Origin of the sequence: Leptolyngbya sp. CCNP1308 (genome assembly GCF_034932455.1) — a bacterium.
Lineage (GTDB): Bacteria > Cyanobacteriota > Cyanobacteriia > Phormidesmidales > Phormidesmidaceae > Nodosilinea.
Genome location: NZ_JAYGIH010000007.1, coordinates 54,587 through 103,776, shown reverse-complemented (window position 1 = coordinate 103,776; position 49,190 = coordinate 54,587). Strand labels below are relative to the sequence as shown.

General features: G+C 55.8%; 59 protein-coding genes (1 of these 59 cut by a window edge). 27 read left to right on the top strand and 32 right to left on the bottom strand.

Features of this window, described 5'->3' with window-relative positions:
- Positions 1–214: 214 nt before the first annotated feature.
- Complete coding sequence (locus VB780_RS05520; RefSeq protein ID WP_323350142.1) at positions 215–1,867, top strand: P-loop ATPase, Sll1717 family; 1,653 nt, start codon at positions 215–217, stop codon at positions 1,865–1,867.
- A gap of 249 nt (positions 1,868–2,116) precedes the next feature.
- Here VB780_RS05520 and VB780_RS05515 read toward each other — a convergent pair whose 3' ends face one another.
- The gene (locus tag VB780_RS05515) at positions 2,117–2,353 is read right to left on the bottom strand and encodes a helix-turn-helix transcriptional regulator (protein WP_323350141.1); all 237 of its coding nucleotides are present in this window, start codon (positions 2,351–2,353) and stop codon (positions 2,117–2,119) included.
- 102 nt (positions 2,354–2,455) lie between these two features.
- On the opposite strand from VB780_RS05515, the gene VB780_RS05510 reads away from it, so the two are divergent.
- The 4 genes from VB780_RS05510 to VB780_RS05495 all read left to right on the top strand — a co-directional run bounded on the left by VB780_RS05510 (position 2,456) and on the right by VB780_RS05495 (position 4,288).
- On the top strand, positions 2,456–2,818 hold the full coding sequence (locus tag VB780_RS05510; RefSeq protein WP_323350140.1) for a hypothetical protein: 363 nt from the start codon (positions 2,456–2,458) through the stop codon (positions 2,816–2,818).
- A 159-nt stretch (positions 2,819–2,977) separates the two neighbouring features.
- A complete protein-coding gene (locus tag VB780_RS05505) occupies positions 2,978–3,298 on the top strand; it encodes a nucleotidyltransferase domain-containing protein (protein ID WP_323350139.1) in 321 nt (106 codons plus the stop codon).
- Positions 3,288–3,479 (top strand): hypothetical protein, encoded by a 192-nt coding sequence (locus tag VB780_RS05500; RefSeq protein ID WP_323350138.1) that lies wholly within the window; start codon positions 3,288–3,290, stop codon positions 3,477–3,479. The genes VB780_RS05505 and VB780_RS05500 overlap by 11 nt, the downstream gene beginning before the upstream one ends.
- A gap of 443 nt (positions 3,480–3,922) precedes the next feature.
- Positions 3,923–4,288: a hypothetical protein gene (locus tag VB780_RS05495; RefSeq protein ID WP_323350137.1), complete on the top strand. Its 366-nt coding sequence runs from the start codon at positions 3,923–3,925 to the stop codon at positions 4,286–4,288.
- Between the two features lie 146 nt (positions 4,289–4,434).
- Here VB780_RS05495 and gghA read toward each other — a convergent pair whose 3' ends face one another.
- Positions 4,435–6,978: a glucosylglycerol hydrolase gene (gene gghA / locus VB780_RS05490; RefSeq protein ID WP_323350136.1), complete on the bottom strand. Its 2,544-nt coding sequence runs from the start codon at positions 6,976–6,978 to the stop codon at positions 4,435–4,437.
- Positions 6,979–7,653: 675 nt separating this feature from the next.
- Between gghA and VB780_RS05485 the strand changes: the two genes are divergently transcribed.
- Both VB780_RS05485 and VB780_RS05480 read left to right on the top strand, forming a co-directional pair.
- Positions 7,654–9,459, top strand: a complete 1,806-nt coding sequence (locus VB780_RS05485; RefSeq protein ID WP_323350135.1) for an alpha-amylase family glycosyl hydrolase — start codon at positions 7,654–7,656, stop codon at positions 9,457–9,459.
- Positions 9,460–9,509: 50 nt separating this feature from the next.
- Positions 9,510–10,058 (top strand): GAF domain-containing protein, encoded by a 549-nt coding sequence (locus VB780_RS05480; protein WP_323350134.1) that lies wholly within the window; start codon positions 9,510–9,512, stop codon positions 10,056–10,058.
- 77 nt (positions 10,059–10,135) lie between these two features.
- Here the strand turns inward: VB780_RS05480 and VB780_RS05475 are convergent, their stop codons facing one another.
- The gene (locus VB780_RS05475) at positions 10,136–10,840 is read right to left on the bottom strand and encodes a phosphatase PAP2 family protein (RefSeq protein WP_323350133.1); all 705 of its coding nucleotides are present in this window, start codon (positions 10,838–10,840) and stop codon (positions 10,136–10,138) included.
- 243 nt (positions 10,841–11,083) lie between these two features.
- On the opposite strand from VB780_RS05475, the gene VB780_RS05470 reads away from it, so the two are divergent.
- The 10 genes from VB780_RS05470 to VB780_RS05425 all read left to right on the top strand — a co-directional run bounded on the left by VB780_RS05470 (position 11,084) and on the right by VB780_RS05425 (position 19,372).
- Positions 11,084–11,545 carry a DUF411 domain-containing protein gene (locus VB780_RS05470; protein ID WP_323350132.1) on the top strand — a complete coding sequence of 154 codons (462 nt, stop codon included), beginning with the start codon at positions 11,084–11,086 and terminating at the stop codon, positions 11,543–11,545.
- A gap of 45 nt (positions 11,546–11,590) precedes the next feature.
- Positions 11,591–12,199, top strand: a complete 609-nt coding sequence (locus VB780_RS05465) for a 2OG-Fe(II) oxygenase (protein WP_323350131.1) — start codon at positions 11,591–11,593, stop codon at positions 12,197–12,199.
- 172 nt (positions 12,200–12,371) lie between these two features.
- Positions 12,372–12,620, top strand: a complete 249-nt coding sequence (locus tag VB780_RS05460) for a hypothetical protein (protein WP_323350130.1) — start codon at positions 12,372–12,374, stop codon at positions 12,618–12,620.
- Positions 12,621–12,688: 68 nt separating this feature from the next.
- On the top strand, positions 12,689–15,190 hold the full coding sequence (locus VB780_RS05455; protein ID WP_323350129.1) for a GH116 family glycosyl hydrolase: 2,502 nt from the start codon (positions 12,689–12,691) through the stop codon (positions 15,188–15,190).
- A 69-nt stretch (positions 15,191–15,259) separates the two neighbouring features.
- A complete protein-coding gene (locus VB780_RS05450) occupies positions 15,260–15,472 on the top strand; it encodes a type II toxin-antitoxin system VapB family antitoxin (protein WP_323350128.1) in 213 nt (70 codons plus the stop codon).
- The gene (locus VB780_RS05445; protein ID WP_323350127.1) at positions 15,459–15,857 is read left to right on the top strand and encodes a PIN domain nuclease; all 399 of its coding nucleotides are present in this window, start codon (positions 15,459–15,461) and stop codon (positions 15,855–15,857) included. Before VB780_RS05450 ends, VB780_RS05445 begins: the two co-directional genes overlap by 14 nt.
- Before the next feature lie 114 nt (positions 15,858–15,971).
- Positions 15,972–16,844, top strand: coding sequence for a DUF4230 domain-containing protein (locus VB780_RS05440; RefSeq protein WP_323350126.1), 873 nt, complete (start codon positions 15,972–15,974; stop codon positions 16,842–16,844).
- Between the two features lie 8 nt (positions 16,845–16,852).
- Complete coding sequence (locus tag VB780_RS05435) at positions 16,853–17,653, top strand: glutathione S-transferase family protein (protein ID WP_323350125.1); 801 nt, start codon at positions 16,853–16,855, stop codon at positions 17,651–17,653.
- 3 nt (positions 17,654–17,656) lie between these two features.
- Positions 17,657–18,925 (top strand): FAD-binding oxidoreductase, encoded by a 1,269-nt coding sequence (locus VB780_RS05430; protein WP_323350124.1) that lies wholly within the window; start codon positions 17,657–17,659, stop codon positions 18,923–18,925.
- Between the two features lie 48 nt (positions 18,926–18,973).
- Positions 18,974–19,372, top strand: coding sequence for a nuclear transport factor 2 family protein (locus VB780_RS05425; protein WP_323350123.1), 399 nt, complete (start codon positions 18,974–18,976; stop codon positions 19,370–19,372).
- Between the two features lie 28 nt (positions 19,373–19,400).
- On the opposite strand, the gene VB780_RS05420 is transcribed toward VB780_RS05425, so the two are convergent.
- The 21 genes from VB780_RS05420 to VB780_RS05320 form a co-directional block, all read right to left on the bottom strand.
- Positions 19,401–20,096 carry an SAM-dependent methyltransferase gene (locus VB780_RS05420; protein WP_323350122.1) on the bottom strand — a complete coding sequence of 232 codons (696 nt, stop codon included), beginning with the start codon at positions 20,094–20,096 and terminating at the stop codon, positions 19,401–19,403.
- A 96-nt stretch (positions 20,097–20,192) separates the two neighbouring features.
- Complete coding sequence (locus VB780_RS05415) at positions 20,193–20,993, bottom strand: hypothetical protein (RefSeq protein ID WP_323350121.1); 801 nt, start codon at positions 20,991–20,993, stop codon at positions 20,193–20,195.
- Positions 20,994–21,153: 160 nt separating this feature from the next.
- Positions 21,154–21,768, bottom strand: a complete 615-nt coding sequence (locus VB780_RS05410) for a chromophore lyase CpcT/CpeT (RefSeq protein ID WP_323350120.1) — start codon at positions 21,766–21,768, stop codon at positions 21,154–21,156.
- A gap of 64 nt (positions 21,769–21,832) precedes the next feature.
- The gene (locus VB780_RS05405; protein ID WP_323350119.1) at positions 21,833–22,957 is read right to left on the bottom strand and encodes a type I secretion C-terminal target domain-containing protein; all 1,125 of its coding nucleotides are present in this window, start codon (positions 22,955–22,957) and stop codon (positions 21,833–21,835) included.
- Between the two features lie 194 nt (positions 22,958–23,151).
- Positions 23,152–23,949: an HAD family hydrolase gene (locus tag VB780_RS05400; protein WP_323350118.1), complete on the bottom strand. Its 798-nt coding sequence runs from the start codon at positions 23,947–23,949 to the stop codon at positions 23,152–23,154.
- A 163-nt stretch (positions 23,950–24,112) separates the two neighbouring features.
- Entirely contained in the window at positions 24,113–25,252 is a 1,140-nt protein-coding gene (locus VB780_RS05395) for an aromatic ring-hydroxylating dioxygenase subunit alpha (protein WP_323350117.1), read from the bottom strand.
- Positions 25,253–25,301: 49 nt separating this feature from the next.
- The gene (locus tag VB780_RS05390; protein ID WP_323350116.1) at positions 25,302–27,257 is read right to left on the bottom strand and encodes an FAD-dependent oxidoreductase; all 1,956 of its coding nucleotides are present in this window, start codon (positions 27,255–27,257) and stop codon (positions 25,302–25,304) included.
- A gap of 454 nt (positions 27,258–27,711) precedes the next feature.
- Complete coding sequence (locus VB780_RS05385; RefSeq protein WP_323350115.1) at positions 27,712–28,224, bottom strand: hypothetical protein; 513 nt, start codon at positions 28,222–28,224, stop codon at positions 27,712–27,714.
- Positions 28,221–29,033 carry a hypothetical protein gene (locus VB780_RS05380; RefSeq protein ID WP_323350114.1) on the bottom strand — a complete coding sequence of 271 codons (813 nt, stop codon included), beginning with the start codon at positions 29,031–29,033 and terminating at the stop codon, positions 28,221–28,223. The genes VB780_RS05385 and VB780_RS05380 overlap by 4 nt, the downstream gene beginning before the upstream one ends.
- Positions 29,023–29,313, bottom strand: coding sequence for a hypothetical protein (locus VB780_RS05375; RefSeq protein ID WP_323350113.1), 291 nt, complete (start codon positions 29,311–29,313; stop codon positions 29,023–29,025). Before VB780_RS05375 ends, VB780_RS05380 begins: the two co-directional genes overlap by 11 nt.
- On the bottom strand, positions 29,313–30,479 hold the full coding sequence (locus VB780_RS05370) for a P22 phage major capsid protein family protein (protein ID WP_323350112.1): 1,167 nt from the start codon (positions 30,477–30,479) through the stop codon (positions 29,313–29,315). Before VB780_RS05370 ends, VB780_RS05375 begins: the two co-directional genes overlap by 1 nt.
- Before the next feature lie 45 nt (positions 30,480–30,524).
- Positions 30,525–31,088, bottom strand: coding sequence for a hypothetical protein (locus tag VB780_RS05365; RefSeq protein WP_323350111.1), 564 nt, complete (start codon positions 31,086–31,088; stop codon positions 30,525–30,527).
- Entirely contained in the window at positions 31,033–32,493 is a 1,461-nt protein-coding gene (locus VB780_RS05360) for a DUF4055 domain-containing protein (protein WP_323350110.1), read from the bottom strand. Before VB780_RS05360 ends, VB780_RS05365 begins: the two co-directional genes overlap by 56 nt.
- A gap of 111 nt (positions 32,494–32,604) precedes the next feature.
- The gene (locus VB780_RS05355; RefSeq protein ID WP_323350109.1) at positions 32,605–32,991 is read right to left on the bottom strand and encodes a hypothetical protein; all 387 of its coding nucleotides are present in this window, start codon (positions 32,989–32,991) and stop codon (positions 32,605–32,607) included.
- Positions 32,988–33,314 (bottom strand): hypothetical protein, encoded by a 327-nt coding sequence (locus tag VB780_RS05350; RefSeq protein WP_323350108.1) that lies wholly within the window; start codon positions 33,312–33,314, stop codon positions 32,988–32,990. The genes VB780_RS05355 and VB780_RS05350 overlap by 4 nt, the downstream gene beginning before the upstream one ends.
- A gap of 3 nt (positions 33,315–33,317) precedes the next feature.
- Complete coding sequence (locus tag VB780_RS05345; protein ID WP_323350107.1) at positions 33,318–34,811, bottom strand: hypothetical protein; 1,494 nt, start codon at positions 34,809–34,811, stop codon at positions 33,318–33,320.
- Complete coding sequence (locus tag VB780_RS05340; protein WP_323350106.1) at positions 34,811–35,503, bottom strand: hypothetical protein; 693 nt, start codon at positions 35,501–35,503, stop codon at positions 34,811–34,813. The genes VB780_RS05345 and VB780_RS05340 overlap by 1 nt, the downstream gene beginning before the upstream one ends.
- Before the next feature lie 35 nt (positions 35,504–35,538).
- A complete protein-coding gene (gene terL / locus VB780_RS05335) occupies positions 35,539–36,612 on the bottom strand; it encodes a phage terminase large subunit (RefSeq protein ID WP_323350105.1) in 1,074 nt (357 codons plus the stop codon).
- A gap of 252 nt (positions 36,613–36,864) precedes the next feature.
- On the bottom strand, positions 36,865–37,095 hold the full coding sequence (locus VB780_RS05330; protein WP_323350104.1) for a hypothetical protein: 231 nt from the start codon (positions 37,093–37,095) through the stop codon (positions 36,865–36,867).
- A 189-nt stretch (positions 37,096–37,284) separates the two neighbouring features.
- Complete coding sequence (locus tag VB780_RS05325) at positions 37,285–37,638, bottom strand: hypothetical protein (RefSeq protein WP_323350103.1); 354 nt, start codon at positions 37,636–37,638, stop codon at positions 37,285–37,287.
- Positions 37,638–37,961: a hypothetical protein gene (locus VB780_RS05320; protein ID WP_323350102.1), complete on the bottom strand. Its 324-nt coding sequence runs from the start codon at positions 37,959–37,961 to the stop codon at positions 37,638–37,640. The genes VB780_RS05325 and VB780_RS05320 overlap by 1 nt, the downstream gene beginning before the upstream one ends.
- A gap of 238 nt (positions 37,962–38,199) precedes the next feature.
- On the opposite strand from VB780_RS05320, the gene VB780_RS05315 reads away from it, so the two are divergent.
- Together VB780_RS05315 and VB780_RS05310 are read left to right on the top strand one after the other, a co-directional pair.
- Positions 38,200–38,514, top strand: coding sequence for a hypothetical protein (locus tag VB780_RS05315; RefSeq protein WP_323350101.1), 315 nt, complete (start codon positions 38,200–38,202; stop codon positions 38,512–38,514).
- Between the two features lie 67 nt (positions 38,515–38,581).
- On the top strand, positions 38,582–38,941 hold the full coding sequence (locus VB780_RS05310) for a hypothetical protein (protein ID WP_323350100.1): 360 nt from the start codon (positions 38,582–38,584) through the stop codon (positions 38,939–38,941).
- Positions 38,942–39,594: 653 nt separating this feature from the next.
- On the opposite strand, the gene VB780_RS05305 is transcribed toward VB780_RS05310, so the two are convergent.
- Positions 39,595–39,852, bottom strand: coding sequence for a hypothetical protein (locus VB780_RS05305; protein ID WP_323350099.1), 258 nt, complete (start codon positions 39,850–39,852; stop codon positions 39,595–39,597).
- A 441-nt stretch (positions 39,853–40,293) separates the two neighbouring features.
- Between VB780_RS05305 and VB780_RS05300 the strand changes: the two genes are divergently transcribed.
- The 5 genes from VB780_RS05300 (at position 40,294) to VB780_RS05280 (ending at position 41,977) form a co-directional block, all read left to right on the top strand.
- Complete coding sequence (locus VB780_RS05300; RefSeq protein WP_323350098.1) at positions 40,294–40,521, top strand: hypothetical protein; 228 nt, start codon at positions 40,294–40,296, stop codon at positions 40,519–40,521.
- A 63-nt stretch (positions 40,522–40,584) separates the two neighbouring features.
- Positions 40,585–40,794 carry a hypothetical protein gene (locus VB780_RS05295; protein WP_323350097.1) on the top strand — a complete coding sequence of 70 codons (210 nt, stop codon included), beginning with the start codon at positions 40,585–40,587 and terminating at the stop codon, positions 40,792–40,794.
- Positions 40,795–40,797: 3 nt separating this feature from the next.
- Positions 40,798–41,187, top strand: a complete 390-nt coding sequence (locus VB780_RS05290; RefSeq protein ID WP_323350096.1) for a single-stranded DNA-binding protein — start codon at positions 40,798–40,800, stop codon at positions 41,185–41,187.
- Positions 41,184–41,693 (top strand): GIY-YIG nuclease family protein, encoded by a 510-nt coding sequence (locus VB780_RS05285; RefSeq protein ID WP_323350095.1) that lies wholly within the window; start codon positions 41,184–41,186, stop codon positions 41,691–41,693. The genes VB780_RS05290 and VB780_RS05285 overlap by 4 nt, the downstream gene beginning before the upstream one ends.
- Positions 41,694–41,719: 26 nt before the next feature.
- Entirely contained in the window at positions 41,720–41,977 is a 258-nt protein-coding gene (locus VB780_RS05280; protein WP_323350094.1) for a hypothetical protein, read from the top strand.
- A 343-nt stretch (positions 41,978–42,320) separates the two neighbouring features.
- Here VB780_RS05280 and VB780_RS05275 read toward each other — a convergent pair whose 3' ends face one another.
- The 4 genes from VB780_RS05275 to VB780_RS05260 all read right to left on the bottom strand — a co-directional run bounded on the left by VB780_RS05275 (position 42,321) and on the right by VB780_RS05260 (position 46,084).
- A complete protein-coding gene (locus tag VB780_RS05275; RefSeq protein ID WP_323350093.1) occupies positions 42,321–42,884 on the bottom strand; it encodes a hypothetical protein in 564 nt (187 codons plus the stop codon).
- Positions 42,885–43,010: 126 nt separating this feature from the next.
- Positions 43,011–43,589: a hypothetical protein gene (locus VB780_RS05270; protein ID WP_323350092.1), complete on the bottom strand. Its 579-nt coding sequence runs from the start codon at positions 43,587–43,589 to the stop codon at positions 43,011–43,013.
- A gap of 184 nt (positions 43,590–43,773) precedes the next feature.
- Positions 43,774–44,931 carry a hypothetical protein gene (locus tag VB780_RS05265; protein WP_323350091.1) on the bottom strand — a complete coding sequence of 386 codons (1,158 nt, stop codon included), beginning with the start codon at positions 44,929–44,931 and terminating at the stop codon, positions 43,774–43,776.
- Between the two features lie 649 nt (positions 44,932–45,580).
- Positions 45,581–46,084, bottom strand: coding sequence for a hypothetical protein (locus tag VB780_RS05260; RefSeq protein WP_323350090.1), 504 nt, complete (start codon positions 46,082–46,084; stop codon positions 45,581–45,583).
- Between the two features lie 309 nt (positions 46,085–46,393).
- On the opposite strand from VB780_RS05260, the gene VB780_RS05255 reads away from it, so the two are divergent.
- The gene (locus VB780_RS05255; RefSeq protein ID WP_323350089.1) at positions 46,394–46,684 is read left to right on the top strand and encodes a hypothetical protein; all 291 of its coding nucleotides are present in this window, start codon (positions 46,394–46,396) and stop codon (positions 46,682–46,684) included.
- 150 nt (positions 46,685–46,834) lie between these two features.
- Here VB780_RS05255 and VB780_RS05250 read toward each other — a convergent pair whose 3' ends face one another.
- The 3 genes from VB780_RS05250 to VB780_RS05240 all read right to left on the bottom strand — a co-directional run bounded on the left by VB780_RS05250 (position 46,835) and on the right by VB780_RS05240 (position 48,103).
- Positions 46,835–47,257 carry a hypothetical protein gene (locus tag VB780_RS05250; RefSeq protein WP_323350088.1) on the bottom strand — a complete coding sequence of 141 codons (423 nt, stop codon included), beginning with the start codon at positions 47,255–47,257 and terminating at the stop codon, positions 46,835–46,837.
- Positions 47,258–47,279: 22 nt separating this feature from the next.
- The gene (locus VB780_RS05245) at positions 47,280–47,594 is read right to left on the bottom strand and encodes a hypothetical protein (RefSeq protein WP_323350087.1); all 315 of its coding nucleotides are present in this window, start codon (positions 47,592–47,594) and stop codon (positions 47,280–47,282) included.
- Positions 47,595–47,713: 119 nt separating this feature from the next.
- Positions 47,714–48,103, bottom strand: a complete 390-nt coding sequence (locus VB780_RS05240) for a hypothetical protein (protein WP_323350086.1) — start codon at positions 48,101–48,103, stop codon at positions 47,714–47,716.
- Between the two features lie 210 nt (positions 48,104–48,313).
- On the opposite strand from VB780_RS05240, the gene VB780_RS05235 reads away from it, so the two are divergent.
- Positions 48,314–48,679, top strand: coding sequence for a hypothetical protein (locus VB780_RS05235; protein WP_323350085.1), 366 nt, complete (start codon positions 48,314–48,316; stop codon positions 48,677–48,679).
- A gap of 278 nt (positions 48,680–48,957) precedes the next feature.
- Positions 48,958–49,190, top strand: partial view of a hypothetical protein gene (locus VB780_RS05230; RefSeq protein ID WP_323350084.1) — the 5' portion only. 49 nt of this gene lie beyond the right edge of the window; the window shows 233 of its 282 coding nt (coding positions 1–233); its start codon is at positions 48,958–48,960; its stop codon lies beyond the right edge, outside the window.

Genomic DNA, 49,190 nt, shown 5'->3' with positions numbered 1-49,190 from the left:
CCATCCCTATTTTTTCGTCAAAATAGGGGACTCTTTCCGTTGAGATGTCACGCAATTCCTCTAAATCCACCTTGACTGTCTCAAATGAGACACCACTGGCCAAAAAAATCAATTAATCGAGGTTCCCTAAAAACAACTCTGTTAAGCCTTGTCGAAACAAATGAAATTGAAAGCAACAAAGAATTGTTGTATCAAGTAAATACAGGAAAAATTTATGATAAGCAATCAGTTTGTTTTTAGAGGGAATCAAACAATTGGTGCTGCTGCTGCTGAACAGGATGGACAATATCTAAGCGATTGCTTTATTGATACTGGCATCTTGTCAATTCTTCTAGACTGTGAAGATCATCGATGTATTCTTGTGGGAAGAACCGGGGCAGGAAAATCAGCTCTAGTTTCACAACTAAATGTAGACAATGAGCATGTAATACCTATTCTTCCAGACTCATTATCGCTATCGTACATTTCCAATTCAAATGTTATCAATTTTTTTACAGAGGCTGGGGTCAATCTCAGCCTCTTTTATAAGCTTTTATGGAGGCATGTTTTTGTTGTCGAGATTCTAAGAGAAAGATTTAAAATTAATAGTGAGCAGCAAAAGCAAAATTTCTTCTTAAGTATTTGGAGTTCAGTTACTAGAAGTCGAAAGCATGAAATGGCTTTAAAGTATCTTCAGGAATGGGGAGACTCGTTCTGGCGTGAAACTGACTATAGAGTGCAAGAAGTGACAAGCAAACTTGAGAAGGATTTGCGAGGTGCTGCCAACTTATCTTTTTTGGAAAACTCAAAACTTGATTTCTCGGCAGCCAGAAAACTCACAAAAGAACAAAGAGAAGAGGTGATTCACAGAGGACAGGAAGTTGTTAGCAAAGTTCAAATACAGGAGTTGAATTTAATAGTCGATTTTTTGGACGAAATTTTACTCGCAGATCGCCAGAAGAAATACTATATTGTGATCGATAAATTAGATGAAGAGTGGGTTGAAAATAAGCTAAGGTTTAAGCTAATTCGAGGTTTGATTGAAACTAGCCTCGAATTTACCCGGCTCAAAAATGTAAAAGTCATTATAGCAATCAGAAATGACTTGTTGGACAGAGTTTACAGGTTTACGAGAGGCGAAGGATTTCAGGAAGAAAAATATAGAACAAGTAGTCTTGACTTAATTTGGTCTAAAAGTGATTTGGTTGAAGTACTAGACCGAAGAGTAAATAAACTTGTAAAGAGCCAATATACTAAGAAAAAAGTTACACATAACGATTTAATGAGACCTGTTCATTTAGAAGGAGGCAAGTCTGAACGAGCAATCGAATACATGTTGAAAAGAACTCTGCTTCGGCCAAGAGATTTGATTCAGTATTTTAATATGTGTATTGCATTGTCGGATGGAAAGCCAATGGTAGATGCCAGCACTCTTGTAAATGCCGAAGGTAATTATTCTAGGGATAGATTTAGAGCTTTGTTAGATGAGTGGATTGGTGTTTATCCTAATATGGGACTTTTAGCACAAATATTAAGAACTAGAGAGCCAATTTTTAGGATTCATAGCGTTTCTCGAATTGAAATTGAAGAAATTTGCTTGCAGGCAGCTTCTTCAATAGACGCCGTAGAGGGAGAAGATCTTGATGCAGCAAACAAAGTGGTAGATGCTCAAGTTAAGGCAGAGGACTATCGTAGAGAGCTTTTCTTGTTATTTTATAAAGTTAGCTTAGTTGGCATTAAGACAAACGACGCGATGCCAGTATCGTGGAGCTATCTTGGAGGTCCTAGTGTTTCGATTGCTGAGGTTGAGGATAGATCAAAGGTGTTTATTCACCCAATGTTTTGGAGACATTTTGGGATTTTAAGTGGCCAAAAATATAAAATGTAGCTGTAGCAATTCTTAGTAGGACATAAGTTAAGGTCAGGTGGACACTGCTCACTACCCAATGCTCACGCCTCTGTATCAAAACTCCTCCCCCCACAAACAACCGAAATCTCCACTCCGCACCAAACCCATCCTCAATTGGATTGTCTGGCATAGCAATGTGCAAGGCGAAACGGCTTTAGGTCTTGCGTTGTCCCCAAGGTTTGGTCTTTGATCATTTGTTGTTGGGGTTAATGGTGAGCAATGCCCACCCTACAGGTCTTTGATTTCTTCGCCTAGATAGCGCTCTACAAAAGCCTTGGCCGCCGAAGGATGAAGCGTTTTCAAAGCCCTGACGATATCTACAATCGTTTCGCCCGATGGGTCGCTCTTTTCATTCGCCCATCGGTAGACACTGTTGCGTTCAATATCGAGAGCCGCCGCAAGGCTATATTGGCTCACCTCAAACTCCTCAAGCACTTGCCTGAGCACCTGTCCTGCTTTTCCCATGCCTTCATGGTGTCAGACCAGCAAAGACACGTAAACAACTGATCTGTTGACGGCAACTAACTTGTTGACTATGATGCTAGTCATCGTTTCTGTTGACACACTATGCAAAACCACCCTTCGACAGGCTTAGAGCAAGATCCCTCTTCCGCCGCCCGCTACAGTGCCCGCATCATCACCCCCGACCCTGCCACAGGCGCAGAGCCAGCCGACCCCAACCAAATCCATCTCGAACTCACCCTCAAGCTCCATAGCTACCCCAACCCCGATCGCGAGCCCGTCAAAATTCTCGTCATTGGCAGCAAGCGCTCGGTTAGCTCTATCGTCGTCGCCCTTCACCAGCTCGGCTTTGCCGAAATCTTTGAGTGGACAGACTTTCTCAGCGCTCCCAATGCCGATCGACCGCTCCAGTTCCAGCCTGGCGAAGTTATGAAAGCACTGGTGAAATTCTTACCCCGAGAAGAGTAGGTTGCGTGCAACGAAGGGTCACCCAACACTAAGCTGGGGCTGGCTAGATTCTGCCAGCCCTACTCTCGACCCTCTTGATCTTCACTTTCCACACCAACGAAGTCGTTACAATTGGAGCAGCCTAATCTCTACAGTCCTTGTTCAACCAACAATTTAGCCGTGAGACAAGCAGCCGTTGAATTAGTCAAACGTAAGCAGGCTCAAATTGCAGAGCTGTGCCGCCTCAACCGAGTGGCTCGGCTCGACCTCTTTGGCTCCGCCACCCGACCTACCTTCGATGCCCAGACCAGCGATTTTGATTTTTTAGTTGAGTTTGCTACTAATACCCCCGAGGGTGCCGCCGATCGCTTCTTTGGCCTCAAGCAAGGGCTATCCACTACCCTGGGTCGCCCAGTAGATTTAATCGATCTGAACGCAGCCAAGAATCCCTACTTCTTGCGAGCGATCGCCCCCGATCGCCTGACTATCTATGAACATTGAGGTTCAGCGGTATCTTTACGATATTCAAGCGGCAGGCGAAGCAATTCAAACCTTTGTTGCTGGCCAAACCTTCGACAACTATCGCGCTGATGCCATGCTGCGATCGCCCTCTCCCCAGCCGCTAACGCTTATACTTCAAGCTTTAAGACATAAGCAAACTAGATTAACGCCTACTCCATAGCCGCTCATGACTTCTCAGTAGCAGCTAACCAGTTCTGCTTAATCGCAAAATAGTTATCTGTAGCCGCTCATGACTTCTCAGTAGCGGCTAACCAGTTCTGCTTAAGCGTAAAGTAGTTCTTCATAATAGCTAACTAGTTTTGCTTAAGCGCAAAGTAGTTTTCATTTGGGCTTAAGCAGCGCTTTATCCGCATTAATACTGAAACCTTAGAGAGTGCAGATAAAAAAGTTGAAAGTATTTTTTCTTTATCAAGACATTAAGCGTAAACCTACAGAACTTTTCTAAACCCATTTGAAGAGTTCTCGGCCCCTGCATAAAGCTTCAATATTCCTTTAACTCGCCAGGATGCTTTTGAAACGTGGGCGTCAACTCTGAACGCAAGTTGATCACCCGGTCAGCCCCTCCAGCTCTTTTATTCAAACTCCCAAGGAGGGAGTAAAACTATGGCTCGTGCAAAACGCACATCTATCGGTCTACAAAAAGCAGAGCGTCGCGCCGCCGCGATGGGGGCCATCAAACCCAACCTCGATATGGGCAACGGCATGACCCTCAACGAATTTTGGGCTGCGATCGACGACATGCGCGATCGCCAGAACAAGTACAACGAACTGCTTTCCACCGTCGATCAGCTCTACAACGAGATGATCGCTGCCGAAAAGGCCCTGGCGGAAAAGTCCGAAAGGATGCTAAATGCCGTGGCCGTGGTCTATGGCCGCAATAGCTCCGAGTATGAGATGGCAGGCGGCAAGCGGCGGTCTGAGCGGCGACGGTCTAATCGGTCTGCCTCCGATCAGCAGTCAGTTGCTTAAGCATTTAACCCAAAACCAGTCAGTCTGAAGGGCGATCGCATACTGCCACGCGATCGCCCTTTGTTTTTAGAGCCCAGCTATAGAAGGGCAAGCCGTGACCTCACAAAAGCACGGGTTCTGCCGCAAAATCACCTTGGGTGATCGCGTTACGATTTGACTATTTTTTCTAGTAGCACCCCCTGGCTGTCTCGCAGTTCAAACGCTCGCAGGCTTTCGGCGTCATCTTCTAAATTGAGACCCGGCGTTTGTATCGCCACCCGCCACTCAGTTAGGTCTAGTTGCAGCCAATCCGCCAGCGTCACGGTTAGCGGTTTTCCTCCCATGTGAGTGACCATGGCGACGGAGGGCGAGGTATCGTCAACGTCTTCGCTGGGTTGGGTGCGTAGCCCGTAGAACAGGGTGCTCTCTTCGTCGCTAATGCGATTGAAGCGATCGCGCTCCTCCAGATTTTCTCGCAGCCAGGGATGGGCGACGCGATACTGACGCAGGGCCTGATTAAACGCCACCTGCTCTGGCTTGAGATGGTCGGCCCAGTAGTCCACCTTGGCAAAATCGTGGCAGTCTTCCATAAAGGCTTTGGCAAAGTCCTTGAGTTTGGGCACATCCAGCTGCTCCAAAAAGGTAGACCTTGCTTCGGTTTCCTTCGCCTGTTGCAGTCGAGGGTTGGCGCAGGCCAGCACTTCACCATCAAAACAACGCCGGCAGGTCTCTGCCACAATTTCTAAGTCGTAGTCTGACTCCACCATGGTGACTTGCAGCGCCTTGGCGAAGCGACGCAGTTGCTCTAGCTCCGCAAAACCCATAGCCTTCAACCGTTGGAAGTGGCGGGGTTGCGCGTAATACTCAGGGGTCACCTGCCAGTCTAGAAAGCCCATTTCTTCCGAGGCCACTTTGACCCCGTAGCGCTCGTCGGTATTGCGAAAAAATCCCCAGGCTGCGCGAAAGGTGGCGTTGAGAAAGTCCATGGGCAGCCCCGGACTAAACCCATACACCCACAGCTTAGTGGCCGGGTTGTCGTAGGCATTTTTGAGCACTTCTTCCAGGGTGTCGCCCAGGTGCCAGTTAATCGGCCCTTCTGGATCAATTTGGTTGCCGCGTCGCACGGTGTCGTGGTTGGCGCAGCCGGTAATCCAGCGATCGCCCTGGCTCATCACCTCACAGACCCGCCGCCATTTCTGATCCCAAAAATGTTTCAGCACTGGCGTATTGTGGGCAAAAATCAGCGGCCCCCACTGGTACGACTCAGGCCGCAGATCGATCAATTCCCGATAGCGAGAGATTTCTTCCCAGCCCTCCTGGGGCCAGGGGCGGCCATCCTCAAAAATAGTGAACATGAGGCGCTGGTAGCCGCCAATTTCCTGGATCACATCGCTCATGGCCATGAGATAGGCGTCGTCTTGTTCCACAATGCCCGTGAGGGGGTTGAAGAACCGAAAGTCTTGACCGCCATCCACTCGAATGCCATCCACTCCGGTGTTGAGCTTGCGCCGCTGCATTTCCAGCAAAATCCCCCGCACCCCTGGATGCTGGTGATTCAGGTCTTGGCCATACATATTGGGGCCCTTGAGGAAAGGCGGGCTAATCAAAAACTGACACTGATTGTCGGCGTGACCGTAGACCAGATCGTAAATGACCTGAATTGGCCCCTGGGGAAAGTTGTGCAACTCCTCAATTACATCAATCAGTTCATCGGGTCGCAGACTGCCCAGCAGCGCCGGATTGATCGCGGCAGAGCCCAGAATCGGCACATCATACCCCCAGTTCTGGGTGATGGGCTTGCGCAGCGTGATCGGCACCTCCTGGGGTTCATCGTGGAGTTCGCTGTAGGTGACGTCAGTATTGTCGGCCCAGAGGGCAAAGAATTCATGGGCGATGTTGTTCTCGTCCCAGCGATATTCAATGGTGGGTTCTATGGGCAGTAGTTGAACGGCGTCATAGCCGATATAGTTTTGCTCGGCTAGGGTGAGGGGTTCGTTTTGACGCAGCTTGTGGGCGATTTGCCGATAGATTTGGGCCAGCCCCTCCAAAGTCCCCACCGCAGAGGCTGTATTGACGTGCAGCTGCAAAATGCAGTGGGGTGCAGGCAGTCGCGGGGGCGGATTTTCGACATCTGAGGCCAGCTGACCGGGCAGCGCTCCGGTTTGGTCGCCCGTCTGGCAAAAATAATCTAGGTCGGTTCGCTGGCGCTGCACTCGGTCGATGTCATACAGCTCGGCAGGGGCAAAAATGCCGTAGGGCATAGAGTAGGCCAGCACATCCCGCAGGGTATGCACCTGATTTTGGCGATCGACGTAGCGCAGCCAGTAGAAACTCCCGGCCTGCTCACGGGTGCCAGGGCGCATACCGGCAATTACCCCCCAGGTATACTCTCCTTGATGGGCCAGAGAGACGCGCTCTCGCTGCCAGCGTGTGAGCTGCTCCCGCGCCCGAAAATCAATCGGTTCTAGGGGCGTGAACACCTCTAGGTAAATACTGCGATCGGACTGAATAACTTCAGCCGTCAGTTCCGGCGTCCAGAACCCTACCTCAGTCAGACCATCGGCTCGATAGTGGGCCCCAAGGCGAGTGGCCAGGGTTTGCGCCTTGTGAAAAATGGTGGCATCGGATTCGGTGACGTCTGCGGCCCAGTCGAGCAGGGCCTGGGTCGCATCTTCAACCAGGGTGAGTTTAGAGGGTGTATCAACCAGCACGCTACTTCATCTTTGTGAGGGTACAGGGGAATGAGCCAGGGATTTCGCCCCTCAGCCTAGCAGATTCATTCTGGTCACTCATCCCTATCCTAAGATGTCGCCTAAAAATCCTCCAGAAGAAAGATTTCTTATAAACGCAGGGGGTTTGTTTATAGGTGATTGGGGATGAATCGGGGGTATATTTTCTCTGCCAGCCTTCCTTAGCCGAGCCTTAGAGGGCGTTTGAAAAGTGATTTGCTGTAGTTTTAGTCACCTGCTGATCCCCCCTGCCCCCCTTAAAAAGGGGGGTAAAAGTCCCCCTTTTTAAGGGGGGCAGGGGGATCTCCACTTTTGCTACAAGAAACAGGACTTTTCAAACATCCTCTTAGCGAGGTTGAGTCAACCTTGCTCCATGCCGCTTAAATTAGGCTTGAGCGCTATATGGCTATAAAGATTAACAAAATTGCAATACCATATCAGATATTTATTGAGTGCGGCTATTGCATGTACTAAATTGTCAAACCCCCCAACCCTTGATTAGCCCAATCAGGCCGGGGCCAATGCTTGTCGCCCTGGCAGAGAATGCATAACTGGTGCAGGTAGCCAAAGCGGTTGAGGAAAAGACCATGCCGAGGGTGGATGCTGCAATCTGAGCGATCGCAAGCCTTGCCCAGCCCTGTATAAAAGGAGTCAACCATGAGTAAGGCCACAAAGATCAAGGGCATCGGCTCGATTCTCCACGACAAAGGGGTGGCCTTTCGCCTGTGGGCACCCCACGCCCAAAAGGTCTCTGTCATTGGCTCCTTCAACAACTGGAACGGCACCCAGCACAAAATGCAGGCCGAAAAAGACGGCTACTGGTACACCAACATCCCCAAGGCCCAGGCGGGCGACCCGTACCGGTTTTTGCTCACCACCCCCCAGGGCGAGTTTCAGCGCATTGACCCCTATGCGCGGGAGGTGACCAGCTCGGTGGGCAATGCCATCGTCCACGACCCCAGCTTCGACTGGCAGGGGGATGATTTTCAGATCGCCCCCTGGAACGAGCTGGTGATCTACGAACTGCACATTGGCACCTTTAACGATCGCGAGCACCTCGACCAGCCTGCCCAGTTTTCGTCGGTGTCGGCGCGGCTGGGGCATTTGAGAAAGCTCGGCGTCAATGCCATTCAAATCATGCCCGTTGGTGAGTTTGCGGGCGATCGCTCCTGGGGCTACAACCCCGCCCACATCTTTTCGGTCGAAATCAGCTACGGCGGGCCGCTGGCGTTTAAGCAGTTTGTCAAGCGCGCCCACCAGGCGGGCATTGCCGTGATTTTAGATGTGGTCTACAACCACCTCGGCCCCAGCGACCTCGACCTCTGGCAGTTTGACGGCTGGAGCGAAAACGATCGCGGCGGCATTTACTTCTACAACGACAACCGGGCCAACACCCCCTGGGGCGAAACCCGCCCCGACTACGGTCGAGGCGAGGTGCGCCAGTACCTCTGCGACAACGCCCTGATGTGGTTTGAGGAGTACCACGTCGATGGGCTGCGCTTTGACGCCACCCAGTTCATTCGCACCTTCCAAGCCGAGGATGTGCAGGATTTGCCCGAGGGCTGGAGTCTGCTCCAGTGGATAAACAGCCAAATTGTGGAGAAATACCCCGGCCACATCACCATCGCCGAAGATCTGCAAAACAACCGCTGGCTGACGAAGGATGTGGGGGCAGGCGGGGCCGGGTTTGGCTGCCAGTGGGATGCCAGCTTTGTGCACACCATTCGCCAGGCGGTGATTGCCAGCCAGGACGAGCAGCGATCGCTAGACGCCATTCGCGACGCCATCTGCCACCGCGACAACGACGATGCCTTCGACCGGGTGATCTACAGCGAATCCCACGATGAGGTGGCCAACGGCAAGTCGCGGGTGCCCCAGGAAATCAGCCCCAGCGACCCCAAGGGCTGGTACGCCCGCAAACGCTCGACCCTGGCCGCTGCCATGGTGTTCACCGCCCCCGGCATTCCCATGCTGTTTCAGGGGCAAGAATTTCTCGAAGGCGGCTGGTTTCGCGACACCGTGCCCGTCGATTGGGATCAGCGCGACGAGTTCCACGGCATTGTGCGGCTCTACCGCGACCTAATTCGCCTGCGGCTCAGCCGCGACGGCTTTACCCGCGGGCTCTGCGGGCAGTTCACCCAGGTCTACCACCTCAACGACGATCGCAAGATCATTGCCTTTCAGCGCTGGGCCGAGGGTGGCCCTGGGGACGACGTGGTGGTGGTGGCCAATTTCTCCCATGCGACCTACGAAAACTACCAGCTGGGCTTTCCCTCCGCTGGCCTGTGGACGCTGCGCTTTAACAGCGACTGGCAGGGCTACAACGACGACTTTGCCAACCACCCCAGCACCGATGTCAACGCCGAACCCGGTGATCAAGACGGGCTGCCCTGGCATGGCACCCTGTCTATCGGCCCCTATACCGTGCTGATCTTTTCGCAGTCAGCCCACCCCGCGGTCTAGCTAAAATACAACCATCACGTTCTCCCTAGCGGTTACAGCGAATCAATTCTGTGCGAAAGCCCTCTTCCGAAATTCCCCATCCTGACTCGACCTGGCAGGCCGATCCCGGTCTACAGCGAATCATTACCCACCTCTCAACGACCCTGGAGAGGGATAGTCAGATCGTGGAAACCACGCGCGATCTGCAACACAAACTCAAGGCTGACCGAGTGCTCTTGTATTACTTCTACCGCCCCTGGAAAGGGCGAGTCACCTTCGAAGCCCTCAGCGATCCGCAGTTTTCGATCTTTGGCTCCACCGGGCCAGATGAATGTTTCACCGACGAATATGCGGCGCTGTATTTAGCCGGGCGGATCCGCGCGATCGCCGATATTGAAACCGAGCCCCTGGCCGACTGCCACCGCAATTTTCTGCGCGAGCTGCGGGTAAAGGCCAACTTAGTCGTGCCGGTGCTGGTGGACGACGACCTCTGGGGGTTGCTCGTGGCCCACCACTGCCAATCTACCCACACCTGGACCGATGACGACATTGCTGCCATGCTGTTTGGGGCAGAGACCCTGGCCATTTCCCCCGCCATCCGTGGCCGGGCAGAACGCTGAGGATGCTTGCAATAAAGGCAATCTGTTTGTGGCGAACATCTTCTGTAAGGGGAATCGCCTTTCAGCCACGACCTACTTCAGTTCAGCCAGGGTGGAGTCGAGAGCTTGAAGCGCAAAAGAGCAATGCAGCCGCTAATCCACAGGAAGCCAATGCCGTAGCCCGCCAGCACATCGGTTGGCCAGTGCACCCCCAGATAAAGCCGACTCAGGCCAATGCCGCCAATCAAAAAGACTGCCCCTGCATAAATGATTATTTTTTGCCTGGGGAAGCGCTGCGCCAGCAGGTAAGCCGTAAAGCCGTAAAGCACCATCGACCCCAGGGCATGGCCGCTGGGAAAGCTGTAGGTGCTCTCAGTAATAATCTGGGGCCAAAGTTCTGGTCGATCCTTGCTAAACAAGAGTTTTAGCCCGGTGCTCAACACCGCCCCGCCTATGCAGTTGATGGCAAAAACGGTCGCGATCGAGCGATGGCGTCGCCACCAGAGCCCGCTAAACCCAATGAAAGTCAGAGGCACTACCGTGCTGGGATCGCCCAGGCGGGTAAACATTAGCATGACCCGATCTAGGGCCGGGGTGGCCAATTGGTTAATCCACAGCAAAATCGACTCATCAAAGAAGAAGGCCTCCTGCTCTAACACCTCATCGGCCAGGTTGGCCAGACCGAACAGAATCAGTAGGCACGTCCCCAGCCAGAGCAGACCAACGGCGGCTACAAACGACATCAGTCGCGGATGGATATGGTGCATCCAAGTTTTCGCCAGCCGTTTTAGAATCTGCCGCATCGGGCCACCTCACCACAGGACTGCCACCAGAATGCCATGCGGCTGTAGGGGTCAGGTGCCTTCTTATCCATGACAGTTATCTGCCGCAGCACTAAAGGCACCTGACCCCTACAGAAGACCTTGGGCTGGGGTGATCACAATCCCCAACGGGGGCTAGCGCCTTAACTCGAACTGAGGTTTACGTAGATTTCAGTATCCTTAGAGGTAGGGCACACTAAACGGATACTGTAGGAAAATTTTTCGATGAGTCGTCGTGGGTTAATTGGTAGACTGCTGGCCTTGGGGATAGTTCTGGCGATCGCCCTGCTCGGCCCCTCCACCGCCTGGGCCGCGACCGAGTTAACGGTCTACCGCAGCCCCACCTGCAACTGCTGCGGCCACTGGGTTGAGCACATGCAGGCCGCCGGGTTCGACGTGCAGGATGTGGTTACAGACGACATGGATGCGATCAAAGCCCAGTACGGCGTGCCAGAAGCTTTGGCCTCGTGCCACACGGCCCTAGTCGAGGGTTACGTCATTGAGGGCCATGTGCCTGCGACGGATGTGCAGCGGTTGCTGAGCGAGCAACCCAACGTGCTCGGTATCGCCGCGCCGGGCATGCCCGTGGGCTCGCCGGGGATGGAAACGGGCGATGGCGTTGACCCCTACACCGTGGTTTCCTTCACCCAGACGGGTGACACCGCCACCTTTGCCGAACACCCGTGAGATCCTGACTCCCGAACCTGCCTTAGACCACGCCGATCTCACGCTATGCCCTACTATCGCTGCCAGCCCGAGGCTTTTTCTGCCGCCTACCTGCACAACCTGCGGGGGGCAATTCAGTCGTGCCGCTACTTTGCCACCAACAACCTCAACCGCGATTTTGTCGCCACCAAGGGCTTTTCTGTGGTGTTCAAAGGGGCAGGGCGAGCCGAGTGCGATCGCCAGTTTCCCTTTTTTAAGCCCTACCTCGACCAGGCGCTGCTGCCCGACTGCAACGCTTTTTATCTGAATCCGCTACTGTTGAAACAGGGGTCGCGGGTTGACCCCCACATCGATCGCTCGCTGCGGTCATACTGCAAAACCATTGACCCGCCCGAGCAGGTCAGCGTGCTCTATGTGCAGGTGCCCGCTGACCTGGCCAGCGGCGAACTGGTGTTGCAGCGGGGGCGACAGCGAGTAGCGCAGATTCGGCCCCAGACGGGCCTGCTGCTGCACTTTCAGGGCAACCTGACCCACTCGGTCAACGCCATGGCCAGCGGGGGCAGCCGCCTCAGCTTGGTGTGCGAGCAGTACTGCCTCGATGCCGATGCGCTGTGGGATATCCCGGAATTTTTGATCGAATCTAGAGCCGCTGCTCCCGCTAAAACCCGGCGGTAGGAAAATTTTCTCGCCGTTACGGCCATTTGGGCGCAGAATCAGTACCCTTAATCAAGGTCTTTGAGTCGTCGTAGTCGATTAAGCCTTTGCCAGACCAGTCTGCAATGCCATGACTCAATCGCGTCAGGCATTGCTTCAGTTTTTCGTTCTTTACTCTTCATTTTTTATCTATATGAGTTTAATCCAGGAAATATTTCTCGAAACCGACTGGGAAGAAGTTGAACAAGCCCAGGCCGCCTGCGATGAACGAGCCGCCCAGCTCAAGGCTGAGGGCCATACCTGTACCTGCACCACGCTTTACCGCATTACCGATGGTCGGCGGGTGTTTTTGCTGGAGGCGCAACACCCCAATTCCCTAGAGCCTGAGAATAAGCCCTCCCGGCGCAAGCTGCCGGCGCGGCGATCGGCCCAGCGAGGGTGAGCGCGAGTTGGCTGCTACAGCAGCTAAAAGCCTCGATATAAATTAACCTGCTCCGGTAAAATTCTGGGATGACTGAAACCCCATCCCTCCCTCAGATTCCATCCCAGGCGTGGCAGCGCCCCCTCGGCCAGCCCTGGGAGCACCACTACATCGTGCGCTACGCTAGCAACCTCGACGATGGCCCCAACCACGGGGCACCCCTGGGCGGGCTGGGGGCGGGCTGTGTGGGGCGATCGCCCGATGGCGACTTCAACCTCTGGCATATGGATGGCGGCGAGCACGTGTTCCAGAGCTTCCCTGGCTGCCAGTTCAGCCTGTGGGAGCAGAGGGGCGGCAGAACCCAAGCCTACGCCCTCAGCACCCAACTGCCCGAGGATGGCAGTCTATCGTCGTGGTCGTGGTATCCGGCATCCACCAAGGCCCGAACGACCGGCAGCTACCACGCGCTGTATCCCCGCAGTTGGTACCGCTACGAAAACGTGTTTCGCGCCCAGATTACCTGCGAACAGATTTCGCCCATCTGGCCCGACAACTATCAAGAAGCCAGCTATCCAGTAGTGGCCTTTGAGTGGACGGCCCACAACCCCACCACTACCCCCATCACCTTGAGCATCATGGTGAGTTGGCAGAATATGGTGGGCTGGTTCACCAACACGCAAAAATCCCCCGAGGTGCTGCTGCGCGATGATGGCAGCCCCTACTACGACTACGTGCCTGCGATCGCCCAAAGCACCGGCAATTTCAACGAATTCATCAACGCCGACGGTCTCAAGGCGCTGGTCATGAACGGAGCTTGGCAGGGCGACCCTAAAGAGGGCGATGGCCAGTGGTGCATCGCCGCGCTAGACGATCCCAACGTGGAAGTTTCCTACGACCTGCGCTGGAACCCGGCAGGCGACGGGCGCGACCTGTGGGATTCGTTTGCCAAGCTGGGGCGGCTGATGAATTTGCTGGATACGTCTCCAGCGGAGGAAGGAGAGCAGATTGGGGGGGCGATCGCCCTCCGCTTTACCCTACAACCCGGCGAAACCCGCCAGATTCCCGTTGCCCTGGCCTGGGATCTGCCCGTGACAGAGTTCGCCGCTGGGGTCAACAACTTCCGGCGCTACACCGACTTCTACGGCACCGATGGGCGGAATGCGCGGGCGATCGCCTTCGATGCCCTGACTGAGTACAAGACCTGGCAGCAGCACATTACTGCCTGGCAGCAGCCGATTCTCGATCGGCCCGATCTGCCCGACGCCTTCAAAATGGCGCTGTTCAACGAGCTGTACGACCTGGCCAGCGGCGGCACCCTGTGGAGCGCCGCTACCGAGGCCGACCCCGTGGGCCAGTTTGCGGTGCTCGAATGCATCGACTACCGCTGGTACGAAAGCCTCGACGTGCGCCTCTACGGCGGTTTTGCCACTCTGCTGCTGTGGCCCGAGCTAGAGAAAGCCGTGCTGCGTGCCTTTGCCCGCGCCATCCCCGCCCAAGACGAGCGGCGGCGGATCATTGGCTACTACGTCACTATGGGTTTAGAAAATCCCCCGGCGATTCGCAAGCTCAAAGGTGCAACGCCCCACGACCTGGGTGCCCCCAACGAGCACCCCTGGGAGCAGACCAACTACACCAGCTACCAAGACTGCAATCAGTGGAAAGACCTGGGCAGCGACTTTGTGCTTCAGGTCTACCGCGCCTACCAGTTCACGGGCGCAACGGATGTGGCCTTTCTCAAAGACTGCTGGCCAGCGGTGGTCGATACCCTGCAATATCTCAAGCAGTTCGATCGCGACGGCGACGGCATTCCCGAAAACGAGGGGGCTCCCGACCAGACCTTCGACGATTGGCAGCTCAAGGGCATTAGCGCCTACTGCGGTGGCCTGTGGCTGGGGGCGATGGAGGCGGCGATCGCCATGGCCGAAATCCTCACCGCTAACAACCTGGCCCCCGGCAACACCCCCATTTTGCTCAGCCAGTACCGCCGCTGGCTCGACAACGGCCTCAAGGCCTACCACCCCAAACTGTGGAATGGCCGCTACTATCGGCTTGACACCGGCAACGGCTCCGATGTGGTGATGGCCGACCAGCTCTGCGGCCAGTTTATGGTGCGCCACTTGGGCCTGCCGGATCTAGTTGAAGATGAATTCACTCTGTCGGCCCTTGATGCCATCTACGACGCCTGTTTTGTGAAATTTAATCAGGTGGTGCAGAGCCAGGAACGCCCACCCCAGCAAAAGTTTGAGGGCGCACAGTTGGGCAACTTTAGCGCTGCCTCGCTGAAAATGGCGATCGGCGCTGCCAATGGCGTTCTCCCAGATGGCTCCCCGGAAGATCCCGACAGCACCCACCAGCAGGAGGTGTGGATCGGCATCAACTTTGGCCTGGCGGCCTTCTTCGCCCAGATGGGTAAGCGGGAAGAGGCAATGACCATTACCGAAGCGGTGATTCAGCAAATCTACGCCTACGGCCTGCAATTTCGCACTCCCGAGGCGATCACCGCCCTGGGCACCTACCGTGCCTGCCACTACATGCGCCCCATGGCAATCTGGGGTCTGTACGATGTGTTAACCGAAGGTCGGAATTTCTAGGCCAGGCTAGGATAGAAGACGATGCAGCGGCTTGTCTTGTTGGATCGTTTTCATTTAGATCTGTGCCCTATGAAAATTACGCTCAATCTTGACGAAGCACTGCTTGAGGAGGCGCTACAACTTACAAAGCTCACCACCCCAGAAGAGTTATTGAGCCTTGCCTTACAGGAACTTGTGAGATCACGGCGCAAAAAAAACTTGCTTGACTTAGCAGGGAAAATCCAGCTTTCTCCCAATTTTGACCATAAAGCCCTGCGCGAAACTCGCAATGTTGCTGATTGATACATCGGTGTGGATTGGTGTCTTTCGCGATCGCAGTGGTCAAGTGCGCCAACAGCTTGAAACCTTGATTGCGAACCGTCAGGTTTTACTCAACCGATTCACTCAGCTTGAACTGCTTCAGGGCAGCTCGAATGAGCAAGAGTGGGCAGTCCCCTCAACTTACCTGGAGGAACAGGACTACGTTGAACTAACAGCTTCATCTTGGCAAGCTGCTGCCCGCATTTACTATGACCTCCGTCGTCAGGGGCTGACCGTCCGCAGTCCAATAGATTGTTGCATCGCTCAAGCCGCCATCAAAAACGATTTGCTCTTAGTTCACAACGATCGCGATTTTGAAACCATTGCCCAAGTTAGAACGCTCCGCAACCTTCGTTTTCAGCCTTAAATCCTGATTATCTAAAACCGATGGCCCAGGAATGATCTACAAAAAGTACACTTGAACTAACTCATTATCTTTCCACCGTTCTCACCATCCTGTCTAACAAACCACTCCCTGCCCATGCGCCCTGCACCACCTGATCGCAAACTGCCCGACCCGCTGCCGCCGCGCTACGTAGACCCTAGCGTTCCGGCTGAGCCTTGGCCTACTCCAGTTCCACAACCCGTGCCGCAAAAGCCTCGTCGGTCGCCCTTTCGACCCATTCGCACGGTGTTCAACGCGCTGATCGGCGGCGCGGTGCTGGTGGGCATTGCGGCGGGGGTTGGTTTTTGGCGATCGCCCGATCGCTTCCTCGAAGGCATGCGCCTCATGCTCACCACCGGCCCCAGTGAGCCCCAGGTAGATGTGCGTTCTGTCATCGTTCAACAGCTGCGGGGGGCGAGCGAGCTGACCACGGCGATTTTTGCCATGGAGGCGGTGGTGCCCACCAAGAGTGATCGCACCCTGGCAGGCTACGTGATCGGCTCGACTAACCTGCTTTACATTGCCTACGGCGAAGTGCGGGCCGGGGTCGATCTCTCGCAAATCACCGCCGATATGGTGCAGGTAAACGGGGAATCTTCGATTCAGATCACCCTGCCGCCGCCGCAGATTCTCGACAGCAAAATCGATCTCAGCAAATCGAACGTGTTTGACTACAGTCGCGGCTTTTTGGGCCTGGGGCCAGATACCGCCCCCGAGCTGCAAGAAAAAGCTCAGCAAGAGGCGCTAGTCAAAATTGAAGAGGCCGCCTGCCAAGAAAATCTGCTGGCCGAGGCCAACCGCCGCGCCGAAGTCACGGTCGGACAACTTCTGTCTACCGCAGGCTTTGAAACCGTCACCGTCACCACCCAGCCGCCGACTAATTCCGCCTGTGCAGCGCCTGCAAATAGCGATACAGTGTTACCGGGTTTACCAGTGCCCACTCTGCCCCCTGAAGAACCTGGCCAATAAGGATTCCCATGCTAGAGCTTTACCAGTTTGAAGCCTCCACCTTTGCCGAAAAAATTCGCCTGATTCTCGACTACAAACAGGTGCCCTACCGCAAGGTCGAAGTCACCCCCGGCGTGGGCCAAGTCGAAATCTTTCAGCTGTCGGGCCAGCGTCAGGTGCCCGTGCTCAAGGATGGTGAGTTGGTGATTCCCGACTCGACGGCGATCGCCCTGCACCTCGAAAAAGCCTATCCCGATCGCCCCCTGATTCCCACCGACCCCAAGCAAAAGGGCCTGTGCCTGGCGCTAGAAAGCTGGGCCGATGAGGCGATCGTCCCCAAGGCCCGCGTCGTCATGGTCGGAGCCTTTAAACAGCACCCCAACTTTCGCACCGCGCTGCTGCCCAGCTTTACCCCCGCGCCCCTGCGCAGCCTGGTGGGGGCGCTACCCGGCGACCTGCTCAACCTGGTGGGCACCGGCGTTGGCTTTGGCCCCGATGACATCAAAATTGCTGCCGCTGGCCTGCGCCAGGATCTCCAAGCCCTGGTGCTGATGCTGCAAAATAGCCCTTATCTGCTGGGCGATGCACCCACCTTGGCCGACTTTGCCGTGGCCGCTGCCACCATGTACCTTAAGTTCCCCACTGCGCAGTATGTCGATCTGCCCGAGGGCATTGGCGGTAAGGGTGTCCCTGGCATTGCCGATGTGCCGGAATATCGGGCCTTTTTTGACTGGCGCGATCGCCTCTATGCCAAGTTTCGCACCGCCCGCACCAACGTGCCCCCCGCCGCCGGTTCTGCCAGCGGCCCCACCCCTATCAGCATCGACTAGGGTATGGCCAACGTTGCTGAAATTTTGGGGGATGTGGTGGAGAGCGATCGCATCCTCCCTCCCAAATCCCTCAATCTACCGGAATACCTAACGCCGCAGGCCGTCGTTTACCCCACCACCGAAGTAGAACTCTCGGCGGTCATGGCCTGCGCCGATGAAAATTCTTGGCGGGTCATACCCTGCGGCAGCGGCAGCAAATTGTCCTGGGGCGGCGTTGGGGCAGGGGTAGATTTAATCGTCAGCACCGCCCGGCTCAACCAGGTGATCGACCACGCCGTGGGGGATATGACCCTCACCGCCCAGGCGGGAGTTAAACTGGCGGATTTAGCCCCAGTTCTGGCGCAGCACAACCAGTTCTTAGCGGTTGATCCGGCCTATTCAGACCAGGCGACCTTGGGTGGTATTGTCGCCACAGGGGACACTGGATCGCTGCGTCAGCGCTATGGTGGCCTGCGGGATATGCTGATTGGCATTTCCTTTGTGCGCTATGACGGGGCGATCGCCAAGGCGGGCGGGCGCGTAGTCAAAAACGTCGCGGGCTACGACCTGATGAAGCTGCTGACCGGCTCCTATGGCACCCTGGGCATCATGTCTCAGCTCACCTTTCGGCTTTACCCAGGGCAAGATCAGTCTAAAACCGTAGTCATCACCGGGGCCGTCAGCGCAATGGATGCCCTCGTCAATGCTGTGCGTCTGTCATCTTTAACCCCAGTGGCCCTCGATGTATTGTCACCCGCTCTGGCTGCACGCCTAGGCTATGGGGAAACCTTTGCACTACTAGCCCAGTTTCAATCCATTGCGCCAGGGGTAGAGGAACAGGTCAACGCTCTCTTGGCCATGATCGGCATGGAGTTATCCGCCAAGGTGTTAGAGGGTGTAGAAGATGAGCAAATTTGGGCGACGGCCCGTGGGGCTCTCTTTCCTCAGTCTGAACAACAGGGGGCCATTGTGGCTAAGGTGGGCTTCCCCCCGGCTAAGGCGATGACCTGGCTCGACCACCTTCCTTCAGGTGGCGTGGCTCGCATCCATGCGGGTAGCGGTATTGGCACGGTGCGGCTACCCGCGGCCACCGCGGATTTGGTAGAGGAGTTACGGGCTATCTGCACCGCTAGCCATGGCTATCTCACCCTGCTGGAAGCACCGCTCTCCCTGAAAAAATCGGTGGATGTGTGGGGCTACAACGGCAATGCTTTGAGTGTGATGAAGGCGATCAAAGCCCAATTTGATCCCCACAACTGCCTTAGCCCAGGGCGCTTTTTGGGCGGTCTTTGAAATACCCTGGTTGCCTTTATAATTTGAAGACTGTTGCTTACTTTCTCCATGCCCGAAGCCAGCGTTCAAACATTGCGCGTAGCTGAGGCGGCGTTTCAGGCCTTTGCTCAAGGGCTGGCCTGTGGTGAGTGGTCGCCATTTTTAGATCAGCTCAGCGACGATTTTACGTTTTGGTTTCCTGCAGGCCCCTTTAAGGGTTTAAACCACGGACGCGAAAAGGCAGAAGCATTTTTTGAGCTGGTGTCTACGCACTTTCCTGAAGGACTGACTCTAGTCGTTCTTCAGATAGCAACTAGCCCTACTACGGTGATTTTTGAAGTTCGTTCTGAAGGCTTGATGGCAGGGTATCCTTATCAAAATCAGGCTGCGATCGCCTTTGATGTCAGGGACAATAAAATTTGCGCTTACCGAGAATATTTGGGCGTCGTATTTCAGCTCGGTCAGTAGTTTTGCCACAGGTTGAGGCTTTAGCCATCTAAATTGTTTGTAAAATGCTTTGTCGATTGATTCTCAGCATTTTGTTTCCACCTTTTTGAAACTCGTAGGCGACCGATTCAATCTGGACACTGTAGCCTTTCTTGGACAACTCTTCTAGAACCACATTCAAATGCGCATAGGGCTGACAATTGAGCTGAATCAACGGAAAAATCCGCACTTCGATCGCAACTCGCAGCAATTCTTGAATCGACGCCATATGGAAATCAAGCGAGAGCTGCTCGGCGTACAAAAACAGTAAATGGGAGCATAGGCACAGCTTAAACTGGTCGTCGTTAAAGTCTAAGCTCGGCAACGCTTGGCACAAATATCGACCGTCTGCCTTGCCTGCTCCATAGTCTAATAAAAATGTCTCCATGGCGGCGAGGCGAGCCTGGCCCAAGGCATCGGCATCGTCAAAGGTCTGCCAGACGTAGCGGCTAGCATTTTGCCTGACCTGAGAAATAATTGCGTCATAGGTGTCTCGCACCCGCTGCTCAATCTGCAACCCGGAAAATTGATACACCGGGTCAATCGACACAACGGATTTCCCCATCTCCGTCATTTCAGCATTAAAGCTGGCTGGGCCATCGCCGCAGCCGAGAATTTTTAGGCCTAAATCTGCCTCTGACAGGCTAAACATTGACCTGTATTCCTTCAGCGTTCTGCCCCAGGGGACAATTTCGTTGAGCTGCATAGGTGGACAGGCAATGATGAAACGACACCTTTAGCTGCGGGCGGAGACGATCATCGGCCATAGTGGCGCATCGTACTGATCGTCATTTTGGCTCTCCTAGCGTTTGAGAATCCAGTTCACCAGGGGAATGGCGGCTTTGGCGGGGAGGGGCTCGATCGCAAAGCGAAACGGCAATAGCAGCATAATTGGACGGCCCCCCCGCCCGCTAAAGGGCGTTAGCTGCACCACCAGGTCGAGGGAATAGTTGCGCAGGGGGCCTTTGAGGTTGGCCATTTTGGGAATATCTACCACCGGGGTGGCCTGCTGAAGCACCTGGCTGTCGGCGCTGCGGCCAAAGCAGTCTTCGCTGGCCACTACGGTGCTGAGGTACTGGTTGGGGTTGACGACGCTCGACACCTGAGGCACAGCCAGATCGAGGCGCATGCCGGGGGTGTGGCGAATCACCCGGCGAATTTCGTTGGTCATGCGGCTAATGGAGCTGCGATCCCAATCGACGATCACCTGAACAGCGCGGCTCTGGTTGACCACCTGCACCGTCAGCCCATTCACCGACTGAAGCGGGTGAGGCCCCTGGGGCAGCACCTGCACCATAATTTGCCCTTCGTCGGGTTCGTCGGGCCGATCTTCGGGAGCGGCTAGGCTTCTGGGCTCGGGCACCGTCAGCTGAAGAGAAACAACTTTACCCAACGCTCCGGCCCCAGGCTGGAGGACAGCGGCGGCGGTTTCGGCAAAGCCCTGGCGCACCAGCTGCGATCGCACCGTGCTTTCCAACCCGGCGGCGTCGGGCACCAGTACCACCTGGTCTTCCAGTTCTTCCTCAATCGACAGCGCCATCTTATAGACCACATAGCCCATACAGATGAAGTACACCGTCAGAATTAGGAAATCGGTCTCCATGCGGGGTCGGTAAGAAAGGGGAGGTGGATGGCAATTAACAAACAATTAAACAGGGGCGATTTTCCCGAGGGAACGCCCCAGATCAGGCCCTAGGGGCCTAAAGCATCGCTCCAGGGTAACACCGATGACCGCCCCGCAAGCGGCGTGGTTTACCAGCGCCTTACCCCGGCAGCGCAAAGGCGCTTTGCTTCACCAGCTGAAACGGCCCCATCAGCGGGCCCCACGTGGGTTTGCCAGTGTCCGGGTCAACGCCGCGATCTTCCATATGCAGCACCATTGGGCTGTTGGGGGCGGGCGACTCGGGGCCGAGGTCAAACTTGAGCCGCACGTAGGAAGTAGTGCCATTGACGGTAAAACTGCACAGGCTATCCCCCGGCAGGCGGGCGCTAAAGGTTTGGCTGGCGGGCTGGTACTCGATCGCCAATCCGCAGGTGGGCAGGTCAATCAGAGATTCGCGCGTGAGCGAGGCCAGGCGATCGGGCTGGGTGGCCGCACCGCTGTAGGCCACCGAGTCGGGCAGCCCGTAGTACTGCCCCCAAAGTTGGTCGTTGCGCTGGGTGATGTGCAAAATGCGCTGGCGGTAGGGCGGTTTGCCCGAGATGACGCTAATCTGCTCGATAAAAAAGCTGTACCCTTCGCCAAACAACGCCCTCGGCAGAGGCCGTTGCCACAGCCGCAGGTGGAGGTACCAGGTCGGGTCGGCCAGGGATTGCTGACGATTGTCAAACTCCCCAGCCATGTGGGTGGCCAACTGATGCAGCAGGGCCTCGCTCATAACGTTACCGCGATCGCTTCAGCCCCGATGCTACCGGAAAGTGAGACGCCTCTGGCAGCTAAATTTACTTCAGCAAGGGCAGCCCGGTAGGGGGCGTAAAGGTTAGGCTCTCGGCGGTAATAGTATCGGCCTCCACCCCCAGCAAAATGGCCTCGGTGGTGATCTGCCCCAGGGGCGTACTCACCTGCACGTGGGTATCGGCCCCCACCTGCACAAAGTCTAGAAAAGACAGCAATTCGAGACCGGCAAATAGCGACTGAGCCGCAATCAGACTAAAGTCGAGGCGATCGCCCTCGGCGGCATTAAAGTCAACCAGAATGTCGGGCTCGGCAGAGCTGAGGCCACCCACCGAAGCGCCGCCATAGCCCCCCGGCGTGTTGAGTCTAAAGATATCGGCTCCGGCGCCACCGACTAAAATGTTGCTTCCGCCGCCGCCGTCCAGCACGTCGTTGCCTAGGCCACCCAGCAGCAGGTCATCCCCCGCGCCGCCGTCGATTACATCGTCCCCAGTACCGCCAAATAGCCCGTCGTCGCCCGTGCCGCCTACCAGGGTGTCGTTGCCGGGGCCACCAAAGGCCAGGTTGTGGCCGGCCCCAGTCAACACCAGGTCATCGCCACCCAACCCAAACAGGGCCTCACTGGCGGTGGTACCGATGAGAAAGTTTTTGCTACTGCTGCCCTGTACTAGGGTGAAGACGCGGTCGTTATCTGGTTGATCAGCGCCAATGGGGGGAGCTAGGGGCTCGGCGGCAAAGAGCCCGTCTAGGGTGGTGGGGAAAAGGTCCAGCGGGGTAGTCACTGGCGACAGGGTACCGCTGGACAGATCCACCTCGTAAAGGGTGGAGTCGCCACTGCCGGTTCGACCATAGAAAAAGAGGGTGTCTACTGTGGCTGGTGCCCGATCGCGGGAGAATTCTGCCGGTGGCACGGCGTCTGTCTCCAGGGCGATGGTGAGTACGGCCTCTCCATCCCCGGTTGAGTCTGGTGCCGGGGGATCTTCTACAGGGAGTGGAGGGGCGACTGTGGCTGGGGGATCTGCTGCCAGCAAGTCTTCTACAGGGACTGTGGTGACCTCTAAGATCGGCTCTGCCGTGTCGTCAGGCACCTCGTCAGTTGGGGGTAGCGCCTCTAAAATAACAGACTCCGTCGCGGGGGCAGTTTTTGACGGGGGAACAAAGAGGTCAGGCATGGGAACACAGACAGAGACAACAGCAGAGCATTGGGCCGGAACGCTACAGTAGCCCGATCGGGATCACTGAACACCGGGGTCTATTCCACATTCTGGCTCGGGGGCCAGAATCCGGAAAAATACTGGTTGGTATCGTTACGAACAATTTAAGCGATCGCCCCAGCGGTCAAGTTTCCGTAAAATTACGGTGAATCCTAGGCTACATTGCTGGGGTCTACCGCTACCCACTGCTCAAAGGGGCCGCCAAAATCAGCCAGGGAGATCAGGTGAATACCGCTTTGGGGCGTAGCGTGCGCGCGATCGCCCGCCGTGTTGTAGCCCCAGTCGGCCAAAAACAGCGCCACATCGCCCAAGTCAGGCTGCTCCTGTACTGCTTGCAAGGCCTTTACCCGGTCTTCCACAAACCAGAGGGTCGCGTCAGGATGGGCGGCTTTGATCTGCCGCAGGGTCTCGTACTTGGGTCGCTTGACCTCTTTCCCCAGAATTCGCTCGCTGGGTAGCGTCACCCCGCTCTTAGCCAGCAATTGCTGAATAAACCGACCTTCCTTCGTCGAAATAATCACCAGCTCCACCCCCGCCGCGATCGCCTGCTGGAGGCGATCGATCACGCCAGGGTAAAAGCGCTGGTAGCTGAGCCAGCCCTCGATGTCGGATTGAATCCAGCGATCGCGCACCCCATCCACCGCTTTGCCAAGGGTGGCAGGCTCCACCCCCGCCTGGGCCAGTAGCTGCGGCACTAGCTCCGGCCAGCGATCGAGAATGTCGCGATCGGGCACCCCCGACCTCAGCCCGTAGAGCACCAGGGGCATCTCCCACCCCGTTTCTACCACGGGCCGCAGCGGGTAGAAGCGCTCCGCCAGCCCCTCCGGCGGTGCCCCCGCCTCCGGCTCAAACACCTCACCGTAGGCTCGCCAGGCGGTCTGAAAATACTCCCGCAGCCCGTCACAGACCACGCCATCAAAATCGAGCGCCAGAATATCGGGGCCAGCCATTGAAAAAGAGCCTCTAGAGTTGAACTGCGATCGCAGGCCCATTGTAGGGTGGAAAGGCACTGGCTTAGGGCCGCTGTCTCCTGATGCGGAAAGTGCAAAATTCAAAGTTCAAAATTTTGAATTTTCAATTTTGCACTTTGAATTCATCCATCTCCCCTCACCCCTACCCCTCCGCCTGCTGCCGAATCAACTGCTGCACCGCCGTCAGCGCCCGATTCAGCTCCGGCCCTCGATAGGTAGGGTGTTGATCAAAGGCCTGCTGCTCTTGCTCCAGCATTAGCACGTCTTCGCGCACCAGTCGTCGCAGCACAAAGCTCGCCGAGTTGGTAAAGGCCCGTTTGACGAACCGCCGCACCGCCAGCGGGGTTTTGTGCAGCTTCGGGAACCGCTCCAGAGAGGTAAAGTGCAGCAGGTAGGCGCGGGTATGGGTCTCGCTCACCGGGCAAAACAGGCAGTAGATGACGAAGTCATCGCCTAGGGTCGATCGCCAGTGGGGATAGTGGTAATAGACGTCCAGTGGCTCGGGGTGCAGCTTGCGTAGTGCTGGAATCAGCAGCTGGCTGGCCGACCAAATTTTGTCGATGCGGTAGTAGCTCTCAGCATCGTAGTGGGCGTGAACATGGCGATCGTTAGCCTCTAGCTCGGCCAGCACCGGGTTGGCCCACACCTGCGCGCCGCCGTGCAGGTGGCCGTGGTACATATCCATCAAATTCTCAATTAAGAATGAGTAGTGGGCCTGCACGTCGATGGTGGTCAGCGAGCCGATGAAGTTGAGGTGCTCCCACTCGGGCAAGCCCATTGGGGTAACCGTATCCGCCAGCGCTGCCTCGCCAGGGAAGAGCCAGATAAAGCCGTCGCGCTCTTGCACCGGGTACCACCGTAGGGCGCAGGTGGGCAGCTTTTGCTGGGGCTCTAGGTAGGGCACGTGGGCGCAGCTGCCGTCGGGGGCAAACTGCCAGCCGTGGTAGGCACAGGCAATGTTGTCGCCCTCGACGGTGCCCTCGCTGAGCTTGACCTGGCGATGGGGGCAGCGGTCTTCGACGGCAATGGGGCTGCCGGTGCGATCGCGGTACAGCACAATCGGCTGGTGCCATAGGCTCACCGCTAGGGGCTGGGTGCCCAGTTCTTTGCTCTGGGCCACCGCGTACCAGTGGTTGAGGTTGATACCCAGTTTTCGCAGAGGACGTTTAGGAGCCGCAGTCTCGTGGGGCGCAGAGGAATCCTGGCCACTTTCCGGCGATTCAGCCAGAGGTTCAGACTGTTTGAGGGTTGTGACCGCTGCTTCTCTAGTTAATCCGTCCATCTCACACCTGCCCTATTGCTGGAGAAAATGCCTATTCCGGGGATAACCCCTAAATTTTGAGCACCCCTTCGGGGTTGACCGAAAGAATGGGGCGGCGCTGCACCCCTTCGCGCTGCAAAATGGCGTTGGCCGCCAGCAATCCGCTGCTCACCGCCCGCTCCATCAGTCCGCAGGGGAAGGGCATGCGTACCCAGTCGCCCGCAAACAGCAGGTTGTTGACGGCGGTGGCGGTTTGGGGGCGGTTGGCAAAGCTGCCGGGAGGAAAGCCAGCGAAATTCTTTTGGTTCACTAGCTGGCGGTGCAGCACGGTCGCACCTTTTAGCTCGGGCACAATCTCGTAGAGCTCGGCCTCAAAGGTGTCGAGAATATCGGCCTGGGTGGGAAAGTCTTTCTCTTTGTAGCAGTAGGCGTGCAGCTCGACGACGCTGCCCCCGGTGCGATCGCCCCAGGCAATGTAGTCGTCTTGAATGCGGTGGTAGAGGGTAATGCTGTCGGTGAGCCGGTAGCCCGAGAGGGAGGTAAACCAGCTGTGCTGCCAGTCAAAGTCGCGATCGAGCCAGAAGCGTCCCACAGCGAAGGGGTCGGCCACCTGGAGCTGATCGATCTGGGAGACCAGGGCAGGTTCTACCTCACCGTCGGATAGCGAAAAGAGCGCTTTGATGCCGGGAATGTCGGCGGCCATGACGTAGTAGTCGGCGGTGAGATCGTGGGCAACGTTGGGAACGCCATCGACGTTGGCGGCCATGAGCTGAATGCGATCGCCCTCTCGCTGCAACACCTCAAACGTCGCCAGATTCTCCCGCGCTGGGCCAGCCAGTACCGCGCCATCGCTGGCGTAGGCGGCCCCGTGGCAGGGGCAGAGGTAGCCCTCGGCAGTGGTGGTCACCTGGCGCTGCACGCTACAGCCCTGGTGGGTGCAGGTCAGCGACAGGGCGGTTTTCGCCCCCGGTGCTACCGAATAAACGCTGTCCCCCGCACCAAAGTATTCCATCGTCTCTGAACTCAGCAGGGGGTTGCGATCGACCCAGAAGGGCACTGGATTAACCACCACGCTGCCATTCTGGTAGGTCACCCCGGCCACTTTGCCCTCCTGCCAAGCCACCTGGCTGACGGTTACGCCGGTCAGCACCTGGCCACCGTTGGCCTGGATGGCCTCGACCATAGGATCGACCAGCGATCGCCCCATGTCTTGGCAGGTGCCGTTAAAGGCCAACCCCTCGGGGTTGCCAAAGAAATAAAAGTGAAAGAACTGCATCAGCTCCCCGGCGCTGAGCACATCGGGGGAGTTGAGGCTCGACTTAGCGAAGGGCAAAAAGTAGAGGTCGTACAGCCCCTTAGGAAAATCGTTGCCCACCCACTCGGTCACCGACAGCTGGTCGAGGCGCTCGTAGGTCTGGGGGTTGCGGAAGCCGGTGATCTCGCGAAACACCTGGAGATGCTTGAGGTGGGTGAGGTTAATGCCCCACTCCAGCCGGTTTGAAGAGGAAATCGCCAGATCGACAATATTCCACGGAAATGCCGAGTTACTGGGGCGAAACACCTCGGGGTCGTAGTGGTCTTTGTAGACCAGCGAATAGTAATCGAGGGACTTGAAATTCTGCTGAATGCTCAGCTCGTCAACCAGGCTAAACAGGTTGTAGTACTGCGGGAAAAAACCGTGGAAGCCGTGCTCCATCATGAAAGACTCTTCGCCCACCTGGATGGGCCAGCTGGCGATTTTGCCGCCGAGCTGGGGCGATCGCTCTAGCAGCGTCACCGCTACGCCGCGCTGGCTCAGCTCATAGGCCGCCGCCAATCCTGCCAGCCCGCCGCCAATCACCACCGCCGTCGTGGGCTTGCCGACCTGGGTGGGCAGTTCGAGGCGATCGCGCTGAAACACCGTGGGCTGGGGCTTACTGAGGCGCGAGTAGCTCAGCAGTGCCGCTATCCCCCCCACGCCAAACAGCTTGAGGACATGACGACGGGCCAGGGTTTGGGCAAACAGCCCCTCTATGGATTGACTCATCTGAAGTTGTAGGCGTTGCTTGGGTCAAACTCGCCTCAGGGATATCCCCAAGGGTGTGTGGAGAGCGACTTGGGCATTAACGGTAGCACAGTCTCCCAGCCAGGGGAGGGGCATCGGGCGCTCCCGGCCAGAGGAGGCTGAATCCCGCGTGGAACCTGTTAAAGACTGTACTTTTAAGAAGTATATACAGGCAAGGGATAATGGAAGACTTACCTATCGACTTCATAGCCCCCGTGCGCGATGACGTTTGGGGGCTTTTTGCGTGGGTCGCAGTGTGCGGCCTGCTGGTGTGGATTCTATAAAAACTAAAAAATTTTGTGCGTGGCCTAAGAAAATGTGGCAAGGGGTATGTGGGGGGAGCACCTGGCTAAGTCGATAGGCGATTGGCCGGGCCAGGGGAACCCCAACGCACCAGAGCGAGGCACCTGACCCGGTTGTCCCCATTCGTTCCCACTTACCCAGGCAATGAGAAAGGTAGTTCATAAGTTGCGATCGCACCATTCAAAGACTCAACCAGAGCTGGGGTTATGTGGCTGTTGCTTCGGAGGTTCTGCCACACAGCACCAGCGGCAGCGTAATCTCTTTGGGCGATCGCATTCTCAAGGGCGAGCATAAGCCCCGGCTGTGCTTGCAGTAGAGCCATATAGTCGGCATCGCGGTATCGCCAAAGTCGGAAGCCCGACCAGTCAGCCAGATCAGGGGCCGCGTCGGGTGGAGAGTCAGGTGGCAGAGCCGCTAAGTATTGCTCAATCTTGGCAAGGTAAGGAGAGCGATCGCCCAGGCGCTCAGGCGCGGGCCATTGGTTCCCATCAACAACAATCGAGTGCTGTATGGGTAACCACTGCTCAACCGCTCCAGGCTCATAGCTAAAGTCAGGCTCAAGCTCCAAGAACTGCGCCAGGGTGCAGCTAAAGTAGGCCTCTCCGTTCTCAAGGGTGATGCGATCGTTGCCTGCTAAAAATCTCATGCTTTCTGACCAGTAAACCAAAGCACTGTGTACGCAGCCCAGGGCTGCATGTTGTTGTGGGGTGAGCCAGAACCTTGGCTCTGAATTGTGATTCCTGTAGAAGCGTTATTTACGCCGTAGTTTTGAGGCCCGATGAAGCTACCGTTACGCTCAATGGCTTGGACATCCGTGCCAGTTCCAGGGTCTGTTCTAGATATGGTCATTGTGTGGCCGTGCCCCGGATCATTTACGCCGTGCCCGTGGGTCGCGTTCTCGACCTCAATCAGTGCATGAGTCTCTGCCCCACCCCGAGAACCAATCGCCCTATTGGTCAGCCCCGAACCTTGGCCCGCCGCGATGGGCGATCGCCCTCGTTGGTCAGGCACAAGCAGCCGTTTACCGGCTGCCCAGTCAGCCGCAGCAGTTGCCCCAGCTGTCGAGGGCACCCCGTCAACGGTGAGAATCGACCACCCAGCCGTAGCCAAACCCAAGTGCTCCCAGAGCCTATAGAACAGCTGCTCAAGTTTGGCGAGCGCCACCGTCGAGCCGCTGCCAACATTGCCAATAGAGCCACCATTCGGCGCATACCAGAGCCACCCAGCTGGATCGGTGTAGAGCTGATTAGCTAGAGTCACCGGGTAGGGAATCAGGGTAGACGAACCCACCAACAGCGCCGAAGCAGATGCAGTGGAGGAAGCCAAGGCGATCGCATCGAGCAGTTCTAGCGATCGCCGCTCAAAACTAGAAGGATTCGTCACCACCGGCACCACCCCACCCATCGCCACAATGATGCCTTCGAGCTTGGCCAGGTAAGCCGCCTCATAGTTCATAGTCCTTCGCCTGCAATGCCTCTAGCAGTTCCTCTCTGTCCATCCCCGAGCGACCGGGTATCTTCTCATCACTGGCCAGCGATCGCAGTTCAGTCAGATTCAGGTCGCTCAGCTTTGGCCCAGGCCCAGGCGGTGCCATTTCCTCACCCGTAGAATCGGGCTCATGGATCAGACCGTCATAAACCCGGTGCTGCTCCGGGTCGAAGTCAGCAGCATTGATCAGCATCCACCCCTGGGGCAGGTCAGAGGTGGCGATCGCGATCGTCGGCAGTTCAGCCATTACTCACCCACCGCCCCCGCAATCCGCACCGCTAAGCGCGGGTCAACTAGCTTTCTCCCCCACAGGCAAGAGAGGTAAAAACCTACCTGGTGATATTCGTCCTTGATTTCCAGGCGCAGGGTAACGCCAGTCATCTCATCCACCCAGGTCATAAAGTTGCTGGTTACGCCAGGGATATTCAGCCGAGCCGCAGGGCGAGAGTCAAAGGCAAACGCCATGGGGTGAAACGCCAGGTTAATGCTGTGGGAGGCCCGCAGCGTCACCGCCTCACCGCCCGCCTTGGCCACCCTCAGCGGCGGCTGAATGCTCACGTTGGTATTACCCACCGCCAGGTTTACCCCAGTCACCACCACGTAGGTTTGGGTGTCGCCTGCAAAAGAGATGATGTCGCCCGCCACCAGCGGGCTAGCGTTAGTCGCCTTGGCAATGCTGATGGTCGTCACACCCACCGCATGGGCACCGTTGACGGTGGCCGCTCCAGCGGTTAGGGGGGTGCTGGTGTGGCTAATGCCATCAAAGCCCACATCTTCATGCCAGTCGAACCCGTAGGCCCGCCCGATCTCCCCCTCGCGCAGCGTCTCGCTAGAGCCCGACTGATCCACCAGGCGAAAGTTTTGCAAGCCCGTCGCGTTGCCATAGGCCCCACTGTTCAGCACCAGCTTTCGCATAAAGCGCGGGCACTTCTGACGGGTCAGCACGGTTTTAGCTTGCTGTGCCTCAGCAGGGCTAGCGCCAAAGGGTGTAGTGCCAGCCGTACCCACATAGCCGTAGATGCCGCGATAGGTGGCCAAAATAGAAGCCGTGATTTCCTCAACAATCGGCCCCACCGCATTCTGCAAAAACATCGGCGCGGCAGTATCGGCATTTTCTAAAAGCGTGATGTGCTTCTCAGTCAGCGGAAAGTTAACCTCCCTCCAAAAGTCGAGGGGCACCTGTACCGTAGTCGGCGCAGGTGCGGCCTGTGAGGCCGGGGGCACTGCGGCTGGCACCACATCACGGGCTGCAAATTCAGGCGGTACAATCACCTCAGTCACCCCGCCACGGGTCGCAGCCTGGGAGCGATCGCCCGTTGTGAGATTGTTCACCAGCGCAGGTAGAGCGGTCTGCTTGCGGATGGTCTGGACAGCCAGGGCCAGCACCTTACCGTAGAGGTCTTCGATAGCCATTGAAGTTAGTTCCTAAAGAGTTGAGAGAATCAAAATCAGCACGGGCTAGAGCTTGAGCGCAATGCTACCGTTCAGCACATCAGACGGATCTAAGCCCGTCACCATGCCGTTAGTAGCCTGCACCGTGCGCGGCGAGTCATCGGCGGTAGTCGCCCCCGGCGCGGCCCCCGTGCCGGCCCCATCCTCCGCGTGGAACATGTCGGGATATTTGGTTTTAAGGCCATCCCAAAACCCCTCGGGGGTCTGGGGTGTGCCATCCTCGGCCAGCTCTATAGAGCCAGTTACTCTGGGCAACAGCAGTTCTTCGTATTGCGGGCGCACCCCGGCTGCCGCTAGGCCCCGAGTCGCGGCCAGCTCCTTCGAGAGTTGGGCATTGCCGTCCTGAAATTGCTTGAGCTGGGCTTGATAGTTGTCCCGCTCAGTTTGCAGCTGCTGATACTGGGCATCACTCGCGGCGCGGGTCGCCTGGTTGGCGATCGCCTCACGAGCAGCCACCGGGTCTAGACCCTGGTAGGGCTGTAGGGCTGTGCTCAGAGCATCAATCTGGCTGGTATCAGCCCCTTCGGGTAGAGCCGTTTTGATTTGATTGAGTGCTTTCAGAAAGTCCATCGGGGTTGTCCTCAAGGGTTACAGAGTCAGGGAAGAAGTTAGCGGCAGCGGCCAGGCGGCGCAGCTCTTGGGTGCTGATCTCGCCCAGCTCGCGCAGGCGGGTATAGGCCAGTAGCAGCTGGGGGTCACTGGCCAGGTTGTCGAAGAACTTGGTTTCTAAGGTGGCCGTACCGCCATAGTCCAGGCCCAGCCATTGAGCATGTCGGCGCAGGCACTCGGTAATGCCCGTGGCAAAGTCAGCGGCGAACAGGTAGAGCTCAGACTCGATCTTTTTGGCCTGCACCATCGTGGTACTAGCCGCCTGGCGATCGCTCGGCTTGACCAGATAATCGGCCCCTAAAAAATCCATCGCACTCTCAATGTCTTTCACCTCAATGCGCGACATCGCCAGACTTTGACTGTTCGGCTCAGACCAGCCGAAGCCACCGCCCAAGGGCACATCGACCAGCTGACGAGGCCCAAGGGTTAGATCCTCACCCTGGCCACCCGTGCGCACCGGAGTGGGGAAACAGCAGTAGTGCATTTTTTGGCGGTGGTCTGAGTTCACCTGGTAGTGAACTAGGTTGAGCTTGGCCAGGCTCAGCAGCGTGGGGTTGCTGGTAAAAAAACCAGTGCGATCGCCCCCGTACAGGCAGACCAAAGGAATATGGTCGAAGGGTTGTACCACACCGCGCAGCCGCCGCCCCATTTCACCGCAGCGCTCGGGAATAACGTACTGGGTTAGCTGCCCATTCAGCGGTGACTTGGCCACCGTGAAGGTGTCGAAGCGGCCAGGGGTCAGGCGTAGGTAAAAGGTCTGCTCTTTCTCCCCATACTCGCCATCGGGCAGCACCTGCGAGTAGCGCAGCACCGCCATGCTCAGCACATTGCGGCCACCCACCCGCCGATAGCGCCAGTTGATCACATCGAACGGCTTGTAGTGATGCCAGTGGGGGGCACGGCCTGCGCCCAGGCTATCGGCCAGACTCACAATCGAATCGTCGGCCTCGGGATAGTCAACCAAGCAAAACGTGTGGCCCAGGCTCAGGGCCGACATGCCAATCTGGCCGCAGAGGCGATCGCCGGTCAGCCCCTCGCCGTCGAGATTGGCCCATTGTTTTTTGACCGCCGCTGGGACATCGACGAGCCGCACCCCTTTGTTAAACACCAGGCCCACAAAATCCCGGCAGCTCTGGGCAAAGCGATCGTCAAAGTGCGATTGCAGCAGCCGCAGCTTGTATTCGTCCGATTCTTCGGCGGGCAGCTGGGGCAGGTAGCGCTTAGCGTTTTGGCGTGGCTCTATGGTGCCGTCGGCGCGATAGTCCAGCCAGGCGCGATCGCCCGTGTAGACATCCTCCAGCAATCGCCAGACGGGCAGCTGTCGGCGGTAGGCGGTGCATTGAGTGTCGATCAGCGCGGGAGGCAAAGCATAAGTCTCATGGGACTAACGCTAAGAATACCCGGTGTGAAGGGGAAGCACATAAAAAACCGCCCAGGAGCACCAGGCGGCAGACCACAGCTTCGAGAGTTTTCGACCTTAACCCCGTATTGTACGACCCCCGCTCCAGCGGCCACCGTCGCCGCCCCCGCCATAGATGCGGCGATAGACCACCAGCCCCGTGGTGGCCGCAATTTCGTCTATATATTGGTTGGCCTCATTGTGAAAGGTCGCCATGCGTTGGCCCGGGGCGTACTGCTGGGTTCCCCCTGCACCAGAGCTAAAGGTTTGAGCCGCGAAGGGCACCGTAGTGATGATCTGCTGCTGGATGCGATCGAGCTGGCGAAGGTGGCCCCGAATCGTGCCCTCGCTGGCTTCGGTGAGGTAGGTCGCGCAGCGGTCCGCGATCGCCTGCGCGTTGGTTTGGTCACCGGGATAGCCCAGGTAGCGGCGAATGCTTTCAATTTCAGCCGTTGTAAGGCTCATGTTTGGGTTGCTCCAGTAGTGTCAGACCAGCTCTGTAAACCAGTGGCCACCGCCACCAGGGCGCAGTGACGGCGGTACTCGCGGCGCAGCTCAGAGACCAGGGTAGAGCCTTCGGTTTGGGTCTCGGTCAAGATAGCGGCGGCCAAGGTGTCAAGGGTAGTCAAGTAGTCTTCGATTGTGGCGATCGCATCGTCGCTGTAGGTAGTGTCCGTCATGCCCTCAATCGCCGCTAGCGCAGCGGCGATCGCCCCCTGGCTGCTGTTGTCGGCGGGGTAGCCCAGATACTTCCCTATTTTTTGAGCAGTGGCAGAAGCGAAGGCCATGGCTTATCGGTTTGAGCGTCTGACATATCGTATTGCAGCATCATCCTTGGGGGTGAACTCTGACGAGATGGCGATCGTGGGGAATAGGTCAGCCACCGAAGGAATGCCGTCGAGCGGTTCTATCCGGCCATTCCTCTGAATAAATTCATCGACGTTTGCATTACGGGCGCTAGCCGTTCTGGCTGTGTCGGTGTTCTCTATGGCGGCCCAGTTGATGGGGCTGCCCACCAAGGTTTCCCCATATCGCCCCTTCTTACTACTGCTCGTAGTCGTGCCATCTGGGTTGAGCCGCCAGAGTCTGCCCAGGCGATTGCTAAGCGATCGCGCCGAGCGTTGCGCCCGTTCCTGCTTGTTCTGGGCTGCCCGAGCCCGGCCAATGGATCGCGCCGTGGATCTAAAGGCGGCATTGAGTTCAGCGTTGGCCTGGTTGTAAGCGCGATTCCCCTCCGGGGAGGCTCCGCCAACGGCGGTCAGCGTCGGCGAGTTGGTAAACTCACGACCTGGGCTGTCATTCTTGAAGGTGCGCACCCACTTGACTAGAGTTTTCTGATCGCCCAGCGACCTGGCCGACGAGACGATGTGTTTGCAGGGCGACTCTGGCCGAATCTGCCCCCAGCTCCGAGTTTTGCGGTGCGAGGGCGCGGTGGCCACCCGGTAGGGTGATTCCTCACCGGTATAGTCTGGGCAGCGGCAAGCGTAGGCCCATGGCCCCTCGCCCATCAAAAAGCCTGGGGGGGCAGTGCCGCCGCCGCCTGGGTCTGGGTCAGGTGGAGGGGTAGATCCGTCATCACAGTAGGGAGACGGTAGCCCGTTAGGGTCGTTAAGGTAAAAATCGCCTCCCGATACGGTAGTCAGCACAAAGCCAGGAGTCACGTAGCGATCGTCTGCCTTCCAGGCCGCCCATTCAGCCGCTAGATCAACATTAGGATTGGTGCCATAGTAGTAAACCGTTTCCCCCGACCAACCACTATCGCCATCGTCGCTGTACCAGTACCAGGGCGCATAGAAGAACGGCCCCTCAGAATAGCCGCCACCCTCGGCCACATAGCTACCAGGGGGTGAAATCGACTGCGCTACAGACTGAGGCATAGTGCCAGAGCCAGAACCCGTTGTGTAGTAGGGCGGCGGCAGGGTGAAATCAAAATCAAGATAGTGCCACCCGACCCAAGTATGATCAAGCGTGGTTCCCGCTGGTGGGCAAGCCGGGAGTGTGCCGCCCCCACCATCGCCACCGCCGTCGCCGCCGCCGTCGCCGCCGCCGTCGTCGCCGCCGTCGCCATCGGCCCGCACCGCATCAACTCGCCAGTTACCCCCATCCGCAGCAGGCCCGCGCGGTGAGAAGAACCAAAACCGCCAGCCGTCGCCAATGCGATCGCGCCGAGTAGGGCTGATGTAGTAGCCCCGGCTCACCCGTGCTTTACGGCTCACATAGTTGCGCGTCTCGTAACCCGTGTAGCTGACCTTGGCCCCCGGAGCACGAAAGAACCTACTACCCATCACAACTCCAGAGCGTTAAAGCGCGAGGCAAATTGTTTGAGGCGCAGCGTCCAGGTGTGAACAGCACGGCCCAGAGCCGCGGGGTCGCTAATCACCTGTTCGTGGATCATGTAGGGGGTGACGTGGTAAGTGGCGATTGCCGTTAGCCCCCGTTCTGGGTACATCCGGCCCCACGCCAAGAAATAACCAGCAGCCTGGAGCTGTGCCTCGGCAACCGCTTCAGGCCAAATCGTATAGGCCGAGGTTTTCAGCTCAATTAGGGCCACCAGGCCACCGGGCAAAGTGGCTACGATGTCGAGGGTCCCCGCATAGCCCAAAGGAACGCTGTGCACCACCTGATCGACATAGACCCGCCCGCCAGTTTTGATGATGCCCCGCACCAGCGGCAGTAGGCGCTTACACTGGCGCTCGACCGGGTGAGGGGCACCGTAGATCCTGCCCTCCGTTAGACACCGCTTTGCCCAAGCATCAACAGCAGTCCCACGGGCGATCGCCGCCTCCCGTTTCATGTGGTAGTTAGCCGGTGCCGCCAGCTCAGCCCGCACCAACGTATCGCGCCGCGCCTGGGGCATGGTCACATCTAAAATGCTGGTCACGCTGGGGAGGCGGATCGGCTCAGTGCCCGGAGGGTCGATAACGGTGTACCAGCGCACGCTCTTTTTAAAGGTGGTTTTTTGCGTATGCCCTATCATGCCCGCCCTGGCATGAATGAGTCTAGTTTTGAGACTCAGCGAAATTTGGCTGAGCCAAACCGGGGCATCGCCACGCCGGTCAGCTCCAGGTAGGCCATCGCCGCCGCGTCGGTGATGTCGTCGTGGGGGCCATCGGGGAAGGCGGTAAGCTCGTTAATCAGCTGGTTATTCCAGGGCCCTTGCAGCAAATACACCTCGCCAAATTCCGCCGCCCGGCTGAGGGGGTTGGCCCGCTCCAATTTGCTTAGGGTCGTGGTGATGCCCTTCGCGTCGTAGCCGGGGAGGTGCGATCGCAGCACCTGATTCTGATATTCCCCGGCTTGGCCTGGGTCGCGTTGCCAGCGGATCGGGATGCCAGGGCCATCGGCAGCCGCGATCGCCTTCAGCTTGGTATCCACTCCGGCAGGGGTCAAATGTTCATGGGTGCAGTCAGTAATCACCACGCCGCCGTTCTGCATCAGGCCCATGCGCACGCTGGCGGTAGCGTCGGGGTCTTTGCCCTGCATGTCGCCAGTGCTGGCGAAGTCCCACACCCTGACCCACTTCACCACCTGGGGCAGCTGCTGGGTGATGGTAAACCATTCGGTTCTGAAGACTTTCCCGGCCTGTGCCCTCACATTCCAATTACCATCAAGCAGTTTTTGGCGCTCCACCAGGGGCAGCGCCTTTAGTTTTTTCAGATAGTTCTTGTCTTTTTGCAGCAGTGCCGGGTTGTCGTAGACGCTCGACGGAATGAAGGTAATGCTAAGACTGTCTTCGGTCGGCTCGTCAAACCAAAGCAGCTCCCCTTCGTGTCGCTCATAGTGGCGAATCACCCCAGAGCGCTCATAGTTTGGGAAGCCATCGTCAGCGATCCACCAGTCAATCAGCGATCGCACAAAGCTGTCAGGGTCAGGGTTGCAGGTTGCCCGTAGGTAGGGTGCAATGCCCGAGGTAGAGCGCAGGCGGGATGTGATGTAGGAATACTGATAATCGCTAAAGTGCGTGAGTTCATCCATCGCCACATAGACCAACTCCGTGCCCTGCCATTCCAGAACCGCCGCATCATTTTTTAGGTGACGCATCACAGCGTAAGCACCGCTAGAAAATGACCACTTTAGGGCTGACACTTGCGGAACACCACCGGCCAGAGGAAAGACCCCTAAGCTTGCGTCCCAAAGTCAAAGGCCACCGGGATTCTTGATCTGGGGGTAGCTCCGGCGAAAGAATGTAGCGTTGAACGCTGGGTTTTTGATGTGGCGCAGCGCTTCAAGCAGAATCGTCCACGACTTCCCACCGCCAGCGCTCAGCCGCCACCGAAAATTACGATATCGGCAGAGCTAGCCAAGGCCATTGATTGAGGGCCGGGCTGGGGTCGCAGTTCAATTCTCGATGACATGGGCAATCACCTCCTGATTCCCCGTAAGGTGGGGTTGCCCTAAACAAGGTGGGGCGATCGCCATCGATGTCCCCAAATCTAAGGCAATGATAAGGCCCGCCCTAACTCCATGCCCGCCGCCGCCCTGTCGTCGCCCTGGGAACTCATCCCGGTCGCCCTTCGCCGCCAAGATAAACAGCACCGCCAGGGCCAGCAAAGCAAATCTGAAAACCATAAAAATTTTGCGCCTCTCCTGAAAAAATGTGACGGGGGGTATGTGGGGGGAGCACCCGGCTAAGTCGATAGGCGCACGGTGCAGGCGGGGGCACCTGACCCGGTTTGCTGCTGCTCTGTCTTGTGCCGTTGCTGTCGATGGGTCGAGGGTTGCGATCGCATCCTTCAACCTATCCACCCATTCACTGCATCAGGCAGCGGAACCGCGCCCATTGTCCGGTAGGTAGATGTGCACCTCAGCCTGTGCCGTTGCTTCCGGTTGGGGGCGATCGCTCCATCCCGCCTGTGCCTTCAACCAGAAAATGCAGGCCGCTACATCGCCGCTCATCGCCAGGTTGTAGAGGCGCTCAGCTACATTGCTAGTCGCTTCGATTCTGCCTTTGCGGTAGGCCGTGGCGATCGCCGGTAGCTCCTTCCATTTTTGCAGGGTGCTAACGCTCACATCGCAGGCGATCGCAATGTCTTCCAGCCGAAAGCCTTGGCCCGCCAGTCGCTCAACTTTGGCAATGTCGGCAGGGGTTGGATTAATTTTTGCTCTCGCCATCACTTCCCCTTGCCGTCCAGCAACACCCGCTCGATTCTCTCTAGCCGCTCATGCACTCGGGCAAGCCGTAGCGTCAGCTCATGGTTGGTCCTGACCAGCGTATCGTTAGATTTCTGCTGAGACTCCACCAGGCGCTCTAGCATTTGCCAGCTCTCGGTGCTTTGAGCAGTGGCATGTTTTAGAAAGTATTGCAGGCACCAGAGGCCCGCGATCGCAAAGAACCCGATCTCACCAAAAGGTATCTGGTCCATCGCTGGGGCCAGGGCTGGGGCTTCAGAGGCTTGGGCCAGGGCGGCAGTAGCTTCGAGGGTGTAACGATCCATGGGTCTAGAGTTCACCTAAGAACGAATGTTCTACACCAGTGAGAATGCTGAATGATAAAGTTCTGGTGTCTTTCCAGACGCTTACACTCTGGACATTTCACACCACTTTGCCCCGGCCTCGGCTGGGGCTTTTGCTGGCGCACTGCTGCAGGATGATTGGGGGGCGATCGCCACACGGTTAGCCGCTCTGCTCCGCGCCACGGCTTGGGGCTATCCGCTAACAACGGCCCTATCAAAGGTGAATGTTGACCGGCAGCTGCGCGGGCCGTTCCGCTTCTATCCCCAGCGGCCCAAAGGGCACGGGCATAGACCTCTGTTCAGCCGGAACGACAAAGGCCCCGATTTGCCACAGTTATCTAGCCTCCACAGGTTTCCGCAGGCATTATCCCTAGGGATGAACCCGCGCCAGCCCGTGCCTATTCCGGCCACTCAGCAGGGCGATCGGTGCTGCATGGTTGACGTCGCGCGGCCTCCCTTGGTGCTGCGCTCCATTGCGCCACCGGGCACAGCGATCGGTCACAGGTTCAGCAGTCGCTTTGGCAGCTGGCGCTAGTACCCCTATCAGGAAGCCAAGGCGATCGCACCGGGGCGGTGCGGTGTTGTTTCGGCAGGTGTGCCACATGCTTACACGTCATCAGTTTTCGTTGGTTGTCGGTGCTCGGGTTCCTCGCTCTTGGCGTCACGTTCGGTTCTGGCGCTCCCAGGGCGCGGGTTGCTTCTGTCTCTGGGGCATTCCCTCAGCGGCGGCGGCTCCAGTCTCGGCGCGTCTCGTTTCGCAGGGTGCCTACGCCCTCGGCGGTGGTGCGTGTTCCACGTTCCCCGGTCATTCGTTCATCACGTTTCAGTGCCCCGCCGCCACAGCGGCCCGTCTAGCGCTGCTGTTCCCCTGCCCTGCCGGGTCGTCGCCGGTCGTGGTCAGCGGTTCAGGGGTGCCCGGCTCTCGGGTCGGGTCGCGGTCGGTGGTGCAGCTCTGCGCCTAGCGTTCTCCCGGCGTTGGCCCTCGCCTTCGCCGGTTTTTTTATGGTTCCGAATTTTCCCGATGTAGGAAGGCGGGCCGTGCGCTTGGGCGCACCGCCCTATCCGTGGTGAAAGTTTCCGCAAGTAAAGGCACCGCCGCCCGTTGGTTGGCCGTGCCCCCCTCGATAAGAGTTTCCGCAAGTAGTAGCTTTCTCGTTGGCCGAGTCGCAGCGCAACGGCGCAGAATACCACGCAAACCTCTGGCCGCTAGGGCAAGCCCTGCTGCACCGGCACTTCCTTGGGGTTGCTCAGCTTGTTGCGTTGGCCACCGCCCACAGCTCCCCAGCGGGATGCTTAGATCTGTGCGGTCGGTGGCGTTTTGGGGTGGTCTTCGCTTTTTTTTCGTGCCGTTTGCCCTAGCGGCCCCTTCGCGGCGTGGTGTGCGCTCGATCTTGGGCGCTGCGATCGGCAAAGGTTCTCTGTCCTCCGCTGCGCTACGGGGTAGGGTGTTCCGCTTCGCTCCACTTTTTGTTGTTGTGGTGGGCTTCGCCGCCAGCCCCCCACGCCCCCCGGCTCGGGAAGAGAAAGGCAGGTCGGGCGCGGTGTCAAGGGTTCTCGCGTTTTTTAAGCCATCTGGCGTAGTGGGTTTTGGTGGGCCTCGCGGCCCGGCGCAGGCCTACCAGGGCAGTAGGTTCCCAGGGGTCTGCGACCCGTGGCGCGGTGGCTCAGGCACTAGCAGCAGCAGCTCATCAGCGGCCACCAGCCACACCGCCAGCGCTCCAGTTTGGGGGCATGTGGCGGCACCTTTTAGCAAGGCCTGGGGGCAGAGTGCGGGTAGCTCCGCCGCCCAGCGATCGCCAGCCACAGCCACCACCACCCCGGGCCGCGCACCCCTGGCAGCTCTAGCCCAAGTCGCCCAGCCCACTAGCCCCATTTTCGCTCCTTATCAGTACCCCTTTATTTTAGCGCCTACCCGCCATTTATGGTGCAATATCTACGCAATAACAAGCTTTTAGACACTTATAGCGCCATCAGTGGTGCTATAATAGTAGGCAAGAGCAAGGGTAATTCCGGCTTAGGTAGTCAATACCTGGGGGCGCAGCAGCCACACAGGCGAACGCCCGCCCAAGTGCTCCACCGCGAGGTAGCAGCCGCACAGGCGAACCCCGGCGAGGGCGACAGCAAACCAGCTAGAGGCGTAGGCCCGCAAGGGCTAGTTGAAGTTTCGGTTATCCCCTACCCCCTTAGCAGTGGCCGCAGCAGGTTGGCCACCGACAGCTAGACCCAGCCCCGGCATTCTAAGGCACTGGTTTAAGGCACTCGCAGCCACCGCTAAGGGCAGCTCTCACCTACCCACACCACAGCATTTAGAGCCATGACCTACGAGACACTGACCCCCGAGCAAGAGGCCGATTTTTGGGCTTGGGTCGATGCCGAGCTAAGCAAGCCCGCCTGCAATTTTTGCCAGCACTGGCAGCCCGCCCGCGTCGTTAATGGTCAGCTCAGGCCCGCCCACTGCTGGGCTATGGCGCAGCTCGATCGCAATCCGCAGCCGCCCAACAGTTACGCCCAAACCTGCAAGCTATACCGCCCATTTTTTTAGACCGCCGCGCCGCCAGCTCACAGCCCAGAGAGAGCACCGCAAACCACAGCAGAGAGTGACATTATGGCCAGCAACAAAGGCGGCAGACTCATGGCCGCAGTAGCCAGCAAAAACCCCCAAGACATCCAGGGCGATCGCAACGCCCGCGCGCGCGTCAAGATGCGCCAGAAGCTACGCCGTCGAGGCCACCGAGAACCCCTAGCCCAGCTCACCGCCGCCGAGCTGGTGCAGTTGATGAAAGAGAGCAAACCCAAAACCCTTACAGGAGCCTAAGCCATGACCACCGAGCAGCAAAACGCTGACACCTACGCCGAGCTGACCCGCACCCTAAAAAACATCGAGCTGGCACTCATGGCTACCGCCGCCGCCAACCCGCCCAACTGGAAGCGGCCCCTATCTGCCTACAAAAACGAATGGGTTAAGGCCATCGGAGCCTATGAGGTGAGCAAAGACCAGCACGGCCCCACCGTCATCTTCTGGATGGGGCACCACTACACCCGGCGGTGTGGCAGCAATTCCAAGTATGGTGCCGCGATCTGGTTTAGCCGCGCCACTGGCAAAGGCGAAGACGGCGAGACAGCCTACGCCCGGTTGATTACCTTTGAGGATGGCGCAGCCCCCAGCGCTGAGCCACTGCCCGCCTACGTGGTGGAGAAGCTGGGATGACCTGCGGTGTTTACCTCATTACCTGTACAGCCACAGGTGATCAATATGTGGGGCGCTCGGTTCAGCTTGAGGTAAGACTGCGTGGACACAAGCTACAGCTAATTAAAGGCACGCACCCTATCCCTGCAATGCAAGAGCTAGCCAACAAGCACGGTGTAGAGTCTTTCACCTTTGAAATACTGGCTGCGTATGACACCGACTTTAGGTTAGCCAGCCACGAAAGGGAATGGATAAAGCGTCTCCAGCCCCAGCTAAATCGCACCGGCACCGAAAAAGTAAGAGCAAAGCGGCAGGCTGAATGGACTCCTGAAAAAAAGGCGAAACACTCAGAGCTGATGAGAGTTGCCAGGGTAATCCGAAAAGCTGAGCCAGAGTTGCAGAGGCAACAGCAGATGGCAAAAGCCATAGAAGGCGCGATCGCAGTCTTAGAGCAGCGAGTAGATTTCCTTGGCGATGGCCACCGGAAAAGGTTAGAAGCGCTAAGCCGCAGGGAGGTATTAGAATAAGCGCACCGTCAACAGTGGTATGTAGGATGAGCCTCAAGGATGCGATCGCCGGTCTAGCTGAGGCCAGCGGCACTAGCGCGTACACGATCGCTAAGCACCTGGCCGAGGCCAAACCCAGCGATAGCAGCCGCCCGGATAGCTATGGCTCCACCGTGCGACGAGTTCTCAATAATCCAGATAAAGCCAGCTGGGAAAACCTAAAGCTGGTGCTGGAAGCCTTAGGGGTCGATGCGGAAGCTGCCCTCGCGATCGCTATCAGTGCAGCTACCAAGGCAAAGGCTTAGGATTCGGGGCTGAGGCCGCGTTCACGTAGTGTTCCCGGAGGGGAATCGCGGCCAGTCAGGTTAAGCCTAAAGAGGGTGAATAGGCGAAACTGCACTCCCGTCCACTGTAGAGCGCTGGCAGCCCTTGAGGTTAACCTCTATTGCGATCCAAACCGTGTCCACAGATGCAAACTCTACCGCCAAGACCAACCAAAACCGTGAAAAAATGTGCGATTTTATAGAAAGCTTAAAACAATATTTTATTAACGAAGTGCGTCTTCAAGAAATTATTAGTGAAGTACTAAAAGTTGACTTGAAATGCATCCCATAAGAGTGAAAGTCACCAAGAAAAACAACAAAAACATCACATCATTTTTGAGAATAAATCTACATTTTTAGGCTCATCGATTAGTAACAAGTATATACGAAGAGCTTGAGCCCAGGATTTTATCTCAAGCTCAACATGCCAAACATTCGTTTGTTGTTGCCCATACAAATTTAATCTACCATTCCAATATTCAATTGGACGCGACGATCCATCTTTTTCCTCAGCCCAACCTAGATCAACAGAAGTGGCGTGCACAATCTTATTGCAACTTTCCCTCAACGAAAGATTTACTTTCCCAGAATGTACGTAACCTATATTCAATTCTTCTCTAGCCTCATCATCTTTTAGTCTGAAGTCAGTTTTTGAGCCAAGGGATTTCAATGTATCTTCAATGATTCTGATTTTAATTGCACACTCGATTACATGGCTACTTACTATTCGCTTTAAATTAACGGAATATTCGTGCCACTCGTCTGCTGCATATTTGGAGTGATTTCGTCCTACTTCAGTGGTTTTACAATAGCTATGGCTTCCAAATTCAATATGTTGGAGAAGCATTAATCTATCATCGATATCTTGAAAATCGATATTATGTGACATTTTAGACCAGTTTAATTACTTGTTATTTGTCGGTCTAATTTTCCCCATCATCTGCTGCTAGTTTTTTTGGCATAATTACCAATCACCTATCGACTGTCTGTATGCGTGGAATTATTAGCCCGTCGCTTAATAATTCCACTTGTAAGCGTGCCCCCAGTTAACCCTATCTTCAAGAATAGATAAAAACCGAGATAAGGCAATACAAAACTTCTCTACGTCCAAAGAAAGCTCCCAATTAGAGTTTCCTTTTTTACCACGAAGCTTCACTATACCCGACCAAAATTGTAGTATTTTGTCTTCATGTATACCCTTCTCGTAGGCCATAGGTGTCCAGTCAAGTGAGACTTCTACAGCATGAATTATCTTATTACAAGCTTCTCTCACTGTAAGTACATTCTTGTCGCCATGCAAACTCCCTAGGACCAGATCACCTAGCGCCTGTTCCTCTAATTCCGTGAAGTTTACTTCTTCATCATTCTCTCGAACAACATCTTGAAGAATACGAATTTTTATGGCACATTGCAACAAATGCTCACTAACAAGTGTTCTTAGCCATCCGTAATAATAATCCCAGGTAAATTCTTTCTCGATTTCAGAATATTCATTTATCTCATATTTTTTGCAAAAAGCATAACTTGCAAAACAAAAATTCTGCAATATGAAAATACTTTGGTTAACTTCATCAGCATTAATACTATGGGGCATAAATCAAAATAGATAGACGATTGGTATCAAGAATAAAAGGCATCAGGATTGTCGGGCTAACGGTTCGGATCAGCGACTGCCGAAATCTTTGTATTCAACCCAATCGGTTTCGGTCAATTCGCTGCACCCAAATTGTTATACTGCGGTGATTTCAAATCAATGACACGAAGATAATTGAATTGGATTAACGATTTCCCAAGAAAAAGTAGATGTTATCTAGCGTTAGGAGCAGCTTTAGAGCAAACTCCTGAGTATATATATTGTCCTGTGCTACCCCGTGTGCAACAGAGTGCCTGCTCTCAGGTGCATAACCTACCTGAACATCAAAATCTCTAAATATATAATCATTCAGGTAGTCTAGAAACTTATCTGGAAAACACAAAGAACCCAGACTACTAAACTTACTTTTCCCTTTATTTGATATATATTCTTTTAATTCTCTAAATTTTGGTTTTTTGTTGAAGTCTTGATGATAAGCAATTCTAATAATACCTTCCAACTCAGTCGAAAAAATTTTAACGGCACTAATATAACCATCTTCTGTGTTGGTCAAATAACTGTTAATCCCAGCCTGAATAATTTTTCTGTTTCTAGCAAAAAGAGAATTCTGCCACCAGTTTGATATGAGAGCTAATATTCTTTGCTCATTAAATGAATCTATCAACTCTTGTAATATGGAGGGATATTTCCCGCCTTCCTGATAATAAAGCTGTACTTTTTCCATGCCGTCACTAATAATAGCTACGAAGGGAAACCAGCCATCCTCTACCATTTGCTTAAAATTACTACTGTTCTCTAGAAACAAATATTCGCTAAGGTAAGCAAGCCTTCTATAACACGCCCCCATTTCATTTAAGGTTGATCGACTATTGAGATTTCCACTCAAATCAAAAAAGAGACCAAAATGCCAATTTTCGCGGAACAGCCAGACAATCCTGTCTCCGTCTTTTGGATTCAAGTCAATCACAATATCCTGAAAGAAAACCGCAGTTATATCCGCTAAATTGTTCTTGAAAACGGCTCGATATGGCTCAACAGGGGTCTTAGGAATCGCTGTCACACCAAAAGGAAATTTTTCGTAAACATAAGCTTTGTTATTGGGTTCAATAAGTACCAAAAGTGAGTTAAGAAATGAACCAGGATCTGTCCCAAGAATTGGAGACAGAAGTTGCGTTGCATGGAGAGAAAAGTGTTCATCTAAAGAAGAAGTGAACATTTTCTGAATTATTTTTACTTCTTTCCCTGGCAAGCTTGTTTCAGCAGTAAGTCCAGCTAACTGAAAATCATTGATAATCTTAGGCTCATAAACTTCTTGCGCCTGCACAACTTTATCTTCTGCCATAGTTGCCTTCGTTCTCTGTATCTCTAATAAGTTCTCAGGAACTAAAGCCTAAATAGACCACCTTCAGGCAGCTGCTCACACTAAGAACCCAGCAGCACAACAATCTTGTTAGAGAGAAAGTTTCGGCCTATTTGCCCTTATTTAGGTTGATAGACCAAAACTACCCGCCTATCAACCTAAACCGGGAAACTCACAAGATGCGTTCTGCATAATATTCTGATTTAGAGCGATCGCTAGAAACCTTCCGAATATATTCATGCTTGCTTCACCCGCTTCAGCTCTCAAAGAAGCTGGGCCAGCTCGCAATTGGGTCAACTAACCTCAGCAACGACTAACCACCCGCCGCCAGCTCACGGCACAGAGCCAAGCAAGGTGCAGCCGTCAGGGCAAAAACCAAGCCCCAGCATTAAGGCACTCACTCAGCCACTACCGGGCAGCTCTCACACCTACCACGACACCACCAAGCAGCCATAAGCCACGAAGAAATGATCGCATAGATAAGCTTTAAGCACTAACCACACCAGGAACTTATGGCACAACAGTTCGGTTGAGCGGCTGCTAGAACCTTCGTACACTGCCAGAACCTTTCGGCAGTCCGCTCCAACCGAATTGTTTTATACTGTGCCAATACAAATACATTCATTTAGTGCTATTTCTTAGAAATTCTCTGTTCGCGTTTCTTCAAGGCGAGTCGTGTCCACTCATCCATTTCAGATTTATTTGAGTGCTTATCAATCCACTTCTTTAGCTCAAGAATCTGCTTTCGACCCTGAGAATGATTATAGGCAGGAATATACTGTTTCTCAAAACATAGCAAGTACCACCAAATGAAAATTTCACCAAATAGCTCTGGAACTAGATTAGTTTTAACTTGACCATAATTTATTGCAACCCACAAGCGCCTATAAAAGTTGATCACCTGCCATATGTGAAATGATTCTTCAGGATACTTTTCATAGATTTCATATAGCGTATCGTTTGGGTTTTTCCTGATAAGTTGATCGGCTAAAATTCTCGACCTGTGCATAACGTCACTATCAAATTCTCGATGAAAATCGAAAGTTGCTTGCGATTTGTTTTGATAGACATTTGCGATCCAAGATATAAAGCCTCCTACGATAGTTCCAAGAAGTGCAGCCAGAACTTCGGTCATATTTATCATTCCTTAACGCTTTAACCGATGTGACCTAACAACGTTTATTAACTACTGACCAAGCCAACAGATCTTAAGTAACTTGATCTTTCAATCTAACTAAGGATACTGCAAGTACTTCCCTTGCTAAAACTGAGCAGTATAACAATCTTATTAGAGAGAAAGTTTCGGTCTATTTACCCTTACTTAGGTAGATAGACCGAAACTTTCCGTATATCAACCTGAATTGGGCAGCTCACTAGAAACTTTCCGCATAATATTTCGACCCAGAGCGATCACCAGAAACCTTCCGCATATATTTATGCTTGCTTGCCCACTTCACCCGCTTCAGCTCTCAACCAAGCCAGGCCAGCCCGCACCTGGGTCATCCAGGGCGATCGCTTAAGCTTTAGCTATCCCCCACCGGCAGAGCGCATGAGCGAGAGCAGCCCCCCCTACAGGTCAGATGCAGAGCACCGGGAAGCCGTAGCCCAGGCCCGAGCCGACATCGAGGGCGCAATCACTACCCTTCAAGCCAACAGAAGCCACATCACAGGGGGCCAAGAAAAAGCCATCAAGCGAATTCTCTACGGAGCACCCGAAGGCTACCCCAGAAACTAAAAAATTTTGCGCCTGCTCTAAGAAATATGTGCGGGGTGGGTGTGGGGGGAGCACCGGCATAAGTCGATAGCGATTGGCTGGGCCAGGGGGAACCCCAGCGCAGCCCTGCGGGGGCACTGTACCCAACTACTCCCATTCGTTCCCGTTCGGCTAGCCCCAAAATGGTGGCTGCTGATGGTCAGGGTTAAGGCCCAGGCCAGCCAGCACCACCGGCAGCGCTGGCGGTTCCAGTAGGTTAAGCTGCCCCAGTCGCTCACGTTTACGCCGCCGGTTGTGCAGCAGATGGGGGCGATCGTGGGTCAAATGACACAGCACACACAGGGCCGCCAGGTTGGCCGGGTCATCGTTGCGCGGGTTTTGGTCGAGGTGAGCAGCAGTGAGAATAAACCGTTGTGGTTTATGCAGCTCCAGACCCCAGCCCAGGGCGATTGCGCGATCGCCCAGCTCAGCCCAAGACTCCCCCGGTTGAATGCAGGGGCGATCGCATTGGCAGCAGCACCACCCGGCAGCATCGCGCACCTGGCGAGAAATCTTGGGCCACTCGGGAGAGTAGCGAGAGCGATCGATCGGCATGGCTCAATTACTTGCGGAAGGTTTACCTGGTCGCTGAGCTTGTCGAAGCGCGGCCCCACGAATCTATCAGCCCCAGTATATCGGTGGCACTCCGTCCCAGCCGTAGCCACCGGCCCACCTCAGAGGCCCGCGCCTCAGCTACCGGAGTACCACAGGCACCACCGGGGATATGGCGTTGGATGTCGATGCGATCGCCCAGGCCCGCCATGTATCGGTAGTAGCGTTTGCCGTGGGAAGGGTAAGCCGTAACCATGGCCCAGGCGGTGCCGTTCACCGTTTGAGTAGATATAGAGATGCGCTTGAAAGGGTGGGTGGGGTGTAGTTTACGTTTCCCCATGGCAGCAAAAAAATACGGCCTATGCGTTGGTAAAGCCTCCCGCAGGGAATCGCACAGGCCGGAACAACCTAAAAGTGGATTACTCCACCTAAAAGTGGATTACTCCACCTAAAAGTGGATTATTCAACTAAATCAGCTAAATCAGCGGGGGATGGAGTCAAGAAAGCGTCTAGGTCGGCTTGCACATCAGACAGATAAGCCTCATGCCAAGCCTGAGCCTCACGAAATTTCAATATCTCGGCCTCACACCGCGCGATTTCAGCCGCGTACCACTCGATAGAGCTTGTGTGATAGGCCAGCTGATATTCAAGCTGTTTAACGACCAGCTGGCCAACGTCTTTCCCGTGCGACGCGCCACCAACTCCAAGTAATCCGCCACCGACACCCCTTCCGCCGCCGCCCGATCCCTCAGTAGCTGTATCCCGGTTGGAGTCATTCGCTGGTAAAGCGCCTCCGTCTTGGGTTCTCCCCATTTGCTGTGTTTCGCCTTCGGCATTTTTCTCGACCATTATTTTCCACCTTCCAAGTATCACATATACAATTGCCAGCCTATTGCATATTCAATTTTAGTGCATATCTTCCATTGGGGGAAGATTGCATATACATTTATAGGATACCAACTTGATAGCGATCGCTCAGAGGTTCCCAATCGGAGATCGCTTTTCTTCCCACACCGGCTTAAAGCAGCCCGTGATGCCCATCCTATAGAGAGTTTGCCTATGCCCGCACTAGCAATCGAACCCACCCCCACCGCCCAAGTGGTGAGGCCGAGCCTAGATTATGTGGTCTTGTTCAAAGAGCAAAAGTTCAGTGAGGCAATCGCCCGCGCCCGTGTGGCAGCCATAGCGAACACCCTAGTTCAAGCCCTGGTCGAGGTTGACCCAGAGGGCGACTACACAATGATTCTGAGCCAGAGCAAGCAGTTTGATTGGGCGATCGTTGACCTGCGAATACAGCCCAACATGCTCATCGCTGAGGCCATAGGTCGCACCGAGGCCGCGTTACTCCTACGAGAGCTGGTAAGGATAGACCCCAGCAACCAGAGGCGATATGCAATAGCCCGAGTGGGTCAGCTAGGCGCTTAGAGCTAAACCACCGGCAAGAGCCACGGATAGGGGGCCAGGGCACCGACCCCCCCGGATAGGTAGAAGACTTCGGATAGCAGCCGCCCAGGGACTAGGGACAACCTTTCACTAGGAAAACCCGCCCAGCAGCAGACGCACCCGCCTATAGGCCGAGCCAGGGGAGCTATGAGTTACCAGCTTACGCACTCCCCCCGCCCTGCTACCAGCGTACTCATCACTCCCAAAAGAGCCGAGTCCACGGCCACCCTACGGGGTGGCCACCCCACCAATTTAACACCATGAAAAGACAGGAGTTTTCGGTTAATGCCCACTACGACGAAGCCAACGAAGTTGTGGAAGTGGTTATCAGATGCTCGCCCAACCTTATTAGAGCGGGTATGGACATCGCCAGAATGCAAGTCGTTGAAGTCGTGCCCGAGGAAGGGCCAATTGCAGCGCCCCTAGAGCCAGCCCCTTCCCTACCGCCCAAGCAGCACAGCTCAGAGCTAGATGCTTTCATCGATAGCGAATG

Excerpts from the sequence above, each read along its gene's own strand:
- VB780_RS05520 (WP_323350142.1), top strand. The coding sequence starts at position 215 with ATGATAAGCAATCAGTTTGTTTTTAGAGGGAATCAAACAATTGGTGCT.
- VB780_RS05515 (WP_323350141.1), bottom strand. The coding sequence starts at position 2,353 with ATGGGAAAAGCAGGACAGGTGCTCAGGCAAGTGCTTGAGGAGTTTGAG.
- VB780_RS05510 (WP_323350140.1), top strand. The coding sequence starts at position 2,456 with ATGCAAAACCACCCTTCGACAGGCTTAGAGCAAGATCCCTCTTCCGCC.
- VB780_RS05500 (WP_323350138.1), top strand. The coding sequence starts at position 3,288 with ATGAACATTGAGGTTCAGCGGTATCTTTACGATATTCAAGCGGCAGGC.
- VB780_RS05495 (WP_323350137.1), top strand. The coding sequence starts at position 3,923 with ATGGCTCGTGCAAAACGCACATCTATCGGTCTACAAAAAGCAGAGCGT.
- VB780_RS05485 (WP_323350135.1), top strand. The coding sequence starts at position 7,654 with ATGAGTAAGGCCACAAAGATCAAGGGCATCGGCTCGATTCTCCACGAC.
- VB780_RS05475 (WP_323350133.1), bottom strand. The coding sequence starts at position 10,840 with ATGCGGCAGATTCTAAAACGGCTGGCGAAAACTTGGATGCACCATATC.
- VB780_RS05470 (WP_323350132.1), top strand. The coding sequence starts at position 11,084 with ATGAGTCGTCGTGGGTTAATTGGTAGACTGCTGGCCTTGGGGATAGTT.
- VB780_RS05465 (WP_323350131.1), top strand. The coding sequence starts at position 11,591 with ATGCCCTACTATCGCTGCCAGCCCGAGGCTTTTTCTGCCGCCTACCTG.
- VB780_RS05460 (WP_323350130.1), top strand. The coding sequence starts at position 12,372 with ATGAGTTTAATCCAGGAAATATTTCTCGAAACCGACTGGGAAGAAGTT.
- VB780_RS05455 (WP_323350129.1), top strand. The coding sequence starts at position 12,689 with ATGACTGAAACCCCATCCCTCCCTCAGATTCCATCCCAGGCGTGGCAG.
- VB780_RS05450 (WP_323350128.1), top strand. The coding sequence starts at position 15,260 with ATGAAAATTACGCTCAATCTTGACGAAGCACTGCTTGAGGAGGCGCTA.
- VB780_RS05445 (WP_323350127.1), top strand. The coding sequence starts at position 15,459 with ATGTTGCTGATTGATACATCGGTGTGGATTGGTGTCTTTCGCGATCGC.
- VB780_RS05440 (WP_323350126.1), top strand. The coding sequence starts at position 15,972 with ATGCGCCCTGCACCACCTGATCGCAAACTGCCCGACCCGCTGCCGCCG.
- VB780_RS05435 (WP_323350125.1), top strand. The coding sequence starts at position 16,853 with ATGCTAGAGCTTTACCAGTTTGAAGCCTCCACCTTTGCCGAAAAAATT.
- VB780_RS05430 (WP_323350124.1), top strand. The coding sequence starts at position 17,657 with ATGGCCAACGTTGCTGAAATTTTGGGGGATGTGGTGGAGAGCGATCGC.
- VB780_RS05425 (WP_323350123.1), top strand. The coding sequence starts at position 18,974 with ATGCCCGAAGCCAGCGTTCAAACATTGCGCGTAGCTGAGGCGGCGTTT.
- VB780_RS05420 (WP_323350122.1), bottom strand. The coding sequence starts at position 20,096 with ATGCAGCTCAACGAAATTGTCCCCTGGGGCAGAACGCTGAAGGAATAC.
- VB780_RS05415 (WP_323350121.1), bottom strand. The coding sequence starts at position 20,993 with ATGGAGACCGATTTCCTAATTCTGACGGTGTACTTCATCTGTATGGGC.
- VB780_RS05410 (WP_323350120.1), bottom strand. The coding sequence starts at position 21,768 with ATGAGCGAGGCCCTGCTGCATCAGTTGGCCACCCACATGGCTGGGGAG.
- VB780_RS05405 (WP_323350119.1), bottom strand. The coding sequence starts at position 22,957 with ATGCCTGACCTCTTTGTTCCCCCGTCAAAAACTGCCCCCGCGACGGAG.
- VB780_RS05400 (WP_323350118.1), bottom strand. The coding sequence starts at position 23,949 with ATGGCTGGCCCCGATATTCTGGCGCTCGATTTTGATGGCGTGGTCTGT.
- VB780_RS05395 (WP_323350117.1), bottom strand. The coding sequence starts at position 25,252 with ATGGACGGATTAACTAGAGAAGCAGCGGTCACAACCCTCAAACAGTCT.
- VB780_RS05390 (WP_323350116.1), bottom strand. The coding sequence starts at position 27,257 with ATGAGTCAATCCATAGAGGGGCTGTTTGCCCAAACCCTGGCCCGTCGT.
- VB780_RS05385 (WP_323350115.1), bottom strand. The coding sequence starts at position 28,224 with ATGAGATTTTTAGCAGGCAACGATCGCATCACCCTTGAGAACGGAGAG.
- VB780_RS05380 (WP_323350114.1), bottom strand. The coding sequence starts at position 29,033 with ATGAACTATGAGGCGGCTTACCTGGCCAAGCTCGAAGGCATCATTGTG.
- VB780_RS05375 (WP_323350113.1), bottom strand. The coding sequence starts at position 29,313 with ATGGCTGAACTGCCGACGATCGCGATCGCCACCTCTGACCTGCCCCAG.
- VB780_RS05370 (WP_323350112.1), bottom strand. The coding sequence starts at position 30,479 with ATGGCTATCGAAGACCTCTACGGTAAGGTGCTGGCCCTGGCTGTCCAG.
- VB780_RS05365 (WP_323350111.1), bottom strand. The coding sequence starts at position 31,088 with ATGGACTTTCTGAAAGCACTCAATCAAATCAAAACGGCTCTACCCGAA.
- VB780_RS05355 (WP_323350109.1), bottom strand. The coding sequence starts at position 32,991 with ATGAGCCTTACAACGGCTGAAATTGAAAGCATTCGCCGCTACCTGGGC.
- VB780_RS05350 (WP_323350108.1), bottom strand. The coding sequence starts at position 33,314 with ATGGCCTTCGCTTCTGCCACTGCTCAAAAAATAGGGAAGTATCTGGGC.
- VB780_RS05345 (WP_323350107.1), bottom strand. The coding sequence starts at position 34,811 with ATGGGTAGTAGGTTCTTTCGTGCTCCGGGGGCCAAGGTCAGCTACACG.
- VB780_RS05340 (WP_323350106.1), bottom strand. The coding sequence starts at position 35,503 with ATGATAGGGCATACGCAAAAAACCACCTTTAAAAAGAGCGTGCGCTGG.
- VB780_RS05330 (WP_323350104.1), bottom strand. The coding sequence starts at position 37,095 with ATGGTTTTCAGATTTGCTTTGCTGGCCCTGGCGGTGCTGTTTATCTTG.
- VB780_RS05325 (WP_323350103.1), bottom strand. The coding sequence starts at position 37,638 with ATGGCGAGAGCAAAAATTAATCCAACCCCTGCCGACATTGCCAAAGTT.
- VB780_RS05320 (WP_323350102.1), bottom strand. The coding sequence starts at position 37,961 with ATGGATCGTTACACCCTCGAAGCTACTGCCGCCCTGGCCCAAGCCTCT.
- VB780_RS05310 (WP_323350100.1), top strand. The coding sequence starts at position 38,582 with ATGCTTACACGTCATCAGTTTTCGTTGGTTGTCGGTGCTCGGGTTCCT.
- VB780_RS05305 (WP_323350099.1), bottom strand. The coding sequence starts at position 39,852 with ATGGGGCTAGTGGGCTGGGCGACTTGGGCTAGAGCTGCCAGGGGTGCG.
- VB780_RS05300 (WP_323350098.1), top strand. The coding sequence starts at position 40,294 with ATGACCTACGAGACACTGACCCCCGAGCAAGAGGCCGATTTTTGGGCT.
- VB780_RS05295 (WP_323350097.1), top strand. The coding sequence starts at position 40,585 with ATGGCCAGCAACAAAGGCGGCAGACTCATGGCCGCAGTAGCCAGCAAA.
- VB780_RS05290 (WP_323350096.1), top strand. The coding sequence starts at position 40,798 with ATGACCACCGAGCAGCAAAACGCTGACACCTACGCCGAGCTGACCCGC.
- VB780_RS05285 (WP_323350095.1), top strand. The coding sequence starts at position 41,184 with ATGACCTGCGGTGTTTACCTCATTACCTGTACAGCCACAGGTGATCAA.
- VB780_RS05280 (WP_323350094.1), top strand. The coding sequence starts at position 41,720 with ATGAGCCTCAAGGATGCGATCGCCGGTCTAGCTGAGGCCAGCGGCACT.
- VB780_RS05275 (WP_323350093.1), bottom strand. The coding sequence starts at position 42,884 with ATGTCACATAATATCGATTTTCAAGATATCGATGATAGATTAATGCTT.
- VB780_RS05270 (WP_323350092.1), bottom strand. The coding sequence starts at position 43,589 with ATGCCCCATAGTATTAATGCTGATGAAGTTAACCAAAGTATTTTCATA.
- VB780_RS05265 (WP_323350091.1), bottom strand. The coding sequence starts at position 44,931 with ATGGCAGAAGATAAAGTTGTGCAGGCGCAAGAAGTTTATGAGCCTAAG.
- VB780_RS05260 (WP_323350090.1), bottom strand. The coding sequence starts at position 46,084 with ATGACCGAAGTTCTGGCTGCACTTCTTGGAACTATCGTAGGAGGCTTT.
- VB780_RS05250 (WP_323350088.1), bottom strand. The coding sequence starts at position 47,257 with ATGCCGATCGATCGCTCTCGCTACTCTCCCGAGTGGCCCAAGATTTCT.
- VB780_RS05245 (WP_323350087.1), bottom strand. The coding sequence starts at position 47,594 with ATGGGGAAACGTAAACTACACCCCACCCACCCTTTCAAGCGCATCTCT.
- VB780_RS05240 (WP_323350086.1), bottom strand. The coding sequence starts at position 48,103 with ATGGTCGAGAAAAATGCCGAAGGCGAAACACAGCAAATGGGGAGAACC.
- VB780_RS05235 (WP_323350085.1), top strand. The coding sequence starts at position 48,314 with ATGCCCGCACTAGCAATCGAACCCACCCCCACCGCCCAAGTGGTGAGG.